The 54,636-nt window shown below is 73.3% G+C and carries 47 protein-coding genes, 2 pseudogenes and 1 CRISPR repeat array (1 of these 50 running past the window's edge); of the genes and pseudogenes, 24 read left to right on the top strand and 25 right to left on the bottom strand.

All coding sequences use genetic code 11. From position 1 onward, the window contains the following. Nucleotides 1-144: 144 nt before the first annotated feature. The 3 genes from mshC to ACFVNO_RS06490 form a co-directional block, all read right to left on the bottom strand. The gene (gene mshC / locus ACFVNO_RS06500; RefSeq protein WP_355254934.1) at nucleotides 145-1,368 is read right to left on the bottom strand and encodes a cysteine--1-D-myo-inosityl 2-amino-2-deoxy-alpha-D-glucopyranoside ligase; all 1,224 of its coding nucleotides are present in this window, start codon (nucleotides 1,366-1,368) and stop codon (nucleotides 145-147) included. A 126-nt stretch (nucleotides 1,369-1,494) separates the two neighbouring features. Beyond that, nucleotides 1,495-1,686: a hypothetical protein gene (locus ACFVNO_RS06495; RefSeq protein WP_220562038.1), complete on the bottom strand. Its 192-nt coding sequence runs from the start codon at nucleotides 1,684-1,686 to the stop codon at nucleotides 1,495-1,497. A 342-nt stretch (nucleotides 1,687-2,028) separates the two neighbouring features. Next, nucleotides 2,029-2,394, bottom strand: coding sequence for a hypothetical protein (locus ACFVNO_RS06490; protein WP_355254936.1), 366 nt, complete (start codon nucleotides 2,392-2,394; stop codon nucleotides 2,029-2,031). Nucleotides 2,395-2,694: 300 nt separating this feature from the next. Here ACFVNO_RS06490 and ACFVNO_RS06485 point away from each other — a divergent pair, with 300 nt between their 5' ends. The 3 genes from ACFVNO_RS06485 (at nucleotide 2,695) to ACFVNO_RS06475 (ending at nucleotide 6,616) form a co-directional block, all read left to right on the top strand. Next, the gene (locus tag ACFVNO_RS06485) at nucleotides 2,695-3,492 is read left to right on the top strand and encodes a siderophore-interacting protein (RefSeq protein WP_378889959.1); all 798 of its coding nucleotides are present in this window, start codon (nucleotides 2,695-2,697) and stop codon (nucleotides 3,490-3,492) included. A gap of 328 nt (nucleotides 3,493-3,820) precedes the next feature. After that, nucleotides 3,821-5,065 (top strand): family 16 glycosylhydrolase, encoded by a 1,245-nt coding sequence (locus ACFVNO_RS06480; protein ID WP_378889956.1) that lies wholly within the window; start codon nucleotides 3,821-3,823, stop codon nucleotides 5,063-5,065. A 339-nt stretch (nucleotides 5,066-5,404) separates the two neighbouring features. Then, nucleotides 5,405-6,616, top strand: a complete 1,212-nt coding sequence (locus tag ACFVNO_RS06475; protein WP_378889953.1) for an MFS transporter — start codon at nucleotides 5,405-5,407, stop codon at nucleotides 6,614-6,616. Nucleotides 6,617-6,649: 33 nt separating this feature from the next. On the opposite strand, the gene ACFVNO_RS06470 is transcribed toward ACFVNO_RS06475, so the two are convergent. Then, a complete protein-coding gene (locus ACFVNO_RS06470; RefSeq protein ID WP_378889950.1) occupies nucleotides 6,650-8,080 on the bottom strand; it encodes a PLP-dependent aminotransferase family protein in 1,431 nt (476 codons plus the stop codon). 44 nt (nucleotides 8,081-8,124) lie between these two features. Here ACFVNO_RS06470 and ACFVNO_RS06465 point away from each other — a divergent pair, with 44 nt between their 5' ends. The 4 genes from ACFVNO_RS06465 (at nucleotide 8,125) to ACFVNO_RS06450 (ending at nucleotide 15,468) form a co-directional block, all read left to right on the top strand. After that, on the top strand, nucleotides 8,125-9,099 hold the full coding sequence (locus ACFVNO_RS06465) for a hypothetical protein (RefSeq protein ID WP_378889947.1): 975 nt from the start codon (nucleotides 8,125-8,127) through the stop codon (nucleotides 9,097-9,099). A 242-nt stretch (nucleotides 9,100-9,341) separates the two neighbouring features. Further along, entirely contained in the window at nucleotides 9,342-11,471 is a 2,130-nt protein-coding gene (locus tag ACFVNO_RS06460; protein WP_378889944.1) for a WD40 repeat domain-containing serine/threonine protein kinase, read from the top strand. A 25-nt stretch (nucleotides 11,472-11,496) separates the two neighbouring features. Next, complete coding sequence (locus ACFVNO_RS06455) at nucleotides 11,497-13,584, top strand: WD40 repeat domain-containing serine/threonine protein kinase (protein ID WP_378889941.1); 2,088 nt, start codon at nucleotides 11,497-11,499, stop codon at nucleotides 13,582-13,584. A gap of 15 nt (nucleotides 13,585-13,599) precedes the next feature. Continuing rightward, the gene (locus tag ACFVNO_RS06450) at nucleotides 13,600-15,468 is read left to right on the top strand and encodes a hypothetical protein (RefSeq protein ID WP_378889938.1); all 1,869 of its coding nucleotides are present in this window, start codon (nucleotides 13,600-13,602) and stop codon (nucleotides 15,466-15,468) included. Between the two features lie 98 nt (nucleotides 15,469-15,566). On the opposite strand, the gene ACFVNO_RS06445 is transcribed toward ACFVNO_RS06450, so the two are convergent. Further along, nucleotides 15,567-16,091 carry a hypothetical protein gene (locus ACFVNO_RS06445; RefSeq protein ID WP_355254962.1) on the bottom strand — a complete coding sequence of 175 codons (525 nt, stop codon included), beginning with the start codon at nucleotides 16,089-16,091 and terminating at the stop codon, nucleotides 15,567-15,569. Nucleotides 16,092-16,428: 337 nt separating this feature from the next. Here ACFVNO_RS06445 and ACFVNO_RS06440 point away from each other — a divergent pair. Further along, nucleotides 16,429-17,217 (top strand): annotated as a pseudogene (locus tag ACFVNO_RS06440) (IS5 family transposase). Between the two features lie 56 nt (nucleotides 17,218-17,273). Here the strand turns inward: ACFVNO_RS06440 and ACFVNO_RS06435 are convergent. Further along, nucleotides 17,274-19,517, bottom strand: a complete 2,244-nt coding sequence (locus tag ACFVNO_RS06435; RefSeq protein WP_378889933.1) for a tetratricopeptide repeat protein — start codon at nucleotides 19,515-19,517, stop codon at nucleotides 17,274-17,276. Between the two features lie 10 nt (nucleotides 19,518-19,527). Between ACFVNO_RS06435 and ACFVNO_RS06430 the strand changes: the two are divergent. Then, nucleotides 19,528-19,860: pseudogene (locus ACFVNO_RS06430) on the top strand (recombinase family protein); the annotation flags it as partial. Between the two features lie 479 nt (nucleotides 19,861-20,339). Here the strand turns inward: ACFVNO_RS06430 and ACFVNO_RS06425 are convergent. Further along, the gene (locus tag ACFVNO_RS06425) at nucleotides 20,340-20,825 is read right to left on the bottom strand and encodes a MarR family winged helix-turn-helix transcriptional regulator (protein ID WP_378889930.1); all 486 of its coding nucleotides are present in this window, start codon (nucleotides 20,823-20,825) and stop codon (nucleotides 20,340-20,342) included. Between the two features lie 94 nt (nucleotides 20,826-20,919). Here ACFVNO_RS06425 and ACFVNO_RS06420 point away from each other — a divergent pair, with 94 nt between their 5' ends. Beyond that, nucleotides 20,920-21,354 carry a nuclear transport factor 2 family protein gene (locus ACFVNO_RS06420; RefSeq protein ID WP_378889927.1) on the top strand — a complete coding sequence of 145 codons (435 nt, stop codon included), beginning with the start codon at nucleotides 20,920-20,922 and terminating at the stop codon, nucleotides 21,352-21,354. 115 nt (nucleotides 21,355-21,469) lie between these two features. Further along, complete coding sequence (locus ACFVNO_RS06415) at nucleotides 21,470-21,853, top strand: VOC family protein (RefSeq protein WP_355254980.1); 384 nt, start codon at nucleotides 21,470-21,472, stop codon at nucleotides 21,851-21,853. A gap of 146 nt (nucleotides 21,854-21,999) precedes the next feature. On the opposite strand, the gene ACFVNO_RS06410 is transcribed toward ACFVNO_RS06415, so the two are convergent. Both ACFVNO_RS06410 and ACFVNO_RS06405 read right to left on the bottom strand, forming a co-directional pair. After that, entirely contained in the window at nucleotides 22,000-22,545 is a 546-nt protein-coding gene (locus tag ACFVNO_RS06410) for a lytic polysaccharide monooxygenase auxiliary activity family 9 protein (RefSeq protein WP_355254983.1), read from the bottom strand. Between the two features lie 613 nt (nucleotides 22,546-23,158). Continuing rightward, a complete protein-coding gene (locus ACFVNO_RS06405) occupies nucleotides 23,159-23,833 on the bottom strand; it encodes an HNH endonuclease family protein (RefSeq protein ID WP_378889922.1) in 675 nt (224 codons plus the stop codon). Between the two features lie 182 nt (nucleotides 23,834-24,015). Here ACFVNO_RS06405 and ACFVNO_RS06400 point away from each other — a divergent pair, with 182 nt between their 5' ends. Next, nucleotides 24,016-24,471 (top strand): DUF6098 family protein, encoded by a 456-nt coding sequence (locus ACFVNO_RS06400; RefSeq protein ID WP_378889919.1) that lies wholly within the window; start codon nucleotides 24,016-24,018, stop codon nucleotides 24,469-24,471. A 283-nt stretch (nucleotides 24,472-24,754) separates the two neighbouring features. On the opposite strand, the gene ACFVNO_RS06395 is transcribed toward ACFVNO_RS06400, so the two are convergent. The 6 genes from ACFVNO_RS06395 to ACFVNO_RS06370 all read right to left on the bottom strand — a co-directional run bounded on the left by ACFVNO_RS06395 (nucleotide 24,755) and on the right by ACFVNO_RS06370 (nucleotide 29,266). Beyond that, nucleotides 24,755-25,084, bottom strand: coding sequence for a PRC-barrel domain-containing protein (locus ACFVNO_RS06395; RefSeq protein ID WP_378889916.1), 330 nt, complete (start codon nucleotides 25,082-25,084; stop codon nucleotides 24,755-24,757). Beyond that, on the bottom strand, nucleotides 25,081-25,467 hold the full coding sequence (locus tag ACFVNO_RS06390; protein ID WP_355254992.1) for a hypothetical protein: 387 nt from the start codon (nucleotides 25,465-25,467) through the stop codon (nucleotides 25,081-25,083). Before ACFVNO_RS06390 ends, ACFVNO_RS06395 begins: the two co-directional genes overlap by 4 nt. A gap of 1 nt (nucleotide 25,468) precedes the next feature. Continuing rightward, nucleotides 25,469-26,698: a divalent metal cation transporter gene (locus ACFVNO_RS06385; RefSeq protein ID WP_355254995.1), complete on the bottom strand. Its 1,230-nt coding sequence runs from the start codon at nucleotides 26,696-26,698 to the stop codon at nucleotides 25,469-25,471. Next, a complete protein-coding gene (locus tag ACFVNO_RS06380) occupies nucleotides 26,695-27,195 on the bottom strand; it encodes a hypothetical protein (protein ID WP_355254998.1) in 501 nt (166 codons plus the stop codon). The genes ACFVNO_RS06385 and ACFVNO_RS06380 overlap by 4 nt, the downstream gene beginning before the upstream one ends. A 300-nt stretch (nucleotides 27,196-27,495) precedes the next feature. Beyond that, on the bottom strand, nucleotides 27,496-28,722 hold the full coding sequence (locus tag ACFVNO_RS06375; RefSeq protein ID WP_378889911.1) for an esterase/lipase family protein: 1,227 nt from the start codon (nucleotides 28,720-28,722) through the stop codon (nucleotides 27,496-27,498). Between the two features lie 334 nt (nucleotides 28,723-29,056). Further along, nucleotides 29,057-29,266, bottom strand: a complete 210-nt coding sequence (locus tag ACFVNO_RS06370; RefSeq protein ID WP_355255007.1) for a hypothetical protein — start codon at nucleotides 29,264-29,266, stop codon at nucleotides 29,057-29,059. A 183-nt stretch (nucleotides 29,267-29,449) separates the two neighbouring features. On the opposite strand from ACFVNO_RS06370, the gene ACFVNO_RS06365 reads away from it, so the two are divergent. Then, on the top strand, nucleotides 29,450-31,669 hold the full coding sequence (locus ACFVNO_RS06365; protein WP_378889908.1) for a molybdopterin-dependent oxidoreductase: 2,220 nt from the start codon (nucleotides 29,450-29,452) through the stop codon (nucleotides 31,667-31,669). Nucleotides 31,670-31,886: 217 nt separating this feature from the next. On the opposite strand, the gene ACFVNO_RS06360 is transcribed toward ACFVNO_RS06365, so the two are convergent. From ACFVNO_RS06360 to ACFVNO_RS06340, 5 genes are all read right to left on the bottom strand, one after another. Beyond that, on the bottom strand, nucleotides 31,887-32,786 hold the full coding sequence (locus ACFVNO_RS06360) for a SigB/SigF/SigG family RNA polymerase sigma factor (protein ID WP_378889905.1): 900 nt from the start codon (nucleotides 32,784-32,786) through the stop codon (nucleotides 31,887-31,889). Between the two features lie 772 nt (nucleotides 32,787-33,558). Further along, entirely contained in the window at nucleotides 33,559-33,741 is a 183-nt protein-coding gene (locus ACFVNO_RS06355; protein WP_378889902.1) for a hypothetical protein, read from the bottom strand. A gap of 149 nt (nucleotides 33,742-33,890) precedes the next feature. After that, entirely contained in the window at nucleotides 33,891-34,019 is a 129-nt protein-coding gene (locus ACFVNO_RS06350; RefSeq protein WP_378889899.1) for a hypothetical protein, read from the bottom strand. 155 nt (nucleotides 34,020-34,174) lie between these two features. Then, nucleotides 34,175-34,912 carry a hypothetical protein gene (locus ACFVNO_RS06345; protein WP_378889896.1) on the bottom strand — a complete coding sequence of 246 codons (738 nt, stop codon included), beginning with the start codon at nucleotides 34,910-34,912 and terminating at the stop codon, nucleotides 34,175-34,177. 170 nt (nucleotides 34,913-35,082) lie between these two features. After that, on the bottom strand, nucleotides 35,083-35,682 hold the full coding sequence (locus ACFVNO_RS06340) for a CGNR zinc finger domain-containing protein (RefSeq protein WP_378889893.1): 600 nt from the start codon (nucleotides 35,680-35,682) through the stop codon (nucleotides 35,083-35,085). Between the two features lie 67 nt (nucleotides 35,683-35,749). On the opposite strand from ACFVNO_RS06340, the gene ACFVNO_RS06335 reads away from it, so the two are divergent. The 3 genes from ACFVNO_RS06335 to ACFVNO_RS06325 all read left to right on the top strand — a co-directional run bounded on the left by ACFVNO_RS06335 (nucleotide 35,750) and on the right by ACFVNO_RS06325 (nucleotide 38,201). Further along, nucleotides 35,750-36,139: a RidA family protein gene (locus tag ACFVNO_RS06335; RefSeq protein WP_355255028.1), complete on the top strand. Its 390-nt coding sequence runs from the start codon at nucleotides 35,750-35,752 to the stop codon at nucleotides 36,137-36,139. A 73-nt stretch (nucleotides 36,140-36,212) separates the two neighbouring features. After that, the gene (locus ACFVNO_RS06330) at nucleotides 36,213-37,646 is read left to right on the top strand and encodes an MFS transporter (protein WP_378889889.1); all 1,434 of its coding nucleotides are present in this window, start codon (nucleotides 36,213-36,215) and stop codon (nucleotides 37,644-37,646) included. A 57-nt stretch (nucleotides 37,647-37,703) separates the two neighbouring features. Then, nucleotides 37,704-38,201 carry a GNAT family N-acetyltransferase gene (locus tag ACFVNO_RS06325; protein WP_355255034.1) on the top strand — a complete coding sequence of 166 codons (498 nt, stop codon included), beginning with the start codon at nucleotides 37,704-37,706 and terminating at the stop codon, nucleotides 38,199-38,201. A gap of 393 nt (nucleotides 38,202-38,594) precedes the next feature. On the opposite strand, the gene ACFVNO_RS06320 is transcribed toward ACFVNO_RS06325, so the two are convergent. The 3 genes from ACFVNO_RS06320 to ACFVNO_RS06310 form a co-directional block, all read right to left on the bottom strand. Continuing rightward, nucleotides 38,595-39,482 carry an SDR family NAD(P)-dependent oxidoreductase gene (locus tag ACFVNO_RS06320; protein ID WP_378889884.1) on the bottom strand — a complete coding sequence of 296 codons (888 nt, stop codon included), beginning with the start codon at nucleotides 39,480-39,482 and terminating at the stop codon, nucleotides 38,595-38,597. Nucleotides 39,483-39,528: 46 nt separating this feature from the next. Then, nucleotides 39,529-40,281 carry an SDR family oxidoreductase gene (locus ACFVNO_RS06315; protein ID WP_378889881.1) on the bottom strand — a complete coding sequence of 251 codons (753 nt, stop codon included), beginning with the start codon at nucleotides 40,279-40,281 and terminating at the stop codon, nucleotides 39,529-39,531. Between the two features lie 70 nt (nucleotides 40,282-40,351). Next, nucleotides 40,352-41,491, bottom strand: a complete 1,140-nt coding sequence (locus ACFVNO_RS06310) for a PQQ-dependent sugar dehydrogenase (protein ID WP_378889878.1) — start codon at nucleotides 41,489-41,491, stop codon at nucleotides 40,352-40,354. 100 nt (nucleotides 41,492-41,591) lie between these two features. Between ACFVNO_RS06310 and ACFVNO_RS06305 the strand changes: the two genes are divergently transcribed. Further along, nucleotides 41,592-42,299, top strand: coding sequence for a TetR/AcrR family transcriptional regulator (locus ACFVNO_RS06305; protein ID WP_378889875.1), 708 nt, complete (start codon nucleotides 41,592-41,594; stop codon nucleotides 42,297-42,299). A gap of 648 nt (nucleotides 42,300-42,947) precedes the next feature. On the opposite strand, the gene ACFVNO_RS06300 is transcribed toward ACFVNO_RS06305, so the two are convergent. Then, nucleotides 42,948-43,973: an NAD-dependent epimerase/dehydratase family protein gene (locus ACFVNO_RS06300; protein WP_378889871.1), complete on the bottom strand. Its 1,026-nt coding sequence runs from the start codon at nucleotides 43,971-43,973 to the stop codon at nucleotides 42,948-42,950. Beyond that, a complete protein-coding gene (locus ACFVNO_RS06295; RefSeq protein WP_378889868.1) occupies nucleotides 43,970-44,575 on the bottom strand; it encodes a TetR/AcrR family transcriptional regulator in 606 nt (201 codons plus the stop codon). Before ACFVNO_RS06295 ends, ACFVNO_RS06300 begins: the two co-directional genes overlap by 4 nt. Nucleotides 44,576-45,006: 431 nt before the next feature. Beyond that, a CRISPR array of direct repeats spans nucleotides 45,007-46,681; the repeat unit is 29 nt; unit sequence CGGTCCATCCCCGCCTGCGCGGGGGTCAC. Between the two features lie 165 nt (nucleotides 46,682-46,846). Here ACFVNO_RS06295 and cas3 point away from each other — a divergent pair. From cas3 to cas1e, 7 genes are all read left to right on the top strand, one after another. Then, a complete protein-coding gene (gene cas3, locus ACFVNO_RS06290) occupies nucleotides 46,847-49,612 on the top strand; it encodes a CRISPR-associated helicase Cas3' (RefSeq protein ID WP_378889865.1) in 2,766 nt (921 codons plus the stop codon). 66 nt (nucleotides 49,613-49,678) lie between these two features. Beyond that, the gene (gene casA / locus ACFVNO_RS06285; RefSeq protein WP_378889862.1) at nucleotides 49,679-51,256 is read left to right on the top strand and encodes a type I-E CRISPR-associated protein Cse1/CasA; all 1,578 of its coding nucleotides are present in this window, start codon (nucleotides 49,679-49,681) and stop codon (nucleotides 51,254-51,256) included. Continuing rightward, on the top strand, nucleotides 51,253-52,032 hold the full coding sequence (gene casB / locus ACFVNO_RS06280; RefSeq protein ID WP_378889859.1) for a type I-E CRISPR-associated protein Cse2/CasB: 780 nt from the start codon (nucleotides 51,253-51,255) through the stop codon (nucleotides 52,030-52,032). The genes casA and casB overlap by 4 nt, the downstream gene beginning before the upstream one ends. Beyond that, on the top strand, nucleotides 52,029-53,162 hold the full coding sequence (gene cas7e / locus ACFVNO_RS06275) for a type I-E CRISPR-associated protein Cas7/Cse4/CasC (protein WP_378889856.1): 1,134 nt from the start codon (nucleotides 52,029-52,031) through the stop codon (nucleotides 53,160-53,162). The genes casB and cas7e overlap by 4 nt, the downstream gene beginning before the upstream one ends. Further along, on the top strand, nucleotides 53,159-53,917 hold the full coding sequence (gene cas5e / locus ACFVNO_RS06270; protein WP_378889853.1) for a type I-E CRISPR-associated protein Cas5/CasD: 759 nt from the start codon (nucleotides 53,159-53,161) through the stop codon (nucleotides 53,915-53,917). The genes cas7e and cas5e overlap by 4 nt, the downstream gene beginning before the upstream one ends. Then, a complete protein-coding gene (locus ACFVNO_RS06265; RefSeq protein ID WP_378889850.1) occupies nucleotides 53,914-54,597 on the top strand; it encodes a type I-E CRISPR-associated protein Cas6/Cse3/CasE in 684 nt (227 codons plus the stop codon). The genes cas5e and ACFVNO_RS06265 overlap by 4 nt, the downstream gene beginning before the upstream one ends. A 5-nt stretch (nucleotides 54,598-54,602) precedes the next feature. Next, nucleotides 54,603-54,636 carry the 5' end (the start) of a type I-E CRISPR-associated endonuclease Cas1e gene (cas1e, locus tag ACFVNO_RS06260; RefSeq protein WP_378889847.1) on the top strand. It continues 956 nt past the right edge of the window, so only the first 34 of its 990 coding nucleotides appear in the window; its start codon is at nucleotides 54,603-54,605; its stop codon lies off the right edge, out of view.

Genomic DNA, 54,636 nt, shown 5'->3' with positions numbered 1-54,636 from the left:
GGCCCCCGGCCCCCCGCGCCGGTGTGCACCCGGGGCGCCCCGCCCGGGGCGGGGCCACTGGGGCCGGCGGGGCGGGGGCGCCCGGGCCCCGCCCCCCCCGCGACCACGAGGGCGAGAGCCCCCGGGGCCTCCTCGGGGAGGGCGTCAGAGGGCCACGCCGAGCAGGGTGTCGACGGTGGTGCGGGCCAGCGCCGGGGCGGCGGTGTCGGTGCCGCCCTCGGTGAGCGCGGCCCGCGCCCAGGCGTCCACCGCGGCCAGCGCCGCCGGGGAGTCCAGGTCCCGGGCCAGCGCGGCGCGCACCGCGGCCAGCAGCGGGGCGGCGTCGGGGGCCGCGCCCAGGGCGAACGCGGCGCGCCAGCGCTCGGCGCGGGCGTGGGCCTCGGGCAGGTGGTCGTCGGTCCACTCCCAGGCGCCCCGGTAGTGGTGGGTGAGCATGGCCAGGCGGATCACCGCCGGCTCCACCCCCTGCTCGCGCAGCTTGGACACGAACACCAGGTTGCCCAGCGACTTGGACATCTTCTCGCCGTCCAGGCCGACCATGCCCACGTGCAGGTGGGCCCGGGCGTTGGGGCCGCCGGTGATACAGCGGGTCTCGGCCGCGCCCATCTCGTGGTGGGGGAAGACCAGGTCGTTGCCGCCGCCGTTGAGGTCGAAGTCCGGGCCCAGCCGGTCCAGGGCGATGGCGCTGCACTCGATGTGCCAGCCCGGGCGGCCCCGCCCCAGCGGGCTCTCCCAGGCGGGCTCGCCCGGCCGTTCGGCGCGCCACAGCAGCCAGTCGAGCGGGTCCTTCTTGCCGGGGCGGTCGGGGTCGCCGCCGCGCTGCCCGAACAGGTCGAGCATCACGTCCCGGTCCAGGTGGCCGATCTCGCCGAAGCGTTCGGCCTCGGCGACGGAGAAGTACAGGTCGCCGTCGAGGTCGTAGGCGGCGCCGGTGTCGCGGATGCGGGCGGCCAGGTCGCTGATGAGGTCGACCGACTCGACCACGCCGACGTAGGAGGTCGGCGGGATGATGCGCAGGGCCGCCATGTCGTCGCGGAAGACGTCGATCTCGCGGTGGGCCAGGTCGCGCCAGTCGACGCCGATGGCCTCGGCCCGCTCCAGCAGCGGGTCGTCGATGTCGGTGGTGTTCTGCACGTAGTTCACGTCGTGCCCGGCGTCGCGCCACACCCGGTTGACCAGGTCGAAGGTCAGGTAGGTGAACGCGTGGCCCAGGTGTGCCGCGTCGTAGGGGGTGATTCCGCAGGCGTACATTCCGGCCCGGGGTCCGGGGGCGGTCTCCTGTATCCGGCCGGTGGCCGTGTCGTGGAGCCGCAGGGGACCGCCGGTACCCGGCAGGGGGACGATGTCAGGCGCAGACCAAGAACGCATACCGGGAAGACTATCCGGACACCGGGTGGGCAAACGCCCAGGGAGGGGCGGTGCCGCGGTGATGATCACCCCACGGGGACGGGGAATCGGCGGCGGGCGTGCGGGGTTCGGCCGGGGCCGGCGCGGTCAGCGGTGGGCGGCGAGGTCGTCGCGGTGCCGGGCGGCGATGAGGAGCGCCGCGAGGACGGCCGCCGCCCCGCAGATCGCCGCCAGCTCCTCGTTGCCCAGCCTCCAGTGCATCAGCGCGCCGCAGACGGAGACCACGTAGAGGAGCCAGTAGGCCCCGGTCTCCATGAGAACGCCGTTGCGTCCCTCCATCTCGTTTCCCCCTGCCGTGCGCACGTCTCCGCCTGGTGCGCGTGTGACGGCGTGTCCACCGTCTCTGACAGAGACGCACCGGTCACGCAGGGGGTTGTCACGAAGTGGCATCAAGGAGTGTGACAGCCACCATTGGTACGGAGTGCCCGCAGGTACGCGTACGTCCCCTCTGTCCTTTTCCGTGACCAGAGTGACGGATGGCGGGGCGGTCGCGACCTCCGACCGGGACGGCCCCGGCGCCCCCTCCGGGGCCGGGACTGTCCGAAACCCGGCCGCGGGGGCCGGGGGCGGGGACGGCCCCCGCTCGGAGCGCGCCTGTTCCGAGCGGGCGGCGCACCCGGCTCAGGGCCGGGCCGCGGCCTCCAGCTCCAGGAGGTCCAGGTCGGCGGCGGCCCGCGCCAGGTCCGGGTCGTCGGGGGCGCCGAACTCGGCCAGGTCGGCCAGCTCCGCGCGCAGTCTGCGGCGGGCCGAGCGCAGGTCGGCGGTTTCGGTCAGGGGACGGGCGGCCAGCGGGCCGCGCCCCGAGACGACGCCGTCGGAGGTGCGCAGCTCCCACTCCCAGCCGGCGCCCCCTCCGGTCCGCCGGGCGTGTTCGAGGACCCCGACGGAGGCGGGGGCCCGGTCGTCGACGCGGACCCAGCGGCCGACCAGGGCGGCCGGGTCGGCGGGGCGCTGGTAGGGCTGGTCGGGGGCGGGGATGGCGCTCATCGGCGGTCCTTCCATCGGGGACGGCTGACCTGGGCGTGCGTTGCACTCCTCGTGCGGGTTGACGCAACACCCGGGTTTTCGGTTCACCCTCAACACGTTCATGCGGGTCGCCTATGACGCGGTTTCGGAATTCTTTCGGAGGTTTTTTGTGGCGACCGCCCGGGTGGGTCCCCTACCGGTTCCCCGGGGAGCCCTCCCCGAAACACCGGACGGGAAGTTGGATAGGCTAACCTAACCAGGACCGGGTCCCCTCGCAGATGCCCGGCCCCACCCTTCGCCGGGAGAAGAGAGACGACCCCCATGAAGATCCGCAACCCCGAGCGCCGCGCCATGGTCCGCGCCCGCGTCGTCCGCACCGAGCGGACCACCCCCAATTTCGTCACCGTGACCCTGGGCGGCGAGGAGCTCGCGGACTTCGAGTTCCTGGGCCTGGACCAGTGCGCCCGGCTGTTCCTGCCGCGCGAGGGGCAGCAGCGGCTGCGGCTGCCCCAGGCCGCGGGCAACGGCTGGATCGCCAAGTACTACCTGATGCCCTCCGCCGAGAAGCCGCTCTTCCGCAACTACACGCCCCGCCGGTTCGACGCCGAGCGCCTGGAACTGGACATCGAGTTCGCGGTGCACGGCTCCCGGGCCCCCGCCTCCGGCTGGGCGCTGAACGCGAAGGAGGGCGACGAGGCCGGCCTGTTCGCCGAGGGGTACTACTACCTGCCGCCCGAGGACGCCGACTGGCAGCTGCTGGTGGGCGACGAGAGCGCGCTGCCGGCGCTGCTGTCGATCGTCGAGCAGGCTCCCGAAGACCTGCGCGCCGAGGTGTTCCTGGAGGTCCCCGAGACGGCCGACATCCGCGAGGTCGAGGCCCCCGACGGGGTGAACCTGCACTGGCTGCCGCGTGACGGCGGCGGTGGCGTGCCCGGCGAGCTGGCGCTGCGGACGGTGCTGGCGGCGGACCTGCCCGCGGGGACCCCGTACTGCTTCGTGGCCGGGGAGCGGGCCCTGCCGACAGGGCTGCGCCGGGAGCTGGTGCGCGGGCGCGGGGTGCCCAAGACGCACATCTCCTTCATCGGGTACTGGCGCCATGGGGCGGCCGCCTACAAGTGACGCGCGAGGCGGGCCGGGCCGGCGACCCCGGCCCGGCCCGCCCCCGGCCGCGCCGGGGCGGGGCGGCACGCGGCCGGATGGCACCCCAGCCGATGGCGCGCCCCCCGGCGGGCCGGACGGGGACGACCGGGCGGCGGCCGGGAACGCGGCCCCCAAGAGACCGGGTCCCACCTCTTGTTCCGGTCCCCTGACTAAACGTAAAGTCACTTTACGATTCAGTGGGTCACACGGCGACCGCGCTCGGTCGCCATGGTCGCGCCCCGGCGGCACGACCGCTCCGTCCGCTCCCCCGCCCCCCGGGGCGGGACCACTCCCCCGGAGTACGCGCATGCGCACGAGACGATTCCGCACCCCCCTCTCCGTGGCGGCGGCCGTGGCCGCCCTGGCCCTCCTGGCCCCCGGCACCTCCGCCGCCGCCCCCGCCCCAGCCGAGGCCGAGCCGGCCGCCGCCGCCGCGCAGGCCGCACTGGTCTGGTCCGACGAGTTCGACGGCGCCGCTGGGAGCGCTCCCTCCGCCGCGAACTGGAACCACGAGACCGGCGACCACGGCTGGGGCAACAACGAGCTCCAGAACTACACGAACAGCCGCGCCAACTCCGCCCTGGACGGCAACGGCAACCTCGTCATCACCGCGCGCCGCGAGGCCGACGGGAGCTACACCTCGGCCCGGATGACCACCCAGAACAAGTTCCAGCCCCACTTCGGCCGGGTCGAGGCCCGCATCAAGATCCCGCGCGGCCAGGGCATCTGGCCCGCGTTCTGGATGCTCGGCGGGAGCTTCCCGGGCACCCCGTGGCCCAACTCCGGCGAGATCGACATCATGGAGAACATCGGCCGCGAACCCCACCTGGTCCACGGCACGGTCCACGGCCCCGGCTACTCGGGCGGCGAGGGCATCACCGGCTCCTACATGCACCCGCAGGGGTGGTCGTTCGCCGACGACTTCCACACCTTCGCCGTCGACTGGCGCCCGGGCTCCATCACCTGGTCGGTGGACGGCAACGTCTACCACTCCGTCACCCCCTCCAGCACCGGCGGCGACCCGTGGGTGTTCGACCAGCCGTTCTTCATGATCCTCAACGTGGCCGTCGGCGGGAACTGGCCCGGCTACCCCGACGGCAGCACGCAGTTCCCGCAGCAGATGCTGGTGGACTACGTCCGCGTGTACTCGCTCGACGGCGCGGGCGGCGGCGGGACCGGCACCATCACCGCCTCCAACGGGATCTGCCTCGACGTGGCGGGCGCGGCCAACGCCGACGGCACCCCGATCCAGCTCGCCCACTGCAACGGGAACCAGGCCCAGCAGTGGACGGTGGGCTCCGACGGCACCGTCCGCGCCTACGGCCGGTGCCTGGACGTGGCGGGCGGCGGCACCGCCGCGGGCACCCGGGTCCAGCTGTGGACCTGCAACGGGACCGGCGCCCAGCAGTGGACGCACACCGCCCAGCAGGGGCTGCGCAACCCGCAGTCGGGGCGCTGCCTGCAGCCCGTCGGCCGGGCGCAGACCGACGGGACCCGCACCGAGATCGCGAACTGCGACGGCAGCGCCGTCCAGAGGTGGAACCTGCCCTGACCCTCCCACCCGCGCCCCGGGCCGCCCCGGGGCGCACCCGTGACCCCCGTTGAATCGCGCGGCCCGCCGGTCTTCCCCACCGGCGGGCCGCCCCTTTTCCCGGGGCCGCGCGGCCCCGGCCGCCGCTCGCCGCATCGGCCCGCCGCGCCGCAGGTCGGCGGGCGAGTCGGACATCACACCCGGTGGCCGGCGGTTACCGGGAAGTAGACCACCCCCGGCCCCGGTTGTGCCAGTGTCGCCGGATGTCCGGACATCCGACGCCCCGGGCAACGGAGCCCGCACCCCCGCACACCGACCTCACCCCCCGGTCCACTCCACAGCCGTTCAGAGAGGTCCGCCATGCCCTTGGCCCTGCTCGCCCTCGCCCTGGGCGCTTTCGCCATCGGAACCACCGAGTTCGTCATCATGGGCCTGCTGCCGGAGGTCGCCGACGGGCTCGGCGTCAGCATCTCCCACGCCGGGTACCTCATCTCCGCCTACGCCCTCGGCGTCGTCGTCGGCGCCCCGCTGCTCACCGCGATGGCCACCCGGCTGCCCCGCAAGACCGTCCTGATCCTGTTCATGGTCCTGTTCGCCGTGGGCAACCTGGCCACGGTGCTGGCCCCCACCTACGAGACCGTGTTCGCCTCCCGGGTGGTCGCCGGGCTCCCGCACGGCGCGTTCTTCGGCGCCGGGGCGCTGGCCGCCGCCCAGATGGCCGGGCCCGCCCGGCAGGGGCGCGCGGTGGCCCGCATGTTCCTGGGCCTGACCGTCGCCAACATCATCGGCGTCCCCGCGGGCACCCTGCTCGGCCAGGAGCTGGGCTGGCGGTCCGCCTTCCTGGTGGTGACCGCGATCGCCGTGCTGGCCGTGGTCGGCATCGCCGTGTTCGTGCCCCGGCTGGAGCGCACCGGCACCGGGCGGCTGATGCCCGAGGTGCGGGCGCTGGGGAACTCCCAGGTGCTGCTGGGGCTGCTGTCGGCGGTGTTCGGGTTCGCGGGCGTGTTCGCCGTGTACAGCTACATCGCGCCGATGATGACCGAGCTGGCCGGGATGAGCGGCGGTGGCGTGACCGTGGTGCTGGCGCTGTTCGGCATCGGCATGACCCTGGGCTCGCTGGTCGTGGGCCCGCTGGCCGACCGGGCGCTGCGGCCCACCATCTACGGCGCGCTGGGGTCGCTGGCCGTGGTGCTGGTGGTCTTCACGTTCACCGTGCACAACCCCTGGACCGCGATGGCGTCGGTGGTGGTGCTGGGCGCGGTCGGGTTCGGCGTGGCCACGCCGTTGCAGCTGCTCGTGATGAACAAGGCGGGCGCCGCGCCGGCCCTGGCGTCGGCGGCCAACCACTCGGCGTTCAACCTCGCCAACGCGGGCGGCGCCTGGCTGGGCGGGGTGGGCATCTCCGCGGGGCTGGGGCTGTCCTCCCCCGCCGCGATCGGCGCCGTCCTGGCGGTGACGGGCCTGGCGATCGCGCTGATGGCCGGACTCCTGGACCGGCGTGCCGGGGCGGGAGCACCGGAGGCCGCGAAGGCCGCCGCCGAACCGTCCCGGGAGGCCTCGCAGGTCTCCTGAGCCGCCCGGCGGACCCTCAGCCCCGGCCGTCCGTCAGAGGCGGACGGCGGCGCCCAGCCGGGCCACGGCCTCGCGCAACCGCGCGGGGCCGTGGCCCGCGTAGGCGATGACCAGGCCCGGCGGACCGGGGGCGGTGCGGTGCCGCGACAGCGGCTGCACCGCCACCCCGGCGCGCTCGGCGCGGGCGGCGGCCTCCCGGTCGTCCACTCCCCCGGGCAGCAGCACCAGCAGGTGCAGGCCCGCCGCCACCCCCAGGACCGTGCAGCCGGGCAGGTGGGCGCGGACCGCCGCCACGGCGGCGTCCCGGCGGGAGCGGTGGCGCGCCCGCATCGTGCGCAGGTGGCGGGCGATGGTGCCGTCGCGCAGCAGCAGCGCCAGGGCCAGCTGGGGCAGCGAGGGCGAGCCCAGGTCGGCGGCCCAGCGCGCCTCGACCACGTCCTCCAGCAGGTGCGGGGGCGGGACCAGCCAGCCCGCGCGCAGGGCCGGGGCCAGGGTCTTGGACAGGCTGGAGGTGTGCGCCACCAGGTTCGGGTCCAGGCCGTGCAGGGCGCCGACCGGTGAGCGGTCGTAGCGGTACTCGGCGTCGTAGTCGTCCTCGATCACCAGGCCGTCGCGCTCGCGCGCCCAGGCCAGCAGCGCGCGGCGGCGCAGCGGCGACAGGACCACGCCGGTCGGGAACTGGTGGGCGGGCGTGACCAGGACGGCGCGGGCGTCGGTGGCGGCCAGGGCGTCGGTGTCGATGCCGTCGCCGTCCACCGGGACGGGGACCGTGGAGCGCAGCCAGTGCCCGAGGATCATGCGGTTGCCGTCGGCGCCGGGGTCCTCGCGGGCCATGGTGTCCAGGCCGCGGGCGCGCAGGACCTGGGACAGGATGCTCAGGGCGCCGGTGACCCCGGCGGTGACCACCATCTGCCCGGGGGCGGCGCGCACGCCCCGGGAACGGGCCAGCCAGGCGGAGAGCTCGGTGCGCAGCTCCAGCGTGCCCTGGGGCGGGGCGTAGCCGAGGGAGCGGGCGGTGGCGGTGGACAGGACCTCGCGTTCGGCGCGCAGCCAGGCGGCGCGGGGGAAGGCCGCCAGGTCGGGGATGCCGCTGGCGAGGTCGACGGTCTCGGGCGCGTAGACGGTGGGTTCCCAGGTGCCGGTGGAGCATGCGGCGGGGGCGTCCAGGGGGCGGGCCGCCACGGCGGTCCCGGCGCCGCGGGCCGCCGTGAGCAGGCCCTCCTCGGTGAGGCGCTGGTAGGCCTCGACCACCGTGCCGCGGGCCACGCCGAGGTCGGCGGCCAGCACGCGGGTGGGCGGGAGCCGGGTGCCCAGCGGCAGGACGCCGGAGGCGACGGCCGAGCGCAGGGCCCCGGTGAGCCATTCGGTGCGCTCGCCGCGCGGGACGGCGGAGGCGTCCAGTTGCAGGAAGTCCGAGCCCTGGGCCATCTCCCCCGCCCCCTTTGGTCCGGTCGGAACGCTCATGTTTGGTCCTGTCGGTCGGACCATACCGGGTCCAGAGTGGAGGCGTGCAAAAGACATCTTCCCTGAGCCCCGCTCCTTCCGCCTCCCCGGTCTCCGCTCCGTCCGCCGCCTCCGCTCCGTCGTCCCTGTGGGGGCTGTGGCCCGCCCTGGGCGGGATGGCGCTGATGGGCAGCAGCGTCGCCGTGATCGGGGCGACCGCGGACATGCCCGCGTTCGTCGTCCAGTCGGCCCGGTACGCGGTGGCGGCGGTGGCGGTCGTCGCGCTGGCCCGCCTGTTCGCCCAGAAGGTGCCGCTGCCGCGCGGCCGGGACGTTCTCTGGGTGGTCGCCGGCGCCCTCTCCGGGCTGGTGGGGTTCAACCTGGCCCTGATCGTGGGAACGGCGCACGCGGAACCGGCGGTGCTCGCGGCGGCGGTGGCGTGCATCCCCATGGTGCTGTCGGTGGCCGGGCCGCTGACCCGCGGCGAACGGCCGTCGGCGCGGATCGTGGCGGGGGCGCTGGTGGTCAGCGCCGGCGCGGTCGCGGTGACCGGATGGGGGCACGCGGACGTGATCGGCGTGCTGATGGCGCTGGCGCTGATCGCGCTGGAGGCCGGGTTCACGCTGTTCGGGGCGCCCGCGCTGCCGCGCATGGGGGCATGGGGGTACACGGCGGCGACGACGGTGACGGCGGCGCTGGTCTTCGGAGTGCTGTCGCTGTTCGTGAACCCGGCGGGGTGGGCGATGGTCGCCGACCCGGCGGTGCTGGGTGCGGTGGTCTACCTGGGGGCGGTCGCGACCGCGCTGTCGTTCGTGCTGTGGTTCACGGGTGTGGCGCGCATCGGCGCGGGCGCCGCGAGCCTGGCGGCGGGTGCGGCCGCACCGACGGCCGCCCTGGTCGCCACCGCCCTGGGCGCCCCCATGCCCTCGCTCGGCGCGTGGATCGGCATGGCGGTGATCGGCGCCGGGCTCGCGGTCGGTTTCGCCCCCCTGCCCCGGCGGAGCCCGCGGAACACGGAACCGGCGGCGACGTCGGCCTGAGCCCGCGGAACCCCCGGGCGGCGGCCCTGGCGGCCTGATCCGCCGGGGCCGCCAGGGCTGCGGGGACGGGGCCGCGCGAGGGCCAGGAACTCGGTACCGAGCGTGCGCGTTCCGGCACGGCGCGGAGTCCGCATGCGGCCACGGGCTCCGCGCACGGCCGTCCGAGAGATATCTTGGCCGGGCCCTCCCCTGCCCCCGGTACGGCGCCCCGGTCCCGCGACGCCCTGAGGAACCCCCGCTCCGTGTACCCCCTCACCTCCGACGACCCGCGCACCGTCGGCCCCCACCGCATCCTGGCCCGCCTGGGCGCGGGCGGCATGGGCCGGGTCTACCTGGCCCGCACCCCGGGCGGGGACCTGGCCGCCCTCAAGCTCGTCAAGGACGACCTGGCCCAGGACCCCGAGTTCCGGGCCCGGTTCGCCCGCGAGGTCCGCGCCGCGCGCCGGGTCTCCGGCCCCCTCACCCCGGCCGTGGTGGACGCGGACACCGACGCCGCCGTCCCCTGGATGGCCGCCGAGTACGTGCCCGCCCCCACCCTCAAGGAGGCGGTGCGCGAACACGGGCCGCTGCCCGCCGAGTCCCTGCCCGTGCTGGTGTCCGGCCTGGCCCGCGCGCTGGAGGCGGTGCACGCGGCCGGGCTCATGCACCGCGACCTCAAACCCGGCAACGTGCTGCTGTCGCCGCGCGGGCCGCAGGTGATCGACTTCGGGCTGGCACGGGCGGTGGAGGGCACGGTGCTCACCCGCACCGGGCAGACCTTCGGCACCCCCGCCTACACCTCGCCCGAGCAGATCAGGGGCCGGGACGTCTCCCCGGCGAGCGACGTGTTCTCGCTGGCCGGGACGGTGCTGTTCGCCGCCTCCGGGGAGCCGCCCTTCGGCTTCGCCCCGCCCCGGGAGACCCTGCGCCGGATCCTGGAGGAGGCGCCGAACCTGGGCGCGGTCCCGGAGGGCCCGCTGCGCGACCTGCTCGCCCGCTGCCTGGCCAAGGGCCCCGGGCACCGGCCGGACATCGCCGGGATCCTGGCCGAACTGGCCGACGTCCCGATGCCGGACACCGGGCACCCGTGGCTGCCCGGCCCCGTCACCGAGGACGTCCGCCTCCTGCGGGAGCGGGAGGCCGGGGAGCGCGCCCGCGCGGACCGGGCCCGGTGGCGGCGGCCCGCGCTGGCGGCGGTGGCGGCGGCCGCCGCACTGGCGCTGGTGGCCGGGGGCGGGTACGCGCTCACCGTTCTGCCCGGAGGCGGAGGGGGCGGCGGCACGGGCGACGACACGGCGTCGGCCGGCGCAGGCGGGACGGCGGACGGCGCGGACGGCGCCGGCGCTGAGGGCCCGGCCTTGGAGGAGGCGGGCGGCGCACCGTCCGTCGACCCCGCCTTCGCCCCGGAGGGGTACCGGCAGAGCCTGTCATGGGCCGAGGACGTGGCCTTCTCCCCCGACGGTGAACGGATCTACGCGACCGGCTCCCTCTACTTCTCCGTATGGGACCGGCGGACCGGTGAGATCACCGCTTTCCTGAACCCCTCGCCGTCCTCCGTCGACGTCAACGCCGAGGGAACGATCGCGGCCGCCTACGCGGGCGGAACAGGGCACACGCACCGGGACCGGATCGAGGTCCACAGGGACGACGGCGGCACCCTGGTCCACGAGACCACCCTGCTCTACGAGGATCAGTCGACCGACCCCCGTATCCCCGCGCTCTCCCCTGACGGCACCCGCCTGTCGGTCCTCGTCGACATCCGGGAAGGGGACCGGACCACACACGGGCTGCATGTCTGGGACGTCGCCGCGGCCGAGCACACCGGCACCATCCCCCTGCCAGGGGAGGACGGCTACTCCTATGTGTTCGACCTGGAGTACACCGCCGACGGCGGATTCCTGGTCGGCACCGTCAGCGACAGCACCGACCGCGTGCTGGGCGTCGCCGTGTGGGACACCGGCACCGGGGAGTGGGTCCACTACTTCGAGAGCCCGGGGAACCTGGGGTTCGCCCTGCATCCGAGCGATCCGTCGGTGATGGCGCTGCTGGAGGACACCGACCGGGTGCGCCTGGTGGACCTGGAGACCGGCGGCACCCTGCGGGACCTGGGCCGTATCGGCGAGGACGATCCCGATGCCGGATTCCCCCTCGCGTTCTCCTCCGACGGTGAACGGCTGTACGCCGGGACCGAGGACCCGTACGCCGTCACCGACCTGCTCGGAACGGTGTGGGACACCGGCACGGGCGAGGTCCTTCGCGACGGCGACGCCCTGCTGCCCGGGCCGGTGGGACCGCATCCCCGCGACGAGTTCCTGGCCGTGCTCGACACGGAGGCGGCCCAGGTGCTGGTACTGGACGGCGAGAACCTCACCGTCGTCGACGAGCTGTACTGAGACACCCCGCTGAGACGAAGGCCCCATGCACGACCTCTCCCCGGACGACCCCCGCGACATCGGCCCGTACCGCCTCCTCGCCGTTCTCGGCTCGGGCGGTATGGGGCGTGTCTACCTGGCCACGGACGCCGACGGCACCCTCGCCGCGGTCAAGTCGGTGCGGCCGGAGTTCGCCTACGATCCCGGCTTCCGCACCAGGTTCGCCCGTGAACTCGACCTGGCCGACCGCGCCCTCGGTCCCTTCACCCCGCGTGTGCTGGACAGCGACCCGGCCGCCCGGATCCCGTGGATGGCCACCGAATACGTGGCCGGTCCAACCCTGCACGAACTCGTGCGAGCGTCCGGCCCGCTGCCCGAGGAGTCGGTGAGGTTCCTGCTGCGGGCCGTCGCCTCAGCGCTGGAGGGCATGCACGGGAACGGCCTGGTGCACGGGGACCTCAAACCCGGCAACGTCATGGTCGCCGCGTCCGGTCCGCAGGTGATCGACTTCGGGGTCTCCCGTGCCCTGGAGGAGGCCGGGTCCGCCGAGGACGAGGAGACCCTGGTCGCCGGAACGCCCGGGTACACCGCCCCCGAGCTGTACGGGGGCGCGGAGGCGTCACCCGCCGCGGACGTGTTCTCGCTGGCGGGCACCGCCGTGTACGCGCTCACCGGTACCGGGCCGTTCGGCGAAGGGCACCCCTCCGCGGTGGCCTACCGCATCACCCGCCTGGAGCCGGACCTGGACTCCGTCCCCGGGGGCCTGCGCGCACTGCTCTCCCGGTGCCTGGCCAAGGACCCTGGCGACCGGCCGACCGCGGCCGTGGTGCTGGAGGAGCTGGGCGGGCCGGTGGGCCCGGCCGACGCGGCCCCTGACTGGCTTCCGTCGGAGGCCGCCCGGAAGGTGGAGGAGGTCGCGGAGGAACACCGGGAGTACGTCTCCCGGAACCCGCGGAGCGGGTCGGCGCCCTCCCGTCGTGGTCGGTCGTGGGCGGTCGGCGCCGGCGCGGCGGCACTGGTCCTGGCCGCGGGCGCGGGGGTGTGGGCGGTCTCGGAACAGGGGTCGGCGGAGGCCGGACCACCGGGGGCCGAGGAGGGCGTGCACCGGGCCGGGGGCGACGGCGGGACGGGGGTGTGCTCACGGCCCGAGGACTTCGCGGCGGAGTACACGGCGGCGGCCCGGGAACGGCCGGAGGTCCCCGGAGAGGACGGCTACAACCTGGACATGGCCGTCTTCCCCCGGCTCTCGTTCGTGGCCGGCGGCGACCTGCTGGCCGTGTCCCACCCGTCCGGCGTCGCCCTGTGGGACTGGGAGGCGGGCACGGAGGTCGCCTTCATCGGCGATTCCCTGCCCGACTTCGGCGGCATGCCGACGGTGGGCCCGGACGGGTGCCGCTTCGCCTACCTCTCCACCGAGGGCGGCCTGCACGTCTTCGACCTGCGCAGCGGGGAGCGGGCCATGCACCTTCCGGACCTGGTCGGCCTCCTCGCCTACGAGCCCGTGGTGTTCTCCCCCGACGGTGGCGAGGTCATGGTCGGTCCCGGGGGGACGAGGAGGATCGACCTGGAGACGGGCGCGGTCACCGATGTCCGGGACGAGATGGTCGACTGGGCGGCCTACTCACCCAACGGCGAGTACTTCGCCCTGGGCGGGGCCGACGGCTCCGTCGCGGTGCTGGAGGCCTCGACCGGCCGGGAGATGTTCCGCGAGGAGGGCCCGCTGAAGCCGGAACGCGGGGCGGTCGCGCTGCCCAACGACGAGGGCGACCTGCTCTACCTGTCCGCCTCCCCGGAAGCGGTCGTGCACACCAACTACCTGACGGAGACGGAACCCCGGCTCTTCGCCCCGGACGGTGAGGCGCCCCACCTGTTCGAAGAACTCGTCGTGGCACCCGGCACGGACCGGTTCCACCTGCTGTACAACGAGGATGTCGCGCCCGGCCTGCGGCGCGCCGCCTGGGACCTGTCCACCGGCGAGCAAGTGACGTCCGGAACGGACGGCGCGGGCGAGGCGGGCATCCGGACGTTGGCGGCGCACCCGGCGGGAGAGGTGCTGGCCGTGCTGCCCTTGGAGGCGACCACCGTGCTCATCGTCGACGCCGCGTCCTCGGACGTCCTGGCCGAACTCGGCTGATCGGAGAGGACCGGGATGCTCCCCCTGCACCCGCACGACCCGCCCGGCGTCGGGCCCTACCGCCTGCTGGGCAGGCTCGGCTCGGACGACACGGCCCACCGCTACGCGGGCGGGACCGGCGACCGCGTGTCCGTGACCATCGTGCTCCTCCGGCCCGGACATGCCACCGATCCGCTGTCCCGCGGCGAGTTCGCGCGCCGGGTCGGGGCACTGCGGAGGCTGCGGAGTCCGTACGTGTGCCGGGTGGTCGGCGCCGACACCCGGGGCGCGGTGCCCTGGGTCGCGTTCGCGCGTGCGGGCGGGGAGACCCTCGCCGACCGTGTCGGGAGGAACGGGGGCGGCCTGCCGCCGGAGGAGTTCCCCTCCGTGGCGACGGCGCTCGCCGCGGGCCTGGCCGATCTGCACGAGGCGGGTGTGACCGCCGGGCCGCTGCGTGCGGAGGACGTGCTGTCCACCACCGGCGGCGTCATGCTCACGGGAGCGGTCTCCGCGGAGCCGTCCGGTGCGACGGCGGAGGACGTGCGCCACTGGGCCGCCCTGGTGTCCGCCGTCGCCGGGGACGCGGGCCCTCCGCTGCGGTTCCGGAAGGTGATCGAGGGCTGCCTGCACCCCGACCCGGACCTGCGACCGGCGCCGCGTGAACTCGCGCGGATGCTCTCGGGGACCGGGGCGGGCCGGGAGGGCGGGGCTCCGACCGCCGGGCGGCGGTCCTGGAGGCGTATGGCCGTGCCGTTCGCCGCGGGGCTGCTGGCCGTGGCGGCGGTCGCCGCGACGGCGTTCGTGGTGGCCGGGGAGGAGGCGGCGGACCCCGCGGGGGCGTCGGGGAGCGTGGAGACGCCGGGGACCGTGCTCACCGACTGCACCGAGGCGGAGGGGTTCGCTCCCGCAGACGAGTGGTCGGCCGAGGATCTGGGGGACTTCTCCCACCTGCGGTTCTCCCCCGACGGCGAACTGCTGGTGATGCAGACCCTTCAGGACGGGCTGAGCGTGTGGGACTGGCGGGAGGGTCGGGAGATCGCCCGCCCCGACACGGGTTTCAACGGGCTGGCGGGCTACGGTTTCCTGCCCGAGGGATGCGGCATCGCGGCCGTCGTCATGGAACCGGAGCCCCGCCCCGGCAACGAGTACCCGACACCGGTCGGGCAGGTGTTCGACCTGGCATCCGGCACGGCCACCGGGTACGGGGGCGAGGGTTCGGCCGACGGACCCCCTTCGGAAAAGCCTCCGGCCGTGGACGGGATCGCGGTCTCGTCCGGCGGGCTGATCGCCCTCACCGGGTTGGACGGCGGTGAGCGCGTGCGGATCGTCGACGGCGCGACCGGGAACATTGCGGGGGACTTCGGGGCCGCCGGGTCGGAGCCCGTCTTCCTCGACGAACGGCGCCTGGCCCTGCGGACCCCCGCCGGTACCGTCGAAGAGAGCATCACCGTCTGGGACGTGCACACGGGTGAGCGCCTGCACACGGTCCGCCCGGTGGCGGAAGGGTTGTTCGCGCCCGTCACGGGAACCGACGAGGTCGTCTACGTCCACGAGGGCGAGGTCGTCGTGTGGGACGTCGCCGCCGGGCGGCGGGTCGACGCGTTCGACATGGCGGAGGTCGCGGAAATCCATGAGCCCTGGATCCGGGACGTCGTCGTGGACCCGTGGCTGGGCCGGGTGTACGTCCTGTGGTGGGACACGGGCCCGAGGGGCGAGGGTACGGAGGAGCCCAAGGTCCACGCCGGGGCGTGGGACCTGGAGAGCGGGAAGAACATCCTCCCGGAGGGACTGGTCCTCTGGCATGTGGCCCCGCATCCGGACGGCGAGGTGGTGGCGGTGGCGACGGAGGAGCCGGGGGTGCGGTTCCTGGATCCGGAGACCTGGGAGGTCGTCGGGACCCTGTAGGGGGCTCGACACGGTCTCGGGCCACCCGCCGCCGAGGACGTGGGCGGCCCCGGAGCGGGCGCTCCGGGGCCGCGGTCACCGGGCCGTGCGGCCGCCGGTCAGTACCCGCAGGAACCCGCCGGGTTCCAGGGGCTGAACAGGCCGCTCGGGTTGTGCTGGTACAGCCACACGTGCAGCGTGTAGTTGACCGGCAGGCCCGGTTCCTGGGGCTCGTCGGGGCCGTCGAACGGGTGCCCGAAGAGGGAGGGGCGGTCGTCGTCGGTCTCCACGTCCTGGTCGGCGTCGACGTAGTAGTACTCCAGGGCCACGAGCTTGCGGCCGCCGTACCCGTCCGGCTGGTAGACGAGCACCTCGGGGGTGCGGATGTCCAGCTTCCGGTCGATCAGGTACGGGTTGACGTAGTGGTAGCCCATCACGCCGTCCGGGCTCTGCGCGCACTGGTCGGTCGGCACGTAGCCGTCGGCGATCGCCTCGGCCTCGTCCTGGTACTTGGTGGTGGCCTTCTTGGCGGTGGCGAGGTCCTGCTCCACCGTGCTGTGAGCGCTCGCGGCCATCGGCGCGAGCAGCGCCAGTGCGGTCCCGACCGCCGCGGCGGCGGTGAGGCGTGCGGCACTTAGCGACATCTTGTCCCCCTGAGCTTCGAGCGCCTTCGCGAGTCGTCCGCCCGGTCGAGGACCGGGTCCGGCACCGATTCCGGGAGCGGTGCCGGGGGCACGGGCCCTTGCGGACCGGGGCGCTTATCCGGGGACAGCATGCATCCGTCTGTGCTGGTCAGAGCGTTGAACATCGCGCCGGTAGAACCAAAGCCGACCCAAGCTTGACCTTGAAGGGGTGGCGATGTGCTCCCGTACGCCCCCATAACCGGCAAACCGCGAGACCCGCCGGCCACGCCGGAGTCACCGGTTCCCGACTCTTTAGAACTCATCTCATTTGGGTTCTCGGCAGCCTGCTCCTGTGTCGATGGTGGAACGGCTGGTGCCGGACGAGCTGTGGGAACTGTTCCAACGGGTGGTCCCCGAAGCGCCCACCCGCCCCCAGGGCGGCGGGCGGCGCAGACACGGCGACCGCCAAGTCTTGGCCGCGATCATCTTCGTGGCCACCAGCGGGTGCACCTGGGCCCGGCTCCCGCCGGTCTTCGGCCCCTCCGGCCCCACCGCGCACCGGCGCTTCACCGAGTGGGCCCGGGCCCGGGTCTGGGCCAAGCTCCACCGCCTGGTCCTGGACGAACTCGGCTCTCGCGGTGAGCTGGACTGGTCGCGGTGCGCGATCGACTCGGTGAACACGCGCGTCCTCAAAGGGGGGCCTGACAAGTCCCAATCCTGTCGACCGGGGCAAGAAGGGGTCGAAGATCCACCTGATCACCGACCGGTCCGGTCTGCCCCTGTCCATGGCGATCTCGGGGGCCAACACCCACGACAGCCAAGCGCTGCAACCCCTGGTGGCGGGGATCCCGCCGATCCGCTCCCGCCGCGGACCCCGGCGGCGCAGACCGGGCAAGCCGCACGGCGACAAGGGCTACGACTACGCCCACCTGCGTCGCTGGCTCCGGCAGCGGGGGATCGTGCACCGCCTGGCCCGCCGGGGCGTGGAGTCCTCGCAGCGGCTGGGCCGGCATCGGTGGCAGGTCGAGCGCACCATGGCCTGGCTGGCCGGATGTCGCCGCCTGCACCGCCGCTACCGGCCGATCACTTCCTGGCCTTCGCCGGCATCGCCTGCACGCTGATCTGCTACCGCCGACTCACCAAATGAGATGAGCTCTTGATATGGCGATACCGGCCAGGCGGCTGATTCCTGTTCGAGCCAGGTCAGGCCTGCCTTCTGGCATCCAGGTCCTGCTGGATCTCGATGATGCTCTCCTGTGCGGCTGCGGCCCGGCCATTGTCCCCGACGGTTCGAAACAGCTCCACCGACCGAGTGTGGGCGTTGATCGCCTCCCCGAATCGGTCCATGTCGCGCAGCGCGAGGGCGAGGTTGTTCCATGCCACCGCTTCGCGGTGGCTGTCTCCGGTTTGGTGGAAGGCCCGGCCAGCGCGGGAGTGCGCGTCGATCGCCTCATCGAACCGATCCACCTTGCGCAGCGCCAGGCCGAGGTTGTTCTGCGCCATCGCTTCGCCATGGGTGTCACCGGTTTGGTGGAAGGCCCGGCCAGCGCGGGAGTGCGCGTCGATCGCCTCTTCCAACCGACGTGCCTCTTGTAGCGCTACACCGAGGTTGTTCCACGCCTTCGCTTCGCCCTGGATATCACCGGTCCGCTGATGGAGTTCCCGTGCACAGGTGTGGGCGTCGATCGCCTCACCGAACCGATCCACGTCGCGCAGCGCGAGGCCGAGGTTGTTCCATGCCATTGCTTCGCCGTGGGCGTCTCCGGTTTGGTGGAAGGCCCGGCGGGCGCGGGTGTGGGCGTCGATCGCCTCATCGAACCGACGCACCTGACGCAGTGCGGTGCCGAGGTTGTTCCATGCCATCGCTGCCCCTTGAGTGTCTCCGACCTGATGCGCGCTCTGTCGGGCCAAAGTGTGGGTGTCGATGGCGTCGTCGAAGCGGCGCCGCAGCCGCAGGTAGATACTCAGGTACTGGGGCAAGCGGATGGCGGCCCGCGCGCAGTGGGTGTGGTGTGCGGTGCGCACGCACGCCAGGAGGTTGTCGATCTCGGCGTCCAACCACCCCAACGCCTCCTCACGGCCTGGAAACAGTTCGGATGGGGTGTCGCCTTTCAGGGCCCGCAGGTGGTCATCGGCCGCATTGGTCCTAGCCGTATAGAAATCCAGGATCCGGTCCAAAGCCTGGTCGCGGGCGTCAACCACTTCGCCGGTGCTGCCTTGGCCGCCCTCCCCTGTGGGGCGCTCGGTGTTGGTGGTGGGTGGGATCAGGGCACGAGCGTGTTCGGCCACCAGGTCGTGCATCGCCCACCGGTCCTCCGCGGGTGTGGTGATCAGGTGTGCGGCCGCCAACTCCTCCAGTACCTCCTCCACATCCTCCACTTCCAGACCGACCAGGGCCGCAGCTGCGGTGGTGTGGATGTCGTTTCCGGGATTGGAGCCCAGCAGAGCGAATACCCGTACCTCCTCGGGGGAGCGGTGGGCCAGGGAGGCATCGAAAACCGCTTTGAGATCGTGGCGGCCGTCAGTGAACTTGGCCAACTCCCCCAATCGCACCGCCAACCGGTGCGGGGCCAGACGGATCTTGCGGGCCAGCAGAGCAGCGGCGATCTTGAGCGCCAACGGCAGGTACCCGCACCGCTTCGCCAGTTCCCCCAAACCTTCCTTTTGCTCTCGGCGGGGGTCAGTGGAGGGCAAGCCGGCTGTGAGCACTTCCACCGCCTGGTCAGGGGACAGAGTGTCCAGGGTCAAGGCCTGGCGGGAGCCCAGGGGTAGTGCTTCGCGGCTGGTGACCAGTAAACGGTGCCCGCCCGCCCCCGGGAGCAGAGGTTCGACCTGGTCCACGTGGTGAGCGTTGTCGGCCAGCACCAACACCGGACGGTGTCGCTCATCGGCCCTGGCCAGGTCGGCCAAGGCCGAGCGGTAGAACACCGTACGCTCGGCCACCCCGAGCGGCATCTTCTCCAAGTCCGCACCGGTTTGACGCAGCAATGCATCCAGCGCGGCTTCACCGGTCAGGGCTGGTGTGTGGGGGGTGTAGCCGTGCAGGTCCACGAACAGGTAGCCGCTGAACCATCCCTGCTCCCATGCCCGGTGCGCGGTCCGCGCGGCCAGTGCGGTCTTGCCGACCCCGCCCATGCCGGCCACCGCACAGACCACCACCGCACCCGACCCATCATCACCGCGGTCGGAGCCACCTGTGGGGTCCAGAAAATCCAGCAGCTCCTGCATCTGCTCGTCGCGGCCCACGAACCCACCCACCACCATGGGAAGGCCCTGCAACGCCTTCGGCAGCGTCTGCTCCTGCTGCACGACCGTGTGGTTGGTGATGGTCGTGGTGGTGTTGGTGTTGCCGACGCCGCCCTCGACACGGTTGGCCTGCACTGCAGTGCCCGACACATCATCGGTGATCGTGTTGGCCGTACCGTCAAGCGTCCGCTTCCATCCCATCCACTGATTCTTGCGTCCCTGCAGGCGTTCTGGGCAAGTTTTCGCGGACAAGAAGTCCGGTCGCGACGCCGACTGCCCCGAACTGAAAACGTGCCTGGCCTACCTGCGATCCGACGACACCCTGGTGGCGGCCTGCCCAGACCGGTTCTCCCGCTCCCTGACCGACCTCATCACCCTGGTCGACGGCCTGCTCCGTGCAGGGGTGGGGTTTCGGTCCCTGCACGAAGCGTTGGCCACCACCATCCCGGGCGGGCGGCTGGTGTTCCACGTGTTCGCCGCGCCGGCGGAGTTCATCCACGAGCTCATCGTGGAGGGCACCCGCGAGGGTTCGGAGGTGGCCCGCGCGTCCGGTGAACACCTGGGCCGCGCGCCTGTTCGGAGTGATCAGGTCGATCCTGTACAAGCACCTACCGGAACTAGGCAGTGTTTTTTGGACGGGTCAGGTCGCGGAGCCAGATCCGGATCGAGGCCACCAACACGATCCCGTCAAAGGTCTCGACCCGCTTGTCGTAGCAGGACGCGACCGCCCGGTTCTGCTCGAGCAGATTGCTACACCGCTCCACGGCATTGCAGCCCCGGCAGGCGTCTCGGTCGAAGACCGGGGCCTGCCGCCCGCCGATCCCTTACAGCGGCGGTTCTCACGCCGGTCCTTGGGGTGCGCGATGGTCGCCTTGATCTTGCCCGCCCGGGCGGCCGACCGCCGCCGGGCCGTGCACACCTCCGCTTCCGCACGGCGCGAACACCTGCTCCCACTGCGGCGTTCCGCCCCGCCCGGGTGCGCCCCCGCCCGGAACCCCCGGCCGCCCGCTCCAACCCCGCCTGTCAGGCACCCTCCGGCGGGTCGGCCAGGTGGGCGTTGATCCGGCCCAGCAGCGCGAACAGCCGCGCACGCTCCTCACCGTCGAGCGGCGCCATGACGTGCTCGTTCACCCCGTCGAGGACGCGGTCGAGTTCGGCGAGGCGGCGCTCGCCCGCGCCGGTGATGGTGATGACGTTGCGCCGCTTGTCCGCCGGGTCGGGGGCACGGCGGACCCACCCGCCCTTCACGAGGTCGTTGAGGACGGAGACGAGGTCGCTGGTGTAGATCCGGGTGCGGCCGGAGAGGTCCGCCTGGCTGGCGTCGCCGAACTCCGCGAGTGCGGCCAGCACCATGAAGTGGTTCTTGTGGGCGCCCACCGCGGCGAGCGCGTCGCTCGCGACGCGGCCCGTCTGGACGGCGGTCATCCCGAGGAGGCGCGAGAGCTGGCCCCTGAGCCGGGCCGGGGTCTCGTCGCCGTGGTCGAAGCGCAGCTCGTCTCCGGTCTCCATGCGGACAGGCTACCGGCTTGCGTTAGTGCCACTAACGATCTAAATTCATTAGTGCCACTAACGTTAGTCCCACTAACAAATCGGAGGACCTCCCATGACCGGCACCGACACCCTCGTCCGCGAACTCGCCGACCGCGCCGAGCTGGCCGACCTGGTCGCCCGCCACAGCCTGTGGATCGACGAGGGCCGCTACGACGAGAGCGACCGGCTCTTCACCGAGGACGTCGTCGTCACGTCCCTCCGCGGACGGGCCCGCGGCATCGGGGCGCTCGTCGAACTCGTCCGCTCGCGCCACGACGACTACGCCCGCACCCTGCACAACAAGTCCAACCTCGTCATCGAGATCGACGGCGACACCGCCGCCGTCCGCGCCCACGACATCGCCGTGTTCGTCATGGACGACGAGTCCGAGGCCATCGCGGCCGCGGTCCACCGCTACGGGGCGCGCCGCACCGGCGACGGCTGGCGCTTCGACCGCCTGGAGATCACCCCGGTCGCGCTGACCGCGGCCCTCGACCGGGCCCTCTAGGGCACGGGCACCGCGACCGGCGCGGGGGCCGCGAACCCGCCCCTACCCTCCCCGCGCGACACCAGCACGGGAAACCCGGTGGCGTCCGGGGCGCGGATCGGCGAAGCTGGGCCGCATGGTCTCGGTAGTGCAGAATGTGGCGATCGACTGTGCGGATGCCTATGAGCTGGCCCGGTTCTGGAGCGGGGTGACCGGCCGCCCGCTGCATCCGGAGGACGAGCCGGGAGAACCGGAGACTCAGGTGATGCTGGCGGAGGGCCCGGTCCTGCACTTCAACCAGGTGCCCGAGCCCAAGACGATCAAGAACCGGATCCACCTGTGCCTGCGGCCCGAGACCTCACGCGACCAGGAGGTGGAACGGCTCCTGGGCCTGGGCGCCGCCTTCGTCGCCGACCACCGGAACCCCGACGGTTCGGGCTGGGTGATTCTCGCCGACCCCGAGGGCAACGAGTTCTGCGTTCTGCGCAGTGAGTCCGACCGGGCCGCCGCGCACCCCTGACGGGCTCCGGCGACGGGGGCACGAAACCGGGACCGGCGCACTCGGTCCCGGAGGCGGGCCGCGCCGGCCCGGCGGGTTCCACGGCGTTCGCGACGCCGCCGTCGGGCCGGACGGGCCCTCGGGGGTCCCGCGTGCGGGACCGGTCTTTAGCTGCGGATGTTGATGTCCACGCAGGCGTAGAAGGCGTTGGCCGTGTCGGCGATGTTCCACCGGGCCAGCAGCTTCTGCCGCCCGCTGTACCCCGACAGGTCCACGGTGTGGCTGAACGACCACGGCGGACGGGCGCCGTTGTCGTTGAACACGGCCACCCGCTGGTTGCCGATGAAGTACTCCCAGGTGGACGTGGAGTGCGCCGCCGTGATGGTCCAGTTGAAGGTCTGGACCCGGCTGACGTCGGTGACCCGCCAGCCGTGGTTGTCGTTGTTCAGTTCGGAGAAGCGGCCGACACCGCCGTCGCACCGCATGAGCCCCTTGGGGCCCTCGACGCTCTGCGGCTCCCACTGGATGCCGCCGCACTGGACGATGCCCGCGGCGCACTGGGCCTGGCGGCTCATCGGGTTGGAGATGTAGCCGTGGGCACTGGCCGTGCCCGTGGGCATGAGGCCGAGGAAGAGGGTGGTCGCGGCGGCCACTGCCGCCGCCGCGCGGAAACGGTGCTTCTTACGGGAGGTGTCGGACGTGAGGGTCGGCATGGTGCGGGTCCTTCGGTCGTGGATCGCGTCCCGGCACCGCGGAGGCCGGGAGGTAGCGGGAATCCATTGGGGGGGGAGTCCCGGGCCGGTACCGGCCCGGGGCGAAGGCGAGCGCTCGGAACTGCGGAGGTGTCGGAGGGGCCACGGGCTCCGAGCCGCGGGGAGCGGGCGCCCGGGATCCCTCTGCCTCAGGGGTTTCCCGCCCGCGGGGGCCGGTAAGCGGCCCGTGACGAAGCGTCGGATCCGCTGGTGGGCGGCGGGACCGGACCGCCCACAGGACCAGTGGGCGCCCTGCGCACGGCGGTACGGGCGGGTCCGCCGGGCACCGGCGAACCGGAACAGGAAGGATTCCGTCCCATTGCGTGGGTGGTTCGCACCGACGGGCAGTGGACCAATCCGGCCCGGGCCGGTCGGCCCCGGTAGACCTCACCGGAAGGCCACATTTTGCTTCCCCGGCCCGGTGTCCGCCCCGGAGCGGCGGCCGGGGCCGGAGGCCGCGCGGGAGCCCGGCCGGAACTCCGGCCGGGACCGCGCACGGGAGCCCCGCGGGGAACGCACGCGGGCCCCGGCACCGCGTCGAACGCGGTGCCGGGCCCGGCGGCGTGCGGACCCGTCAGGCCGCGGGCTCGGTCTCCACGACCGCGTCCGGGCAGGACTGCGCGAAGCCGAGCAGGGCCTCCCGCTCGGCGGTGTCCACCGACAGGCCCCACCGCGTCTTCACGGTGGCCCACTCGGTGACGTACCGGCAGTGCGCCTCCGCGGAGGCGGGCATCCACTCGGCCGGGTCCTGGTCGGCCTTGCTGCGGTTCTGGCGGGCGGTGACGGCGACCAGGGCCACCGGTTCGCCCAGGTCGTTGGCGTAGTCGCGGCGCCGGGCGGTCGTCCACTGCGAGGCGCCGGAGTCCCAGGCCTCGGCGAGCGGCACCATGTGGTCGATGTCCAGAGCCCGGGCCTCGGTGACGGTCTCCCCGTCGTAGTAGGAGGACCACTCCCCGCCGGAGATCCGGCACCGGTCCCCGACCTCCGGCGCGACCACGGCCTCCTCCAGCAGGACCTCGGACCGGGTATTGCACCCGTTGCGGTCGGCGTCCACCCAGTGGGGGAAGAGCGAGCGGTCGTAGCCCTCCCGGGCCTCGTCGGCGACGGGCAGGGCGGCCACCGCCGCGGCCAGGGGCAGGGGTACGGACACGGCGGTCTCGTGGGCGTGGGCGGGGGCGTTGGCCGGGAGTGCCACGACCGCCGTCAGAACGGCCGGGGCGAGGGCGGAGAAGCGTGCGAGCAGGGACACGGAAGAGCCTTTCGGGGTCGATCACTTTCTGTGACGGCAGGGTGATTCTCCGGTAAGGAGTCGGGTGGGGGCGGGCGACGCGCGAGGGGCGGCCGTATCCTCCCGGAATGACCGGGGCCCTCTCCCACCCCGGAAAGGGACGTTCCGGGCATGGCTCGGGGCCGGGCGGGTAGTCGGCACCCATGGTGGACGGTTCCCGACTCTTCGCCGCCGGAGGCGAGCCGACGGTGGTCTCCGACCTGGGCGGCCTGGCGGACCTCGTCCGCGACCCGCGCCCGCTGTACCTGCGGTACTCCGAGGGCCCCGAGCGGGACGCCTGCATCACCAGCAAGGACTACGAGAGCGGACTGGACCTGCCCGGGCTGTCGGCGACCCCGCTGACGCCGGAGCCGTGGTGGACCCGCCCGCTGGAGGACTGGCTCGCCCGCCAGGTGCGCAAGTACGCCTCGCTGGCCGAGGAGGACTCCGACCGGCACGGGTGGGCCCTGCGCGGGCGGGTGGTCGCCCGCGGCCCGGACCACGAGCCGCTCCTGGACCGGGTCGAACCGGTCGCCCGCCTCGCGGAAACGGTCATGGAGGAGGCGCTGGAGAGGTACCGGCTGCGGTTCTCGGCGGGCCGGGGGCCTAACGACGAATGAGCCGGCGGGGCGCGGCACGTGCGCCCCGCCGGTCCCGCGGGCACGGCTCCCCGGCCCGCCTTCCGCCCCTCCCCCGCGCCGCCCTCCTCCGGTGCGACCCGTACTCCGACGCGTCTCCCCTTCGGTGTGCGCCCGCTCCGGCACGTCTCCGCTCCGGCGCGCGCCCGCCCCGGTGCGGTCCCGCCTCAGCGCGTCCGGTGTGCCCGCGCCCCGCGCTCCCACGCCCGGGGTGTTCCCGCGCCCCGTGCTTCAGTGCGCCTCATGGCTCAGCGCGCCTCATGGCTCAGTGCGCCTCGTGCCAGCGGCGGGGCAGCGACCCGTGGTCGACCCCGATCTCGATCCGGTCCTCCCGCACCGCGATGACGTCCTCCCACTTCACGTAGCGTTCGTGGCGCCGCAGCCAGCCCAACAGGTGCTTCCACGGCGTGGGCGGCTCCAGCGAGTCCCCGTACCCGAAGCGCCCGGCGAGCGCGGAGCGGCCCAGGACCAGCCCCAGGACCGTGTAGACCCCCTCCTCGTGGCGCACGACGATGTCCTGGACCGAGCCGGCCTCACGCCCGTCCCGGTCCACCACCCGCACCCCGAGCAGCTCGCCCGCGCGCAGCCGCCTCACCGCCGGCCCCCGGGTATCCGGCAGATGATGTGCTCCGCCACCCAGGTCTCCATGGGACGCATGCCCGGCGGCGCCGCTATGGACAGGACCGTGGAGGGATCGAACTGCTCCACGTCCTCCAAACGGATGAGCGTGGGCTCCTCGTCGGGCGGCCGCAGCCTCCCCAGGAGCACCTCCCAGGACCGGCCCAGGCGCCCGGCGATCCTCGGGCCGAGGGCCGCGGTATCGCTGACCAGGGCCGTCATCGTGGGCGGCTCCCCCTCACGCCACTCGAACTCCACGTCGTCGACCTTGCCCACGTTGTCGCCCTCGGCGTCGACGATCTGGCGGTCCAGGACGGTGAACCCGATCCGGAAGACGGAACCGCCCCCTCCGTCGGACATCTCATTGACCCGCTTTCGTGTAGACCATCAGGGGGATGGCGGCCAGGGAGACCGCGGACAGGAGCACCAGGTAGACCGACCCGAGGACGTTGGTGAAGCGCGAGTTGACGCGGTCCCCGAGATAGGAGCGGTCGTTGGCGACGACGAAGATCGGCAGGTAGGTGAGGGGCAGGGCGGCGGCCGACAGCACCAGGCTGTACTCGGTGACGGTGATCGGATCGACGCCAGTGAGGACGAAGAGCGTCCCCGCCAGCAGGCCGCCCAGGATCACGAGCTGGAAGTAGGCGGCCCTGCGGGGCGGCAGCTCCTTGCCCCACTGCCACCCGAAGTACTGGGCCACCGCGTACCCGGCGGCCAGGCCCGACTCCAGCGAGGCGCCGAAGGTGGCGGCGAAGAACCCGAGGATCGCGATGACCACCCCGATCTTGCCCAGCGAGGAGACGACCGGGAGGGCCACCTGGCCCAGGTCCGACACCTGGATCCCGGCGGGCAGGAGCGCGACCGCGGCGCAGCCCATGATCGCCAGGGCGAGCAGGCCCCCGAGGGGGAGGCCGAAGAAGATGTTGACGCGCGCCGTGGCCAGGTCCTTGGGGGTCCACTTCTCCTCCACGCCGCTGGAGGAGAAGAAGAGGACGGTGTAGGGGGTCATCGCGGACCCGAACAGGGCGATGGCGTAGTACCACCAGACCGCCGTGCCCTCGTCCGCGGGCGGGGCGAACGCGAGCGCGTCCTCCAGCAGCACCCCCCAGTCCGGCCCCAGCCGCCACAGCGCGACGCCGAACACCACCAGCGCCAGGCCCATGAAGCCGTAGATCTTCTCCATCCGGTCGAACGGCACGCGCCAGAGCACGATCCAGACGAGGGCGGCGGCCACCGGCACCCACAGCAGGTAGTGGATGCCGCTGGCCAGTTCCAGGGCCAGGGCGATGCCGCCGAGCTGGGCGGCGAAGGTGAGGAGGGTGATGAGGTAGGAGGCCAGCAGGTTGGCGAGGCCGACCCGGGGGCCCAGGCGTTCGCGGACCAGGTCGAAGGTGCCCCGGCCGGTGGTGGAGGTGACGCGGGCCGACATCTCGGTGAACAGCATCAGGCCGACCAGCCCGAGGGGGATCACCCAGGCCAGGGTCATGCCGAAGCGGGAGCCGACGATCGAGTTGGCGACGAGGTCGCCGATGTCGAGGAAGCCGCCGACGGCGGTGAGCAGGCCCAGGGTGAAGGCCGTCAGCCACCTCATGAGAGCTCCCCCTCGAGGCGTTCCAGGGCGTCGGCCGTCTCCGTGAGCAGGCGCGCGGCCTCGGCGACCCCCGCGGAGTCGTCCCTGCGCAGGGCGATGCGCAGGTCGGCGAGGGCGTTGACCGCGTCGTCGCACAGGGGGACCAGGCGGGCGCGCAGGAGGTCGGACTCGGCCGAGGGGGGCTGGATGATCCCGTAGGTGTCGGCGATCGAGCGGGCCGCGGACTCGGCGTCCCAGGCGACCGTCTCCAGGTAGGGGGAGAAGGCCTTCCCGTCCCGGTGCGCCGCGGCGACCAGGACGCCGGAGTTGACGGCGGAGAGGAGGTCGGTGACGGTCTGCCCGGCGGAGGCCCGGTGGGCGTCGGTGGTGGGGGTGGGGGCCACGCAGCCGGTGAGCGCGAGCACGAGGAGGGCCAGCGCGGCGAGGAGTCCGCGGACCGCCGGCGTCGGGGGCCACCCGCCTGAGGTGCGCACACGGGGCGCGAGGGTTTCCAGCACCCTTCGACCATAGCTCTGGGTAACGGTTTTATCGCTTATCGCAACCGGGGGTTCGGGGAAGTCGCGGCCGGGCTGTCCGGGCCTCGCGGGAGGGCGGGCCCCGGGCGGACCGTGCGCCGTCCGGCCCCCTCCGATCGCCGGACACGAGAGGGCCCCGCCCTCCGGGGGTACCGGAGAGCGGGGCCCGATGGTGCATCCGGCCGGCCCGCTTCCGCGGGTCCGCCCGGGTGCGGTCCGCCCGGGTGCGCGGTAGGCAGGCCGTCACTCCTCCCCGACACGCCCCCGGTCCCGAGCCCGGTCTCAGGGCAGCTGGTCCAGGAACCAGGTGGCGAGCTCCTCGCTGACCAGGGCGTGCATCTCGTTCCGCGAGGCGAGCTTGACGGCGTCGAAGGGCGTCTTCTCCAGCTCCTCCTCGCTGAGCGGGGTGTACAGGTCCTCGTGGGTGGCCGGCTCGCGCGCGGCGACGGCGCTGACGGCCGGGACGAAGCAGTGCTCGCGGACCGGGGCGTCGACCTTGAAGCCCAGCAAGGCCGGGAGCGCGTTCAACGCGTCGGCGAGGATCCCGAAGCCGGGCAGGGTTCCGCCGGGCGCGCCGTCGGCGTCGGGCAGTCCGCTGGTGCGGATCTGGCGGGTGGGCAGGGTGACCACCCGGAGCTTGGCGGCCGACTGGTCGTCACCCTCGGCCTGGGTGCGCAGCTCGGTCCCGGTGACGGCCAACCCCTTGCCGACCACGGCCTCAACACCGGGGTCCACGCCGTTGCCGGTGCCGTTGGCGGGACCGTTGGCCAGGGCGATCCTCCGGGGCTCCTGGGGCCAGTTGCCGACCTCCTCCAGCGCGCGCAGGAACGCCCGGCGCTTCTCACTGGCGGTGGGCTTGTCCTTCCAGCTTGCGATGTGCCTGGTCAGCAGCTCCTGGGAGGCCGGGCTGTTGATCTGCTCCGAGAAGCGGCCGTCGAGCTTCTTGATGTAGTGCGCGAACGCCTGTAGGGGGACCGGGATCCAGGCGCCGGTGTGCGGACTGTCCCAGGAGAAGTAGAGCCGTGCCTGGTGGTCGGTGCCCGTCGTCTCCATCTTGGCGAGGGCGTACCGCGTGACCAGGCCGCCCATGCTGAAGCCGCCGACGACCGGCGGGTGGTCGCCCACCCGGCGGTCGTTCGCCTCGGTGATGGCCGCGATCACCGTCTCGGCGTTCTGGAGGATCGGGGCGCTGCGCTCGTGGTAGCCGACCAGGACCACGTCGCGGCCCCGGCGGCGGAGCTCGCTCAGCAGCGGAAACGGTCCGTACTCCAGGAGCTCCCAGGTGAGGGCGAGGTCGCTGGGGCCGGAGCTGAAGCCGTCCGCGATCAGGACCGGGCGGGTGAGCCCGCTGTTGCCCTCGCCGTGGTAGACCCAGGCGGTGCCGTAGGGCAGGTCCCAGATGTCGTCGGGCTCGGGCGGGGTGTGATCGGTGGTGCGGGGGCCGGGCGCCAGGATGATCGGAGGAGCGGCCTGCAAGGCCTCGGCGGCCTGCTCTTCGGTGGTGCTCACGAGCGTCCCTTCCTTTGTTCCGGGCGGGCGCCGACCGCCCGCCGCGTCCCGGTCATCGTCACTCTCCGTTCACGGATTCGCGGGAGGACAGACCGTCGACGTCCGATCAGTGGGGCAAGGCGGGCGCTTGGCAACGGTATGGGCGGCTACAGCATCCGCATCCGCGAGAGATCCGGCCGACCGTAGATCCCCCTTGCGGCCTGACCGAGTCCGGGGTGGAGGTCGGCCCGGCCGGTGGCGGCGCATCCTTCGGGGCGCATATGCCGCGCCGCGCCCTCGGTACCGGCATCGGTACCGGGGGCGGCGTGGCGGCCGCCATGGTCCCGGTGCGGCCTCAGCCGTCCGCCGGGCCCCGGCCGCGGATGGCGGCCTCGATGCGAAGGCCCACCGCCAGCAGGGCAAGCACCGGCACCGCCAGCGTGGTCCAGTGCGTCGGGGCGACGATGTGCAGCACGAACATCACGGCGCACAGGCCCAGGAGGCCGTTCGCCGCCGCCTCGACACCGGTCGCCGGAACACGGGTATCCCCCGCACGCTTTGTCATGCGGCCATTGTGGCCGTGCCCGGGGCGGGCTCAGCGGGCGGGCCCGCGTTCGGTGCCCGGCTTCTCCCCGTCCTGGTCCGCCTCCGGCTCCGGGGCCGAGGGGCACCCCGACCTGTACGCCCCGGTACGGGCGGAGGTAGTGTCACACCAAACCGACTGTCCGGTATGTTACTGGAGCCCCCCATGGAAACGGCACTTCGGATCTGCCCGCTGTGCGAAGCCACCTGCGGCCTCACCCTCACCATCGACACCGGCCGGGTGACGGCCGCCCGCGGCGACCGCCGGGACGTGTTCAGCGCGGGGTTCGTCTGCCCCAAGGGCGCGACCCTGCCCGCCCTCGACAACGACCCCGACCGCCTGCGCCGCCCCATGGTGCGCGAGGGCGGGCACTGGCGCGAGGTCGACTGGCCCGAGGCGTTCGCCGCCGTCGACGCCGGGCTCTCCGGGGTCCTGCGCCGCCACGGCCGCGACGCGACCGCCGTCTACCTGGGCAACCCCAACGTTCACACCCTGGCCGGACAGCTGTACTCGGGCCTGCTCGCGCGCACCCTGGGCAGCACCAACGTCTACAGCGCCAGCACCGTCGACCAGATGCCCAAGCACGTCTCCTGCGGGCTGATGTTCGGCGACCCGCTGGCCATCCCCGTTCCGGACCTGGACCGCACCGACCACCTGCTCATGCTCGGCGCCAATCCGGTGGAGTCCAACGGCAGCCTGTGCACCGCGCCCGACTTCCCCGGCCGGCTCAAGGCGCTGCGCGCCCGCGGCGGCCGCCTGGTCGTGGTCGACCCCCGGCGCACGCGCACCGCCGACCTGGCCGACGAACACGTCCCCGTCCGGCCCGGGACCGACGCCTACCTGCTCTTCGCCATGGTGCGGACCCTCTTCGCCGAGGGGCTCGCGGACCCGGGGGCGCTGGCCGGGCACGTCGAGGGCCTGGCGGAGGTCCGCGCCCTGTCCGAGGAGTTCACCCCCGAGGCCGTCGCGTCCGTCTGCGGCGTGGACGCCGACCGCATCCGCGCCATGGCCCGCGACCTGGCAGCCGCGCCCACCGCCGCCGTCTACGCCCGCGTGGGCACCACCACCGCCGAGTTCGGCACCCTCACCAGCTGGCTCGTGGACGTGCTCAACCTGATCACCGGCAACCTCGACCGCCCCGGCGGCGCCCTCTTCCCCCGCCCCGCCCACCGCCCGGCCGGAGCCGGCCGCAGCCGCCCCTTCCGGCTCGGGCGCTGGCGCAGCCGCGTGCGCGGCCTGCCCGAGGCCAAGGGCGAACTGCCCGCCGTGACCCTCGCCGACGAGATCGCCACCCCCGGCACCGGGCAGGTGCGGGCCCTGGTCACCGTGGCCGGGAACCCGGTGCTGTCCACCCCCGGCGGCGACCGCCTGGACCGGGAGCTGGCGGGCCTGGAGTTCATGGTGAGCGTGGACCCCTACCTCAACGAGACCACGCGGCACGCGCACGTCATCCTCCCGCCCGCGCCGCCGAGCCGCACCCCCCACTTCGACCTCGCCTTCGCCGAACTGGCGGTGCGCAACACCGTCCGCTACTCCCCCGCGCCCCTGCCCCTGGGCGAGGGGGAGGCCGACGAGTCGCTCATCCTGCGCCGGCTCGTGCAGATCGCCGCCGGCCAGGGGCCTGACGCCGACCCCGACGCGGTGGACGAGGCCGAGGCCGCCCGGCTCCTGTCCCGCGCGGTCGCCGACCCCGACTCGTCCGTGTACGGACGCGACCCCGCCGAACTGACCGCCGCGCTGTACCCGGGCACCTGGTCCGAACGCCGGATCGACCTGCTCCTGCGCCTGGGTTCCCACGGCGACGCCTTCGGCGCCCGCCCCGGCGGCCTCACCCTCCAGAGCCTGCTGGACGCGCCGCACGGTGTGGACCTGGGACCGCTGGACCCCCGCGTCCCCGAGATCCTGTCCACCGCCTCCGGCCGCATCGAGGCCTGCCCCGCACCCGTGGCCGAGGACGTGGCCCGCCTCCGCGAGGGCCTGGCCGCGCGCCGCGACTCCCTGGTGCTCGTGGGCCGCCGCCACCTGCGCTCGAACAACAGCTGGTCGCACAACGTCCCCCGGCTCACCGGCGGCAGCAATACCTGCACCCTGCACGTCCACCCGCAGGACGCCGCCCGCCTGGGCCTGGCCGAGGGCGCCGAGGCCACCGTGCGCAGCGCCTACGGGGAGGTGAACGCCCCCGTGGAGCTCACCGACACCGTCTCCCCCGGTGTGGTGAGCCTGCCGCACGGCTGGGGGCACGGCCTGCCCGGCACCCGTATGGCGGTCGCCGCACAGAACCCGGGGGTCAACGTCAACGCCGTCACCGATCCCTCGGTGGTGGATCCGCTCTCGGGCAACGCGGTCCTCAACGGCGTCCCCGTCGCGGTGCTCCCCCTCGGCTGACCGGCACGGCAGGCGGGGCGGGGCGACCGGTCCGGTACGGGGCGGCGTGCCCGCGGTGGCGCCGGGACCGCTCCTCGTCGGACGCGGGCCGTCGGAGGGCCGTCCACCGGTCCGCTCCGCCCGGGCGGGCAGCGGCCCGGCAGGACCGCAGCCCCGGGGCCGGGCAAAGGTCCGGCGGGGATCGGTCGCCCGGTGGCGAGGGCGCGGCACCGGGCCGTCAGCCGGGTGGCCGGTCGGACTCCCCGAGCCGATCGCGCACCAGGTCCAGGACCTCGCGCAGGAGGCGGGAGACGTGCATCTGGGAACAGCCCAGGTGCTCGGCGATCTGGGCCTGGGTGAGATCGTCGAAGAAGCGCAGGCGCAACAGGGCGCGGCCCCGGTCGTCCAGGCCGGCCAGCACCGGCTTGAGGGACTCGCGTTCCAGGACCAGCTCGTAGCCCGTCTCCTCATCGCCCAGGCGGTCCTCCAGACGGGTCCCGGCCTCCTCGCCCTCATCGTCGGGCTCGGTCCGGTCCAGGGACAGGCACTGGTAGGCCTCGGACGCCTGCAGCAGCCGCCGCACCTCCTCATCGGACAACCCCAGCAGCCCGGCCAGTTCGGCCGTGGTGGGCCGGCGCCCGTGTTCCTGCTCGAAGTCCTCCGACACCCGGCGCAGCCTGATCCGGTTCTCCTGGTGGCAGCGGGCGACCCGCACTGCCCAGGTGTGGTCGCGGAAGTGCCGCTTGATCTCGCCGGTCACGGTGGGCCGCAGGTAGGCCAGGAAGGGCGTGCCGCGACCGGGATCGAACCCGCGCACGGCCTTGACCAGCCCCACCATGGCGGCCTGGGTGACGTCTTCCAGGGGCTCGCCCCTGCCCCGGTAGTCGCGGGCGATCCGGGAGACCAGGGGCACGAACTCCTCCAGGAGCCGCTCCCACAGCTCCCGGGCCTGGGGCGCGTCGGGCGCCAGGGCGTGCAGCCGGGCCAGGATGTCCTCGGCCGAGCCCTCCTCGAAGCCGTGGGAGTCGACGGGGCGGCGTGGCCGCGGTACCTGGACCGGTGCCGTCGCGGTCGGAGTCGGAGTCGGAGTCGCGGTCGGAGTCGGAGTCGGGGTGGCGTGTGCTGCGGGCGGGACCAAGAAAACCCCCGGTGCTGTGTCCTGCGTGGAACTCGTCCCTGCGGGTGGACAGGGCCGGCCGGTATCTCCCCGGCCGCACCCACCACCCGTGTGACACATGAGGCCCAAGGGGGGATCCGGTGAGCCTGACCCTGCCCGGAAAAATCCCCCCGAAGCGCCATAGAGACGGTTTTCTCCCCTGAGCACCTCAGGCCCGTCACGTGTCGCGGCCGGCGCCCCGGGCCCGGAACCGCCCCTTGGATCCGGGGCCGGGGCGCTCACCGTGCGGGTCATCCCCGGAACACGCGCGGGCCGCACGGCCGTCCCGCCCGGACCGGGCACGCATCCGTTCAACGGCGCCCGGACCGGTCGAGGCCCGCCCACGGTAAGCACTCGGCGGCGCCGGGTCCCGGACCGCGGGCGGCGTGTTCGAAATCGGCCGTCCGAGCAGGACGGCGGGCCGACGTGACCGCCCTGCGCGACACCCGCCCGCGGCGCCCCGCGCAAGGGGCCGGCGGCGGAAGCAGCAGAGCCGGAAAGCCTTCGGTCGGCTGGGGTCGTGCGGGGCCTTGCCCGGATCGGCCGGCGGACTCGCGTCGGCGCCGGGGCTCTCCTTCCCGCTCCGGTTCCGGGGCGGATCGGAACGGCCCCGGCCACCGCCGGATGGGCCGTATCCCCGTCGGTGCCCGGTCGACCCGTCCCGGGGCCGGCGCCGCCGTGGTCACGGTGGGGCCGTGGGGGTGTCCGCGCCGCCGAACACGGACCTGTCCGGCGGCGACCGGCACAGCCGGGTTCAGGCGGGTGCGACGACCTGCGCCTGGCAGGCGAAGCACATCAGCGTGTACTCCACCACGCGCCCCTGATCGAACCGCTGGCCCGCATGGACGGTGTACTCGTCGCACTCGGGGCACGACCAGGGGCCGGACTCGTCCTGCTTCGCCGAAAGGATGATGCGGTTCCACTCGTCATCGTTCATCCCGGGAGCCTACTGCTCCCCCGGGACATCGGCCGGGGCCGGGACACCGGCTCCCCCGAGCTCCGGATCCGCGACGGTTGCGTGCACGTCGGCCCGGAGTGCGGCCCCGAAGAGGGCACGCGTGGAACGCGCGAAAGCGCGGAACCGGGTCAGCCCGGCTTGCGCTCGGTGCCGGGCTTGTCCGCCTCCGGCTCCGACTCGGGCTCGGGGACCGGGTCGATCGGGTCCCAGGGCACCCGGCCGCCGACACTCGGTCCGCCACCCTTGGATCTGCGCATGAGAGGCCTCCTTCCCGGGGGTCCGGTCCGCCCGCTCGGGAACGGCCTACCCCGCGCCGACGGCGGTCAGGCCCACCTGGCCGGGACAGGCCATGGCCCCTTCCCGGTTCACCTCGGCAGCCTCCCCGCAGGGCCCTCTCCCCCGCGGCGCACGTTCAATCACCGCCCCCTCCGTCTCCGCCGTCACCGCTGACGCCGCCGTAGCCGTCGTAGCCGGACGCATCTCCGGAGCCGCCGCCGTAGCCCGAGCCGGAGTCACCGCGGCCCCGGTACCGCTCGCGGTACCGCCGCAGCATCCGCTGCTGCCGGTTCCACACCTGCCTGCTCATCCCCGGAGGGCGCCGGGGGGTGTCCGGTTCGTCCCAGCTCAGGAGGATCATGAACCCGAGCACCACGATGAACGTCACGACGATGACCACCAGGGTCAGCAGGCCCTCGAAGACCGCGCCGACCGTGTCGACCACGTCGCCGAGCGCCTCCCGGGCGCCGGGATGGGAGACGACCCCGACCGAGGCCAGGAACACGGACCCGACGGCGGCCCCCAGCGCGACCGTCAGGAGTTCACGGATGCGGCCCCGGTGGCGGGCCCGGTCCAGGCCGTCGGTCGCCCAGATGCACCCCGCGCTGACGAGCGCCTCCGCGACCAGTAGCACCAGGAGGACCTTCGCGCCGGTGCTCTCCGGCCGCGCGAGCACGAGCACGAACAGGCTCGCGCACACGTTGCCGCCGGCGGCGACGGCCGCCACCTGGGTGAGCACGTCGTTGCGTTTCTCGAGGCGCTCCTCCTCGTGGGAACCGGTCATCTTCTTGTGGAAGCCGACCACGTCCCACAGCGCCCAGGCGCACGCGAGGGCGCATCCGGCCGCGACCAGCAGCATCGGCGACGTGGACATGGCGGACCTCCCCGGCGTGGCGGTGGTCGGTTCCTACCCGGCCCCGCCCCGCCGACGGCCGGCGGCGGTGGCCGGATCAGGACGGGAGGGCGGGCGCCGGGCGCCTCCGGGGCCCGGGCCCTGGCACGGGAGGAGACCCACGCCCCTCGGTGCCGGCGACGGCCCGGCCTTCACACCTCCGCCTGCCGGGCGCGGCGGGCGCGGAGCTTGTGCCGGTTCCCGCAGCGCTCCATCGCGCACCAGCGGCGCGCGCCGGGGCGGGAGGAGTCCACGAACACCAGCGGGCAGTTGTCGCCCGCGCACTCGCGGATGCGGTGGGCGAGCGGCCCGGACAGCAGGTCGATCATCTCCCGGGCCATGCTCGACAGCGCCTGGCCCGCCCGCACCGGCCGGGCCCAGCCCACAGTGGTGCCGTCGGCGGCGAGTTCGGGGGTCAGCGGCGCCTGCGCGGCCGCCGCGTTGATCGCGGCCACCGCGGCGGCGTCGGGTGCGCGGTCCGCCGCCCGGTCGTGCGCAGCAATCCAGATCGCCTGGCGCAGGGTCTTGGCGGCGGCCAGCTCCTCGTCCGTGACGGGCTGCGTCACCACCACGCCCAGCGCCGGATGGGCCAGCCATTCGGCCAGGTCGGAAGGGTCGTGCAGGGTCTCGAAAACCGCGTAGCGGCCCTCGCCGCCCGTGTGGGCGAAGTCCAGGCACAGGGCGCCGGCATCGAAGCGGAACGACCCGCCCTTGGGGTCGTGCAGGACGCGTCCGGTTGTGCTCGCTCGCATGAAACCAGTATAACTGGTGTCACTTGGACACCGGTTATAGCGGTGTCCCGATCGGAAGGGGCGACACATGCCCGTACGTCACATCAACCCCGAGGGCCTCCACCGCAGCCCCGCGTTCAGCCAGGCCGTGGTCGTCGAGCAGCCCGCGAAGACCATCTACATCGGCGGACAGAACGGCGTCGACGCCGACGGCAAGGTCGTCGGCCCCACCGTCGGGGAGCAGGCCCACCAGGTGTTCCGCAACCTCGCCGCCATCCTCGAGAGCGAGGGGGCGGGCCTGGGGAACATCGTGCACTGGACCATCGCCGTGGTCCAGGGCCACTCCTTCGACGAAGGGGTGGCCGCGTTCCAGCAGGTGTGGAACCAGGCCGACCCGCCGCCGGCCATCACGGTCCACGTGGTGGCCGGCCTGAACCCCGGGTGCCTCGTCGAGATCGACGCCGTCGCCGTCGTGTGACACCGGCGCCCCGCCCTTGACCGCGCCCGGCGTCCCCTCCGGCGTTCCCCTCCACCGACGAAGAACCAGGAAAATGACGAACAACGTCGAGGGGCCGCCCGCCGGGCGCGTCCCCGCGCACCAGCCCGGCGCCGTATGGCCGGTCATCGCGCTGGTCTGCCTGGCGCAGTTCATGATGGTCCTCGACGCGGCGATCGTGAACGTCGCCCTGCCGGCCATGGAATCCGACCTCGGCCTGGGCACCGCGGGGTTGCAGTGGGCGGTCAACGCCTACCTCCTCACCTTCGCCGGGTTCCTCCTGGTCGGCGGCCGGATGGCGGACCTCTGGGGACGCAGGCGCACCTTCATCGCCGGACTGGTCGTGTTCACGATCGCGAGCCTGGTCGGCGGGTTCGCCACCACGCCGGGAACGCTGATCGCCGCGCGCGCCGCCCAGGGGCTCGGCGCCGCCGCGGTCTCCCCGGCCACGCTGACGATCCTGACCACCGCGATCCCCGCCGGTCCGGCGCGGGCCCGGGCCATCGCCACCTGGGGAGCGGTCGGCGCCATCGGCGGAACCGCGGGGTCACTCGCGGGCGGGCTGCTCACCGACTACCTGTCGTGGCGCTGGACCCTGCTGATCAACGTGCCGATCGGGGCGGTCGCGATCCTCGCCGCGTTGTGGCTGCTCACCGAGAGGCGGGCTCCGGGGGCCCGCGGCCTCGACCTGGCCGGCGCGGTCGCGGTGACGCTGGGACTGTCGGCACTGGAACTCGGGCTGCTCCAGACCCCCCAGCACGGCTGGGGATCGGCCCGCGCCCTGGTCCCGCTGGTGCTGGGCATGGCGGCCCTGGCCGTGTTCGTGCTGGTGCAGGCCCGGTTCGCGCGGGCCCCGCTGCTGCCGCTGCGGATCCTGCGGTCGCGCTCCGTCTCCGGCGCGCTCCTGGTGCAGTTCTTCCTGGGGGCCGCGGGTTTCGCGGTCTGGTACTTCCTCTCGCTCCACATGCAGCAGGTACTGGGCTACAGCGCGCTACAGGCCGGCCTGGCGTTCCTGCCCCACACCGTGGCCGTCATCATCGCTTCCAAGGCCACACCGCGGCTGGTCGAGAGGTTCGGCCTGCGTCCGCTGCTGGTCGCCGGGGCGCTGATCTCGGCGGCCGGTTTCGCCTGGCAGGCGACGATCACGCCGGACAGCGGCCTGCTCGCTGGCATCGTGCTGCCCGGCGTGCTCATCACCGGAGGTCTGGGGCTCACCTCGGCGCCGATCGCCATGGCCGCCACGGCCGGGGCCCGCCGCGGCGAGGAGGGAGCGGTCTCCGGCGTCCTCAACTCCTCCCGCCAGGTCGGCGGATCGCTCGGGCTGGCGGCGCTGACCACCCTCGCCGCCTCCCAGGCGGGCGCGCCCGCCTCGGGATACGCGCCGGCGTTCGCGGCCTGCGCCGGCCTGGTGGCGGCCGGTGCGCTGTCCGTGCTCGCGCTGCCCGGACCGTCGGCGGGAGGAGGCGAGCGGGCCGAACCCGCCCGGTGACCGATAGAGTGTGCGGGAGGCCTCCGTCCGGATCGATCCGGGTGGAGGTTTTTTCGTATGAGCGAACTGAGCATTCGACCGGTGGGCCCCGGGGACCGTTCCGCCCTGGAACGGCTGTGGCCCCTCTTCCAGCACGACCTGTCCGAATTCACCGGTGCGCTGCCCGACGCGCGGGGCCGCTTCCGCCGGGAGCGGCTGGACCTGGCGCTGGACGACCCCGGCTGGTGCGCCTACCTGTTCCGGCTGGGAGAGGTCCCCGCCGGGTTCGCCCTGGTGCGGGCGCTCGACGAGGAGGAGCGGGTGCTGTCCTCGTTCTTCCTGCTCCGGCCGGTGCGCGGGCGCGGGCACGGACTCGCCGCGGCGGCCCGGGTGCTGCGGGCGCACCCCGGCCGGTGGGCGGTGTACTACCAGGAGGCGAACCGAGCGGCCGCCGCGTTCTGGCCGCGGGTGGCCGCCGAGGTGGGCGCCCCCGGGTGGGAGGCCGACGAGCGGCCGGTCCCCGGCCGCCCCGACCTTCCACCGGACCGCGTCGTCCGCCTCCGGGTCGGCGGATGACCCCGGCCCGCGGCCCGTCCCCGCGCGGGGTTCACGGCCATCCCCTGACGAAGACCCTGAGCGAATGTAGGACCATCCCCGCATGCGCGGGGCTCGCTCCCGCGGGACCGCGCCGCGGCGGTCGCCGACGCGAGCCGCACGCGCTGTTCGCCGCAGAGTGCGCCGGTTGCTCCAGCGGGCCCGGCGGCACGGAACCGGTGCGGCTGATCGGACACGACCCGGTCGTCGGCGACGTCGCACGGCTCGCCGTCCCCGCGGTCAAGCCCGGAGGCGTGTCGGCACGGGCTGCCGCCGAAGCGGACCGGAAGCACCGCCGGGACCCCCCGGGCCCGGCCTGGTCGGGGAGACCGGCCGGGTCCGGACCGTCGCTCGGACGCCGCACCGGGCCGGGCGTCACCGAGCGGTTCGGAGCAGATCGCCCAAGCCCATGCGCAGCACGAAGTTCTCCCGCGTATTGTCGACATGCCGCATGACGTGGTCGACACCGGCGTCCGCGACGTCGACCACGCTGCGGAACGGCTTCTGCCCGAACGGGAGGCCGAGGATGCGCGTGATCTCGTCGGCCACCCGGTCCGGAGTGGCCACGACACCGGGCGGGAAGACCCGCCTGGTCGCCTCCTCGTTGGCGGCCACGAGCTCGTCGAGCTCCGCGTAGGCCGCGGCCACCGCGGTGTCACCGGCGCGCGTCGCGTTCGAGAAGTGGGACGTGCCCTCCACGATCGCGCCCGGCATCACGATGCTCGTCTCGATGCCGAACCGGCCCGCCTCGTAGGACGTGACCACGGCCAGGGAGTCGAACGCGGCCTTGGAGGCGACGTACGGGCCCAGGAACGGCGGGGTCGTGACGGGGATCGTGCTGCCGACGTACAGGAGCGTGCCCGAGCGCTGCTCCCGCAGGTGCGGCAGCACCGCCCGGTTGACACGGTGGGCGCCGACCGCGTTGACGTCGAGCAGATGGGCCAGGTCCTCGGGCGTGAACGCCTCGACGTAGCCCACCACCAGGTGCCCGGCGTTGTGCACGACGGCATCGATGCCGCCCATCTGCTCGACCACGGCCGCGACCGCGCTGTCGGCGGACTCCTGGAATTGAACGTCGAGCTCGACGACCCGCAGGTCGAGACGCTCCTCGCCGGCGAGTTCGCTCAGCGCCGCGGCGTTGCCTGCGTTGCGTCCGGCGACGTCTCGCATGCCGGCGTAGACGGTGTGCCCGGCGCGTGCCAGGGACCGAGCCGTGAGGTTGCCGATACCGGTCGAGGCACCGGTGATCAGGATGACGGGCATGGGACTCCTTCTCCTGCGCGCTCGCCTCGGTGCCGGCGGCCGGGCGTCATCGCGCGAGGCCGTTCTGCATCGCGAAGACCTCGCCGTAGGTGCCGTCGGCCTCGGCGAAGCGCTGCCGCTCGACCCGCTTGACAAGGATCTGGTCGGCGTCAGGCCGAGTGGCGAGCAGGCTCATGACCTCGTCGGCGAACTCGTCGAGCGGCATGGCCCGCTCGTTGTTCTCGCTGCCCGGCCAGAGCGAGGTCCGGGTCAGCGGGGGCACGACCTCGATCACCTGGACGGTGGTGTCGCGCAGCTGCGCGCGCAGGCTCTCCGTGTAGGAGTGGATCGCCGCCTTGGTGGCCCCGTAGGTCGGCGTGGCCGCCAGCGGGACATAGGCCAGGCCGGAGGTCACGGTGAGGATCGCCGCGTCGGGCCGCCCCGTCAGGAACGGGGCGAAGCGGTGCACGAGCCGGATCGGGCCGAGCACATTCGTGGCGATCGTCCGCTCCGCGATCTCGAGCGACCCCGGGTCGAGCACCGGCTCGGCGATCATGATCCCCGCCATCGCCACGACGACGTCGAGCTCGGGGTGCTTGCCGGTCACGGTCTCGTAGAGCGCCTGGATCGACTCGGGGTCGGTGATGTCGAGCTGCTCGACCTCGATCCCCGGGTGCTCCTCGGCGATCCGGTCGAGCCGGTCCCGCCGCCGTCCGGCGACGATGACCTTGTTGCCGGCCGCGTGCAGACGCGTCGCGAGAGCGAGGCCGATGCCGGACGTGCCGCCGGCCATGAGGATGGTGTTGCCGCTGATGTTCATGCTGATCTCTTCATTTCCGGGTTCTGCCGCGGTGTCGCGGTCATGGCCGAGGTGGTCGGGGCCGGCGCGGTCAGGGCCGGGCATCGAGCTCCAGCCGCAGGATCCGGTCATCGCCCGGGCGCGGCTCCGTGCCGCCCCAGGTCGCGCCGTCGGTGTTGGAGGTGGTGAGCCAGAGCGCGCCGTCCGGTGCCGCCTCGACGGTGCGGAGGCGGCCGAGGTCGCCGGTGTAGTGCGCTATCGGATCCCCGGCCGCGTCGGGACCGTCCACGGGCAGCTGCCACAGGCGCTGCCCGCCCAGGGCGCCCATCCAGAGCGAGCCCTGCGCGTAGGCGATGCCGGACGGCGAGGCGTCGTCCGGATGGAGGGCGAAGATCGGCTGCTCGCCCGTGTCTCCGGCCACGCCCTCCGTCTCCGGCCAGCCGTAGTCGAGGCCGGGACGGAGCACGTTGACCTCGTCCCAGGTGCGGTGGCCGAGCTCGGAGGCGTACATCGTCCCGTCCGGCCCGATGGTGATGCCCTGGACGTTGCGGTGGCCGCTGGAGTAGATCGGCGAGTCGCCGGGGTTGTCCTCCGGGATCGAACCGTCGAGCGCGATCCGCAGGATCTTGCCGTTCAACGAGTCGTCGTCGGCTGCGTTCTCCGGGAGGAACGCGTCTCCCGTACCGATCCAGAGGTTGCCGTCGGGCCCGATCCGCAGGCGTCCGCCGTGGTGCCGGTCGGCGGTCCGGATGCCGTCGAGCAGCACCCGGGTGACGTCGAGCGAACCGAAGTCCTCGGCGATCTCGAGCGCGACGACCCGGTTGGCCGGCGAGCCGGAGGCGTAGGCGAACACCGTGCGGTCGGTGGCGAAGTCCGGCGAGGCGGCCAGGCCGAGCAGCCCGCCCTCCGAGCTCGTCTCGACGTCCGGGACCACGCCGACCACGTCCGGTGTGCCGCCTTCGGCCGGGATGCGCAGCACCCGGGCCGACAACCGCTCGGACACCAGCGCGGACCCGTCGGGCAGGAAGGTCAGCTCCCACGGGGCCTCCAAGCCCGTGGCGAGCTCTGTCAGCTCCCCCGGCGCCGAGGCCGCCGTTCCCCCGTCCTCCGGTGTGCGGACGTCGTTCCCGACCCCGGACGGCCCGTCCACGGAGTCGGGCCCGCCGCACCCTGCGGTCACGAGTACCGCTGCCGCCGCGGCCACCAGGACCGTGGGTGTCCTGCCGAACATCTGCACTCCCCGCCTCACACCCGCTGCTATCGACGATAACACTAGACTCGCTATCGCTGATATGCAAGCCTTGATAACACAAATGCGTTATCATTGATAAATGAGCGAGTCCACGAGCAGCCGGTCACGGATCCTGGACGCCGCGGCCCGTCTGCTGGAGGAGCGCGGACGCGAAGGCGTGACGACTCGCGCCGTCAGCCGGGCCGCCGGTGTTCAGGCACCGACCATCTACCGGCGGTTCACCGACATGAACGGCCTGCTCGAGGCGGTCGCCGTGCAGGGCTTCGAGACCTACCTCGCCCGCAAGCACGCCCTCGACCTCACCGATGACCCGGTCCAGGACCTGCGCGACGGCTGGGACCTGCACGTCGAGTTCGGGCTCACCCACCCGGCCCACTACCTGCTGATGTACGGACCGCGCACCCCGGGCGAACTGTCCGCGGCGGCACACCGCTCGGACGAGCGGTTGCGGATGCTCGTCGAGCGGGTCGCCGCGGCCGGCCGCCTGACGGTCACCGTGGAGACCGCGGCGACGATGATCCACTCCGCCGGGAGCGGCCTCACTCTCGACCTCATCCGCACAGCCGCCCACCAGCGCGACCCCGGGCTGCCCCGCCGGCTGCGCGAGGCCGTCCTCAGCGCCGTGACGGGTGACGCCCCGCCGCAGGCCCCCGGCTACACGCGGCACGCGACCGCCCTCAAGGCCGCACTGGGTCACACGGACGGGCTCCTGACCGCTGGTGAGCAGACCCTGCTCGGAGAGCTCCTCGACCGGATCGGCGACTCCGGCTCCTCCCCGGCCCGGTGACCAGGTGGCCGTGGCCGGAACCAGGGCCCGGCGCACGCCACCGGGTCCCACGGTCCGTGTGGACACCCCCGCGACAAGGCGCGGGCCCGAGTCCGGTCACCGCAGCGGTACCAGGGCGTCGGGCGGCGACGCGATGCCCCTGCCGATGATCCCCATGATCGTCGGCTTCCCCGCGATGAACGTGGTCATCGCGGCCGTCTCCACGATCGTGCCGACGCGCGACCACCGCCCGGTCGCGCGGGAGCAGGCGCGAGCCGAGCGACTCGCGACCAGCGGGCACCGCGTCGAGGGACGTGCGGCCTCGTGGGCGGCGGGGCCGGGGGCGGCGACGTGCCACCGGGGTGCGTCTGCGCGTGCGCTTCCCGGTCGACGACGAGCCGCACGAGACCGACCCGGAGATCGGCGTCGACCGCGGGCCCGGGCAGGTTCGCGCCCGGTTCCGTCCTCCGCCCACCGGTCGACCCCGACGACCTGGATCAGGCGGCGGTGGGCCTCCGAGCGAGGCCCGCTCGGCCGCCGCGGTAGGTGTCGGCCGGTGCCCCGGCCGCCCGACCGGGAAACGGCCCCTCACCGTCGGATGCCGCCGACGGACGCCGAGGAGGGCCGCCTACGGCGTCGCCCGCGTTCCGGTCGCGGGCGACGCCGGGGTCAGGATTCGCGCGCCCTCAGGGCGAGGATGCTCCGTGCCGTCGCGAGAACGGCCTCTTCCGGCGGGCGCGGTTTCCAGCCCAGCACGCGCTGCGCCTTGGCGCTCGTCGTGTCGCGCGGGGTGCCGAGCATCGACAGGCTCAGCCGGACGTTGTCGTCGAACACGGCGATGATGCGCACCACCCAGTCCGGGATGGTCCTGGTGGGCACCTTGCCCGCCGCTTCACCGAGCCCGTCCCGGATCTCCCGCGCCATCTGAGGCAGGGTCATCAGCCCGGCCGTCGCGATGAAACGCTCACCTGCGGCGGCGGAGTGCGTCATCGCGCGCACGTGGAGATCGGCGACATCGCGAGCGTCCACGATTCCGACGGTCGCCCGGGGAAGAGCCGGAGTGCCCCCGTCGAGCAGGAGCGCGATCGCGCCCACCGAGGTGCCGTAGTCGCCGCCGAGGACCGGTCCGAGGATGCCGACCGGGTTGACGACGGCCAGCTCCAGGCCCTCGCGTCCGGCGAAGTCCCACGCCGCGCGCTCGGCGAGCGTCTTGGACCTGGCGTACGCGGTCACGCCGGGACCGTCCAGGTCGGTCCACATCGTCTCGTCGTAGGGAGTGGTCGTCGGCGGGTGCCCGTAGTCGATGGCCGCCAACGACGAGGTGAGCACGACCCGCCTGGCGCCGGCACGTCGTGCGGCGCGCAGGACGCGCAGGGCGCCGTCGCGTGCGGGCACGATCAGGTCGTCCTCGCGTGCCGGTGGCACAGCCGGGAACGGGGAAGCGACATGCAGGACGTATTCGCAGCCTGCGACAGCGGCATCCCACCCCGTGTCCGCGGTGAGATCCGCCTGCACGATCTCCACATCGGCCGCATCCGCGCCGCCGCCCGCGGCCGACATGGAGCGGACGCGGTCCGCGCCGCGCTCGGAGCGCACGGTGGTCCGGACGGTGAAGCCGTCCTCCTGCAGGCGCAGGATGCAGTGCGCCGCGAGGAACCCGCTGCCTCCCGTCACGAGCACTCGGCGGTTCGTCATGGCCGACTCCTTCTTTCGTCCGCGTCGCTGCCGGAAGGCCGTTCGCTTATCACGATCGCCGCCCACACCGCGGCGAAGCCCGCGCTGCAGCGGCTCTCGAACTCTTCGGGCTCGCGCGCGACGGCCTCCATGGTGGTGGCGGCCATAGCGCCCACCGTGGCCACCAGGAACTCGAGCGGCTGGTCCGCGAAGGGCCCGCCCGGCCGCGCTTCCGCGAACAGGGAGTCCGCGCCCTGCATGGCCTCGACGCCGTCTTCGCGCGTCCGGCCGGTCAGCTCGTGGGACACGTCGATCAGCATCAGCACACGCTGCTTGTCGGGATCGGCGGCACCCCATCGGATCCACCGCCGCCAAGCCTCCCAGGCACGTCCGCGCAACGGTCCGGGAGGGATCGACGGCTCGACCACCGCCCCGGCGAGGTCACGCTTCAGGTGGAGGTACAGCGCGTTGATCAGCGCGGTCTTGGTCGGGAAGTAGTTGAACAACGAGCCGACCGAGAGTCCCGCCTCTGCTGCGATGGATGCGGTCGATGCCGTCAGTCCGTCGCGCGCGATCACCCGTGTCGCAGCTTTCAGCACCGCAGCCCGGCGCTGGTCGCTCAATGTTCGTGGCATCCGACCCTCCAAAAACGACTGAGTAGTCAGTCGTTTATAGCACGATCGATGCACCGACCGTCAAGCCTGTCGGCAAGGTGTCACCGGCCATGTCCTCTGGCCTCCCGCGCGCACGTCAATATGCCGTGATCGCGGCGCCCGGCCCGGGTCGGCGGACGGCCCGGGCCGCTCGGCCCGGCACAGCCGCGGGCCTGCGGTGCACGTTCTTCGGCGCCCGCCGGTGTCGGCCCCCAGCCCGGGCCGACCGGGAGCGTCTGAGGCACCGCAAGGTCGAATCGACCCTCCCTCGGCCCCGTGACCAGCGCGAGCACTAAAGCCAGGGGGCGGCGGGCGGTAGACCCTGGCCCTCGACCGGGTGGCCTACCGCGACCGCAACACCGTGGAGCGGGCGATCGAGCACCTCCAAGGCGAGCCGACCCCCGGTCCATCCCCGCGTGCGCGGGGGTCACTATTCTTCATTTGTTGATCCTCGGGATGAAAACGGTCCATCCCCGCCTGCGCGGGGGTCACGGCGCCGAGCGCGGCCATGAGGTCGGTCAGGACGGTCCATCCCCGCCTGCGCGGGGGTCACCTGGCGCCGATCTCCAGTCCCTGCACCCCGTACGGTCCATCCCCGCCTGCGCGGGGGTCACGTGACCTCGTCGGGGGTCATCTCCTCGATGGTCGGTCCATCCCCGCCTGCGCGGGGGTCACGAAACCCCGAGTCCTCGTCGGTGACGGACTCCGGTCCATCCCCGCCTGCGCGGGGGTCACGACTCGATCAGGCGGCCCTTGCCGACGTGCCGCGGTCCATCCCCGCCTGCGCGGGGGTCACCGACGCGCTGCTACATCTGCGGGGCCCGGTCGCGGTCCATCCCCGCCTGCGCGGGGGTCACCACGGCGCGGCGACAAGGAGCACGCCCACCGCCGGTCCATCCCCGCCTGCGCGGGGGTCACAGTTTCAGAAGTCCCCACTCCTCGACGTGGTGCGGTCCATCCCCGCCTGCGCGGGGGTCACATGCCTAGGCGTCCCTGCCTGGACTGCGGGCGCGGTCCATCCCCGCCTGCGCGGGGGTCACCACGGCGCGGCGACCGGCGCCCCCGACGACCACGGTCCATCCCCGCCTGCGCGGGGGTCACTTGACGCGGATCATAGATGGCCGCCCGGCGTCCGGTCCATCCCCGCCTGCGCGGGGGTCACGCCCACGGCGGCACAGGCGTTGGCGATCTCGGCGGTCCATCCCCGCCTGCGCGGGGGTCACCGAACGGGCACCCCAGGGGGGTGAAGTCATGTCGGTCCATCCCCGCCTGCGCGGGGGTCACGACAGCCGCTGACGGTCCCGCGCCGAGGGGGCCGGTCCATCCCCGCCTGCGCGGGGGTCACTTCGCCACCCCCGCGCTGACCCTCACCCCGATCGGTCCATCCCCGCCTGCGCGGGGGTCACTGTAGCTCTGCGGGGGCTGGAGGTGACCGTGCGGTCCATCCCCGCCTGCGCGGGGGTCACGCCGACCGGGCCGCGGTGTACGCGTCGTGCGGCGGTCCATCCCCGCCTGCGCGGGGGTCACCCGACCCCGTTGTCACCGAGCCAGTCCGCGAGCGGTCCATCCCCGCCTGCGCGGGGGTCACCCGATCCCGCGCAAGGGGGAGCAGGTCACCCCCGGTCCATCCCCGCCTGCGCGGGGGTCACTCTCGCTGTGGCTCCGGAGGATATGGACGCGACGGTCCATCCCCGCCTGCGCGGGGGTCACTAGCCCCCGTAGAGGCTGTTGGGCCTGTAGACCGGTCCATCCCCGCCTGCGCGGGGGTCACGCCCGGCGCACCCGGCCTCGGACGACCACCAGCGGTCCATCCCCGCCTGCGCGGGGGTCACAGTCCCTTTCGGAGTGGGCCGGGGCTGTTCCCCGGTCCATCCCCGCCTGCGCGGGGGTCACATGGCCAGCAGCAGCACCCTCAACGCGAACGTCGGTCCATCCCCGCCTGCGCGGGGGTCACCGGGGACGAGCTGCACACCAACACCCGGGGCCCGGTCCATCCCCGCCTGCGCGGGGGTCACTCCCCGAAGATGGTGCTGGTCATGGGCGCCTGCGGTCCATCCCCGCCTGCGCGGGGGTCACAGTTAATGACCTGGGACAACGCGGGCCGTTATCTCCACGAGACCTACTGGCGGGTTAAGAAATGACCTGATCCGGCCACGTCCACCAAACGCCTGCGGAAGCTCGCACACCCGCACTAACTTCAATCTCCACACCATGCTCTCATGACCTCTGGAGCACACCCGGATGCCTCCCCCTCCCCCACCCCCTTCCCCCGATCCCTCCGACGACCCCACCTATATCGACCTCGATCTGTGGGCCAAAGAGCGCAACCTCCAAGGCAGCCGCTACCCCTACATCCTCCACGCCCTCGACGCCACCGCCGCAGCCCTGAGCCTCTGGAACGCCTTCCTCTCCCCCGGTGTCAGGCGCGGCATCGCGGGCGGCCTCGGTGTGGACGAGACCCACGCCCGCGCGCTGGTGGCCTTCTGGGCCGGCTGCCACGACATCGGAAAACTCATCCGGGAATTCCAGGAGCAAATCCCCGTCGACCTTTCCTCTTACCCCCGAGAACAACCCCCCGGCGACAGGAGCGGCCATTCCTTCGTCACCCACCAATGGCTCACCTCCGCCCTCCCCCGTTTCGGTTATCCGGGCGAAGACGAATACGTCGCCGACCTGGTGGCCCAACTCCTCGGCGGGCACCACGGCGTCTATCCCGACCCCCTCGACGAATACACGACGCACCGCTTCGCCGAGGGCCCCTGGTCGGAGCAGCGCGAGCGCGCCACCCTGCTGGTCCGCGAGGCCGCCGGCTCTCCCGAGCCCCCCGAACGGTTGAAGGCCGCCATCGCCCCCCTCGTCTGCGGGCTGGTCATCCTCGCCGACTGGCTGGTCAGCCAGGAGCACTTCCTCCCCGCCCAACTGAAGACACCTCCCGCCGACGGCAGCCGTCCCGCGCTCCTCGCCCACTTCCACGCCTCGCTCCCCGCCGTCACCCGCTTGGTCGACGACGCGGGCCTGCGCCCCCTCACCACCTCCCCCGCGTCGTTCGTCGAGTCCTTCCCCTCGATCGACACCCCCAACGGCCTCCAGTCCTCGCTCGCCCGGCACCTCCCCGACCTGTGCTCCGACGGCGGCCTGGTGCTCATCACCGCCCCTCCGGGCGAGGGCAAGACCGAGGCCGCCCTGCACGCCGCCGACCTGTTGGGCGCCGCCACCGGCCACCACGGCCGCTTCCTCGCGCTCCCCACCATGGCCACCGCCGACCAGATGTACGGCCGCCTACGCGAGTACGCCCTGCGCCGGGCCGACGTCCGGGCTCCCCTCGCCCTGCTGCACTCCATGGCCTGGCTCAACCCCGAGTACGCCCCCACCGACGAAGAGCTCTCCGAGCCCGACGGCCTGGCCCCCACCACCTGGCTCATGAAGTCCAAACGCGGCCTGCTCGCGTCCTGGTCGACCGGCACCATCGACCAGGCACTCATGGCCGCCCTCCCCGCACGGCACAACGCGGTGCGCATGCTCGGCCTGTCGGGAAAGGTCGTGATCGTGGACGAGGTCCATGCCGTGGACCCGTACATGCAGATGCTCCTGGAACGCCTCCTGCACTGGCTCGGCGTCTACGGCGTCCCCGTCGTCCTGCTGTCCGCCACCCTGCACCACTCGGTGGCCAACGCCCTGGTCAAGGCGTACGTCTCCGGTTCCAAGGGCAAGGTGAAGCGCTCCGCACCGCCGTTCGTCGAACGGATCGCCTACCCCGGCTGGCTGCACGTCCACCCCGCCACCGGTGAGGTCACCGCCAACCCCGAGCCCTTCACCACCACGGAGCGGCACCCTCTGAAGGCGGACCTGGTCCCCGTCCCCCTCCAGGACGGCCGGCCCGACCGGGAGCAGGCCCTGCGCGAACTCCTGGGCCCCCTGGTCGCCGAGGGCGGCTGCGCGGCCGTCATCTGCACCACCGTCGCCGAGGCCCAGCAGACCCGGGACCTGCTGGCCGAGTGGTTCTCCGGCATGGACCCGGCGCCCGAACTGTTCCTCCTGCACTCGCGCTTCCCCCAGGAACAGCGCACCTCGATCACCGCGGAACTCACCCACCGGCTTGGCAGGAAGGGCGCCGCGGAGAACGTCCGCCCCGAGCGGGCCGTCATCGTGGCCACCCAGGTCATCGAGCAGTCCCTGGACCTGGACCTCGACCTGCTCATCACCGACCTGGCCCCCATCGGCCTGCTGCTGCAGCGCGCGGGCCGCTGCTGGCGGCACGAGCACCTGGGTATCGTCACCCGCCCGACCTGGGCGAACGAGCCCCGAATGGCGGTCCTGGTCCCCCGGGAGGAGCAGAGCAGGGGGCACCTCCCCAAGTCCTGGGACTACATCTACACCGCCTCCCTGCTGATGCGCACCCACTCCCTGCTGGCCCGGCGGGGTGACCGGCCGATCAGGGTTCCCGAGGACGTCCAGCCCCTGGTGGACGACCTGTACGACGACGCCTCCCTCATCGAGGACGTCGACGCCGACATCAAGCGCATCGGGGAGGAGCTGGCCCTGCGCACCCACGGCCGCAACGCGGTGATCCCCACCGCACGGGACCTGCACGCGGACCTGTCCCCGCTCACCAGGTCCGACCTCCCCATCGGCGAGCACTTCCTGGCCACCCGCTTCGGCGCCGACTCGGTGCGGGTCCTGTGCTGCTACCGCGACCCGCACGGCGGCCTGTGGCTGGACGCCGGGCTGACGCGGCGCCTCCCGGAGGTCGGTGCCGACGGCCGCATGGACGGTGACGACCTGCGCGCGGTCATGGCCCGCACCATCCCCATGCGCGCCACACACGACACGGAACCGCCCCTGGCGGAGGCCAACCGGGTCCCGAAGGGGTGGGAGGACGACTACCACCTCCACGACCTGGTGCTCCTCGTCCATCCGGTCGACGCGGACGGCAGGGCCGGTGAGGCCCTCCTCGGCGACAGACGCCTGTTCCTCCATCCCGACAACGGCCTGGAGTACCGCACCTGACCCGCGCCCGGCCACCCGGACGCCTTTCCATTCCGCATTCCGAGCGACCCTCCCCACGGAGCGACGGTGACCCCACCCTCATACGACCTGGTGACGCGGCCCTGGCTGCCGGTCAGAACGGCCGACGGCACGCCCGCACCCCAGGTCGGGCTGCGCGAGCTGCTGTACCGCGCACACGAGTTCTCCGACATCGAACTCCCCCTCCCCCCGGCCTCCGCCCAGCTGTGGCGGGTGCTGACCCTGTTGGCCGCCCGTGTCACCGGCCTGGACTGCGGTGACGACGCCGCCGAGTGGTACCGGGCGCGCCGCGGGGTCCTCGAGGCGGGAGGGTTCGACCAGGCACGGGTGGACGCCTACTTCTCCGGCCTCCCGAACCGGTTCGACCTCTTCCATCCCGAGCGCCCCTGGTCGCAGGACCCCCGGCTGCGCGAGCAGTGCTCCAAGACCTCAGGCGTCAACAAGCTCGCCTGGGGGCGCACCGCCGGCCAGAACCAGGTGTGGCTGGGCGGCCACCACCACGACGTGGCCCCGGTCCCCCTGCTCCCCGACGAAGCGGCCTGGCACCTCCTCGCCACCCTGGGGTACGGCCCCTCGGGGCGCTGTACCTCCCGCACGGTCGATGGCCGCTCCGAGGCCAACAGCACGGCCGGGCCCCTGCGCGGAACCGTGTCCTTCCACCCCCTGGGCCGGAACCTGTTCCAGAGCCTGGTCCTCAACATCCCCTTCGGTTCCGACAACGAGGACGAACCCGGTGACGTGGAACCCGCCCCCTGGGAGCGGGACGGCCTCCCCGACCCGTTGGGCGCGCCGGAGGAGTCCACCGGCCTGGCCGGCACCCTGCTGAACCAGGCCTCGCACGCGGTCCTGCTGGTGCCCGACCCGGGCGGCGACAAGGTCGTGGACGCCTATGTCACCTGGTCGCGCCGGGACCGGCCGGTCCCGCCCACCGACCCGTACCTGATCCACCAGACCAGCAAGGACGGCCGCCGGTACGCGCGTCCCGCGGACGCGGCGCGTGCGGTCTGGCGCGACCTGGACTCGCTGCTGTCCGAGGACATCCGGGACGAGTTCCGTCCGAGGCTGTTCGACCACCTCACCAAGCAGGCGCGCCTGTCCGAGGACCTCCGCAAAGGCATGCGGCTGCGCGCCTTCGGCTTCGACCAGGACGGGCAGACCCGCGACCGCCAGTGGTTCACCGCCACGACGCCGCCGGTGCTGCGCTGGCTGGAGGACTCCACCGACACCTCCGAGGAGGCGGTCAGGGCGCGACTGCGCATCCGGCTCGCCCGGCGTTCCGCCGAATCCCTCGGGTACCGCCTGCGCAAGGCCCTCACGGACGCCTGGAAGGAGGGCAACAGCCCCTCCGGCGGCTCCGCGCGCACCGACACCGGAACCGGCCCCTGGCTGCGGCGCGGCCTGTCCCGTTACTGGTCCACCGCCGAGAAGGAGTTCTGGCGGATCGCCCTGGACGAGGAGGCCGAAGGCCCCGGCGTCTCCTTCTCCCGCCTGGCTCTGGCCGCCTATGACGAGGTGACCGGCCCCTACTGCTCCCGGCCCCGGGTGGCCGCCGTGGTCGAGCACCACCGCCGGCACCTGTTCCACCGCAACCCCGCCCGCCGCACCGACCGAGGAGAGACCTCTTGAGCACCGAATCCGAGATCCTCCGCGCCGCCGACCGGATGGTGAAGAGCCTCGAAGAGAGGGTGCGCGACGAACCCGCGGTGCGGGCCACCCTGCGCCGGGCCGCGGGCAGGCGGGTGGACGACCCCGCCGTCCTGCCCGTGCACACCTTCGTCGCCCGCTACCTGAACGGGCCGCTCACCCACCTCGAGAGCGACCCCAACGCCCGCCGGCGGACTCCGGAACAGGATGTGGAACGCGCCTTCTACGGGGTGGCGGCGATGATCGCCGCCCAGCCCCGCCGGGCCCGCGACCGGAAGGCCGCGGAGGGGACGGAAGGGGCCGAAGGCGCCGGCGAGGACGCCCGCGACACCCTGCCGGAGGAACCCGGACCCTCTTCCTCCCCGGACACCGGCAGAGCCCCGGGCACCGGGCAGAAAGGCGCCGACCCGTTGCGGCGCGGCTCCAACCTCGGGGCGATGATCGGCAGGGCCGTCACCGAGGGCCGGCTCAACGGGGAGACCACGGAGGGGCGCCTGCACCTGTTGTGCCGCCAGTCCGTCGACGGCGTGCACTCCCAGCTCCCCCGCCTGGTCCTGCACGCCCGCGACAGGGACGTCGACATCGACTGGGGCCGCCTGACCCTGGACCTGTCCCGCTGGGGCGGCGACCGCGACGCCGTCGCCAAGGAGTGGGTGCAGTCCTACCACCGCGTCATCGAGACCGAACGGGCCCGGCGGGAGAAAGCCCCCGTGGACCCGAACACCACCGACGAAACCGACGAGGACACCGCCGCATGAGCACCCCCGAGTTCCTGGACGTCCACGTCCTGCACACGCTCCCCTACTCCAATGTCAACCGCGACGACCTCGGCTCTCCCAAGACCGTCGTCTACGGCGGCACCGAGCGCACCCGCATCTCCAGCCAGAGCTGGAAGCGGGCGGTCCGCCACCAGGTCGAGGAACGCCTCGGCGACCCGGCCGTGCGCACCCGGCGCATCGTCGGGGAGATCGCCCGGCGGCTCACGGCCCTCGGGTGGGAGGCCCCTTTGGCCGAGCAGGGCGCGCGCCAGGTCGTCCTGTCCGCCGCCAAGGGCGGGATCAAGCTGGAGAAGGAGAAGGAGGGCGAACCGCCCGCCACCTCCGTCCTCTTCTACCTCCCCGTCTCCGCCATCGACGCCCTGGCCGCCATCGCCCACGAGCACAAGGACGCCGTGGCCAAGGAGTCCGCGAAGAAGACCCCCAAGGGGATCCTGCCCGCCGACGACATCGTGGCCGTACTGCGCTCGCGCAACGCCACCGTCAACCTGTTCGGCCGGATGCTCGCCGAACTGCCCTCCACCGAGGTGGACGGCGCCGTGCAGTTCGCGCACGCCTTCACCACCCACGGCACCAGCGTGGAGGTCGACTTCTTCACCGCCGTCGACGACGTCCCCAAGGAGGACGACCACGGCAGCGGCCACATGAACGTGGGCCAGTTCAGCACCGGCACCTTCTACCGCTACGCCAACATCGACCTGCGCGGGCTGCTGCGCAACCTCGACGGGGACGCCGCCACGGCCCGCGAGCTGGTGTCGGAGTTCCTGCGCGCCTTCCTGGGAACCTTCCCCTCGGGCAAGCAGAACGCGACCGCCGCGATGACCCTGCCCGACCTGGCCCACGTGGCGGTGCGGTCGGACCGCCCGGTGTCGTTCGCCCCCGCCTTCGAGGCCGCGGTGCGCAACACCGAGGGGTTCGGTGCGGCCTCCGTCGGCAGGCTGAGCGAGTACGCCGGGAAGATCAACGGGCTCTGGTGGCCCGAAGCCGTTCTGGCCTCCGCGCACGCCGGGATCGACGACAAGCCCGTGCAGAACCTCGGTGACCGGGTCTCCGGCTACCCGAAGCTGGTCGACACCGCCGTGGCCGCCGCCTACCCCGGGGACGGGTCGTGACCGGTCTGCTGCTGCGCCTGGCCGGGCCGATGCAGAGCTGGGGGGAGCACAGCGCGTTCGGCGATCGCGACACCCTGTCCTTCCCCACCCGGTCCGGGCTGGTGGGCATGTTCGCCGCCGCGCAGGGGGTCGGGCGGGAGGACCCCCTGGAGCGGTACGACGGGCTGCGGCTGACCGTGCGCATCGACGCACGCGGACTGCACATGACCGACTTCCACACGGTCGGCGGCGGCCTCCCCCGGGAGCGGACGGTGCCCACGGCCGAGGGCAAACGGCGCCCCGAGGGCACCACCACCATCGTGACGCGGAGGTCGTACCTGGCCGACGCGGTGTTCACCGTGGCCGTCACCGGCCCGGGAGCAGGGGAGATCGGGCGGGCGCTGCTGTCGCCGCACTGGCAGCCCTACCTGGGGCGGCGGTCCTTCGTGCCCGATCCCCTCCTGGTGCTGCGCACCGGGGTCCCGGACCCGGAGCACGAACTGCACACGTCGGTCCCGTTGCCGCACCGACGCGTCCCCAACGGGGGCACGACCGTGGCGGTGGAGATGGTCTCCGATCAGACCCCGGGCGGAGGCGGAGGCACGGACACCCGGACCGTGCTCAACGACGTCCCCCGCTCCTTCGCCTCGGCCCACCGCCGGTACGCGAGCCGGGAGGTCCGGGTGGAGGAGGCCGACCTGCCCGCGCACCTGGTCGCCACCGACCGCCACGACTACCGGAAACGCCTGTTCTCCTACGTTGAGGAGCACCGTTGACCTGGCTCACGAAGATCACCCCCGACCTGTCGTCGCGGCGGGCCCGCGCCGCCTTCTCCAACGCCGGGGAACTGCACCGCCTGCTCATCGACCTGGCCTCCGAGCACCTGGGAGAGAAGACGATGCCCTCCCCCCGGCAGCACGCCGGAATCCTGTTCCGGGTGGACGAGGCGCGCACCGGTCCGGTGCTGCTCGCCCAGAGCCATGGCCGGCTCGCCGTGGACCGGCTCGGCGACGGGTTCGGGCAGGCCGCCGAACGCGACCTCGCGCCCTTCCTCGCCGGGTTGGAGAAGGGGCGGGAGGTGCGGTACCGGTTGGCCGCCACCCCCTGCAAGCGGCTCGGCAAGTCGGAGAAGAACGCCGAACGCCTCGGGGAGCGCGCCCGTCCGGGCGTGAACGCCTACACGCGGCCGCTGTACGGGGCCGATGCCGAGCAGTGGTGGCGCGAGCGCGCGGAGCGGTGCGGCCTGGAGCTGCGCGAGGTGCGGAGCACCGGCATGGGCCCGGCCCTGGACCCGGGTCGGAGCGGGAGGCGCAAGGTGCGCCTGCACATGACGAGGTTCGACGGGTACGCGGTCGTCACCGACCCCGAGGCGGTGCGCGGGGCCGTGGTCGAGGGCGTGGGGCGCGGCAAGTCGTTCGGCTGCGGAATGCTCAGCCTCGCGTCGGCGGAGTGGTGAGGCCGGTGACCGCGACGAACGAGGCACAGGCGCGCAAGG

The organism is Nocardiopsis sp. NPDC057823, assembly GCF_042797335.1.
GTDB lineage: Bacteria > Actinomycetota > Actinomycetes > Streptosporangiales > Streptosporangiaceae > Nocardiopsis > Nocardiopsis changdeensis.
This window is presented reverse-complemented; position numbering and strand designations above follow the sequence as displayed.

What these genes read in the sequence shown, in the direction of transcription:
- mshC (WP_355254934.1), bottom strand. Translation starts at nt 1,368, where the DNA reads ATGCGTTCTTGGTCTGCGCCTGACATCGTCCCCCTGCCGGGTACCGGC.
- ACFVNO_RS06495 (WP_220562038.1), bottom strand. Translation starts at nt 1,686, where the DNA reads ATGGAGGGACGCAACGGCGTTCTCATGGAGACCGGGGCCTACTGGCTC.
- ACFVNO_RS06490 (WP_355254936.1), bottom strand. Translation starts at nt 2,394, where the DNA reads ATGAGCGCCATCCCCGCCCCCGACCAGCCCTACCAGCGCCCCGCCGAC.
- ACFVNO_RS06485 (WP_378889959.1), top strand. Translation starts at nt 2,695, where the DNA reads ATGAAGATCCGCAACCCCGAGCGCCGCGCCATGGTCCGCGCCCGCGTC.
- ACFVNO_RS06480 (WP_378889956.1), top strand. Translation starts at nt 3,821, where the DNA reads ATGCGCACGAGACGATTCCGCACCCCCCTCTCCGTGGCGGCGGCCGTG.
- ACFVNO_RS06475 (WP_378889953.1), top strand. Translation starts at nt 5,405, where the DNA reads ATGCCCTTGGCCCTGCTCGCCCTCGCCCTGGGCGCTTTCGCCATCGGA.
- ACFVNO_RS06470 (WP_378889950.1), bottom strand. Translation starts at nt 8,080, where the DNA reads ATGAGCGTTCCGACCGGACCAAAGGGGGCGGGGGAGATGGCCCAGGGC.
- ACFVNO_RS06455 (WP_378889941.1), top strand. Translation starts at nt 11,497, where the DNA reads ATGCACGACCTCTCCCCGGACGACCCCCGCGACATCGGCCCGTACCGC.
- ACFVNO_RS06450 (WP_378889938.1), top strand. Translation starts at nt 13,600, where the DNA reads ATGCTCCCCCTGCACCCGCACGACCCGCCCGGCGTCGGGCCCTACCGC.
- ACFVNO_RS06445 (WP_355254962.1), bottom strand. Translation starts at nt 16,091, where the DNA reads ATGTCGCTAAGTGCCGCACGCCTCACCGCCGCCGCGGCGGTCGGGACC.
- ACFVNO_RS06435 (WP_378889933.1), bottom strand. Translation starts at nt 19,517, where the DNA reads ATGGGATGGAAGCGGACGCTTGACGGTACGGCCAACACGATCACCGAT.
- ACFVNO_RS06425 (WP_378889930.1), bottom strand. Translation starts at nt 20,825, where the DNA reads ATGGAGACCGGAGACGAGCTGCGCTTCGACCACGGCGACGAGACCCCG.
- ACFVNO_RS06420 (WP_378889927.1), top strand. Translation starts at nt 20,920, where the DNA reads ATGACCGGCACCGACACCCTCGTCCGCGAACTCGCCGACCGCGCCGAG.
- ACFVNO_RS06415 (WP_355254980.1), top strand. Translation starts at nt 21,470, where the DNA reads ATGGTCTCGGTAGTGCAGAATGTGGCGATCGACTGTGCGGATGCCTAT.
- ACFVNO_RS06410 (WP_355254983.1), bottom strand. Translation starts at nt 22,545, where the DNA reads ATGCCGACCCTCACGTCCGACACCTCCCGTAAGAAGCACCGTTTCCGC.
- ACFVNO_RS06400 (WP_378889919.1), top strand. Translation starts at nt 24,016, where the DNA reads ATGGTGGACGGTTCCCGACTCTTCGCCGCCGGAGGCGAGCCGACGGTG.
- ACFVNO_RS06390 (WP_355254992.1), bottom strand. Translation starts at nt 25,467, where the DNA reads ATGTCCGACGGAGGGGGCGGTTCCGTCTTCCGGATCGGGTTCACCGTC.
- ACFVNO_RS06385 (WP_355254995.1), bottom strand. Translation starts at nt 26,698, where the DNA reads ATGAGGTGGCTGACGGCCTTCACCCTGGGCCTGCTCACCGCCGTCGGC.
- ACFVNO_RS06370 (WP_355255007.1), bottom strand. Translation starts at nt 29,266, where the DNA reads ATGACAAAGCGTGCGGGGGATACCCGTGTTCCGGCGACCGGTGTCGAG.
- ACFVNO_RS06365 (WP_378889908.1), top strand. Translation starts at nt 29,450, where the DNA reads ATGGAAACGGCACTTCGGATCTGCCCGCTGTGCGAAGCCACCTGCGGC.
- ACFVNO_RS06355 (WP_378889902.1), bottom strand. Translation starts at nt 33,741, where the DNA reads ATGAACGATGACGAGTGGAACCGCATCATCCTTTCGGCGAAGCAGGAC.
- ACFVNO_RS06350 (WP_378889899.1), bottom strand. Translation starts at nt 34,019, where the DNA reads ATGCGCAGATCCAAGGGTGGCGGACCGAGTGTCGGCGGCCGGGTGCCC.
- ACFVNO_RS06345 (WP_378889896.1), bottom strand. Translation starts at nt 34,912, where the DNA reads ATGTCCACGTCGCCGATGCTGCTGGTCGCGGCCGGATGCGCCCTCGCG.
- ACFVNO_RS06340 (WP_378889893.1), bottom strand. Translation starts at nt 35,682, where the DNA reads ATGCGAGCGAGCACAACCGGACGCGTCCTGCACGACCCCAAGGGCGGG.
- ACFVNO_RS06335 (WP_355255028.1), top strand. Translation starts at nt 35,750, where the DNA reads ATGCCCGTACGTCACATCAACCCCGAGGGCCTCCACCGCAGCCCCGCG.
- ACFVNO_RS06330 (WP_378889889.1), top strand. Translation starts at nt 36,213, where the DNA reads ATGACGAACAACGTCGAGGGGCCGCCCGCCGGGCGCGTCCCCGCGCAC.
- ACFVNO_RS06325 (WP_355255034.1), top strand. Translation starts at nt 37,704, where the DNA reads ATGAGCGAACTGAGCATTCGACCGGTGGGCCCCGGGGACCGTTCCGCC.
- ACFVNO_RS06320 (WP_378889884.1), bottom strand. Translation starts at nt 39,482, where the DNA reads ATGCCCGTCATCCTGATCACCGGTGCCTCGACCGGTATCGGCAACCTC.
- ACFVNO_RS06315 (WP_378889881.1), bottom strand. Translation starts at nt 40,281, where the DNA reads ATGAACATCAGCGGCAACACCATCCTCATGGCCGGCGGCACGTCCGGC.
- ACFVNO_RS06310 (WP_378889878.1), bottom strand. Translation starts at nt 41,491, where the DNA reads ATGTTCGGCAGGACACCCACGGTCCTGGTGGCCGCGGCGGCAGCGGTA.
- ACFVNO_RS06305 (WP_378889875.1), top strand. Translation starts at nt 41,592, where the DNA reads ATGAGCGAGTCCACGAGCAGCCGGTCACGGATCCTGGACGCCGCGGCC.
- ACFVNO_RS06300 (WP_378889871.1), bottom strand. Translation starts at nt 43,973, where the DNA reads ATGACGAACCGCCGAGTGCTCGTGACGGGAGGCAGCGGGTTCCTCGCG.
- cas3 (WP_378889865.1), top strand. Translation starts at nt 46,847, where the DNA reads ATGCCTCCCCCTCCCCCACCCCCTTCCCCCGATCCCTCCGACGACCCC.
- cas7e (WP_378889856.1), top strand. Translation starts at nt 52,029, where the DNA reads ATGAGCACCCCCGAGTTCCTGGACGTCCACGTCCTGCACACGCTCCCC.